The sequence below is a fragment of the Paenibacillus phoenicis genome, assembly GCF_034718895.1.
Lineage (GTDB): Bacteria > Bacillota > Bacilli > Paenibacillales > Paenibacillaceae > Fontibacillus > Fontibacillus phoenicis.
Map to the genome: position 1 here is coordinate 3,070,001 of NZ_JAYERP010000001.1, position 55,397 is coordinate 3,125,397.

Below are 55,397 nucleotides of genomic sequence, written 5' to 3' on the forward strand. Positions count from 1 at the left end.
ATGGGATACTGACTCCCAGGATTGGATGAACAAAGGGGTTCAAACCATCGTTGACCGCGTCGTTAAGAAAGCCCATCCCGGAGATATCGTTCTCCTGCATGCCAGCGATTCGGTGAAGCAGACGCACGAGGCGTTGCCGATCATCATCGATGAGCTGCGGAAGCAAGGCTATGAGTTTGTGACCGTAACGGATCTGCTGCAGGAAGCCAGCGTTCAAGGCAACGAAGTCCGCGATCAAGCGTGGCTGAAGAAGCAGTTGGAATACGCTGTCGGTTTGTGAATTTGTAGCAAAAAAGCCCAGTTTAGGCTGGGCTTTTTTGTGTTTCTGAATTTCCAGAGTTCAACACTCGCTGTAGAATTAAGATCTGGTAAGCATTACATGCGATTAATGGCGCAACAATCCAAGCCGTCGCGGAATTGACACCAATCTTCAATACGCCGACAGTTTCCACGATCGTAACTGCAATCATAAAGAACAACGTGGGAATCCAGGCGGTTGCATTCGTCAATTTGGCCTTATAAAACGCAGTTCCCACAGCCACAATAAGAATGATAATGCCAAGGATCAGGTCGGAAAACCCGTTCTTCTCGCCGCCCACGAATATCCGCAGGAACATCAGCTCCAGCAGCGCTAAAGCGGTTAAGACCAGCTGCACATATTGCCATGTTCTTCTGGAGAAGACACCGTTCCCCATATAATTGATCATTAAATATGCGAAAAAGCCCATTTGGGAATACACGCTAACCATAATGCCAACGCCAAGTAATATCCCGACATTGACCAAAATATCGGTCAGGCCTTTATATTGCAGGGTATCGGTCCATTGCAGCAACAGCCCGACCATCAGCGACCCCGCCGCCCCTACGGCTAAGGTTGTCCCAAATAAGTAAAGCCACTTTTTTAAGTTCAAGCCCCTTCCACCTCCACTAACGAAATATTTTACCAACGATCCCGGTAAAAAACCATTGTTTTTAAGCTTTTCGTTGGGATATTTCCGTTTTTAAGCCGCATACTAACTTCAGCAATGATGATAAGGAGGAAGGGAACCATGAAATGGCGGGGTACCCGTTGGATTTTATGCTTCTTATGTACATTCACTCTTCCGCTTGCAGCCTGCGGTTCTGAACAAAGCTCCCCCTCCTCTTCCCAGGGTGGGGGATATAAAGAAACGAAATCGATGGTTATCGATATTCTTAAGACTGACGAAGGTAAAAAGGCTATATATGAGGCGTTAAGCAATCCTCCAAGCAGCAGCGAAAGCGGAAGCGGAAGCAGCGGCTCAGAATCCGGTTCGGAGTCCGGTTCTGATTCCGGTTCCGGGTCGGGCGGATCCGGAGGAAGCAGCGGAGGCGGAACGTTTGGGGTGAAGATGATTCTCCCGTCCCAAACCTCCAATGAGGTGCGTATGGCTGTCAAGGAGACGATTACTTCCCCGGAATACAAGAAGGAAATCGAGAAGATCATGACCGATCCGCAGTTTGCCGGGGATTTTGCGAAGGCGATCAACGCCCAAAGCAAAGAGCTCCATATGCAGCTGATCAAAGACCCTACTTATCAGAAATCGATCAGCGAAATCCTGAAATCGCCGGAAGTCATGAAGATGTTCCTCGATTTAACCAAGACGCCGGATTACCGCAAGCAATCCATGACGGTCATGCAGGAAGCGATGCAAAGTCCGTTGTTCAAATTGGAAGTGCTTGAGCTGTTGAAAACCGTCGTTCAAGAGCAACTGCAGCCGAAGGTGGAAAAAGAGCCTAAGCAGGACGAAGGCGGCGGTGACGAAGGCAGCGGCGATGAAGGCGGCCAAAGCAAAGAGGGCGAAGGCAGCGGTGGATCTTCTTAAGCCGCAAGCTAACGCTCATCCCCCCCCAAAAAAAGACCGACCCGTTAAGGGTCAGTCTTTTTTGCATTTCAGCACGATGCGCTGTGCCAGCTCGTCATACAGCCGACCAACCGGGGTCTCCGCTTTGTACACCGACGGAGAAAAGTCCGGCTCGGACGGATGGTTATCCGGCGCTCCCAGCGGGAATTGCGCCAGCAATTCGGTATGTAAGGACTCCGCCAAACGAGCGCCGCCGCCGCGTCCGAAGACATAATCCTTCTCGCCGCATTTGGAGCACTCGTAGTAAGCCATGTTTTCGACGACGCCCAGCACTTCATGTTCCGTGCGCAGCGCCATTGCCCCGGCCCGGGCAGCAACAAAAGCTGCAGTGGCATGCGGGGTGGTGACGATAATCTCCTTGCTATGCGGAATCATCTGGTGTACGTCTAGAGCGATATCCCCTGTACCCGGCGGAAAATCAAGCAGCATATAATCCAAATCGCCCCACTGGACATCGCTGAAAAATTGCCGAAGCATTTTCCCCAGCATCGGTCCCCGCCAAATCACAGGGTTATTGTCCTGGATAAAGAAGCCCATCGACATGACCTTGACACCAAAGCGTTCTACGGGCAAGATTTGGCCGTTCTCTACCAGCGGTGCCTCTTCGATCCCCATCATATCGGGAACGCTAAAGCCATAGATGTCGGCATCAATTAAGCCAACCTTCTTGCCTTGACGCGCCAGGGCCGCCGCCAAATTTACCGTGACGGTAGATTTGCCCACTCCGCCCTTGCCGCTGGCAACAGCAATAAATTGAACGCCAGATCTAGGGTCAAGAATCGGCACCCCTTCCAGACCTGCCCCATGCCCCTTCAGTTCGCTGCGTTCACTATGGGATGAATCCGAAGGTTGACGAGCCGCGCTAAACGCTGCCTCGCGTTCCTGCTCCGAAGCTTCACGGAAGCGAAGATGAACATCCTTCATCCCCGCTTCGGATAAGCGGAAGCGGATCTCCCGTTCGGCTTCCACCTGTGCCGCACTGCCTTTCTCAAAGCCGACAACGGTTAATGAGACGCGGTCTTCCTTAATCATGATATCGCGAATCCACTGGAGGTCGACTAGACTGAGACCTGTGGTTGGTTCTGCAACCGGGCGTAACGTTGCCTGAAGCTGCTCCTTCGTAATCACTGACAGCACCTCGACTTCATCAGATAGTTAGGTCTATTATAACATTACCTGACATCCTCTGCCGGGGTTTGTACTTTTTCTCCAGAATAATATCGCAAGATCCCCTGATAAATGGAAGCGGCTACTTTCCGCTGGTACGATTCCGTCCCAAGCAGCCCCGCTTCCTCTGGATTCGACAAGAACCCCACCTCCACCAGGACAGCTGGAATCTTCATCGCTTCAATCAGATACACCTTCTTATCCGCACGGTTCGCAACCCGGTCAGTGTTCTCCAGATTCCGTCGAAGCTCTTCCTGTACGAGCGCAGCCAGATTTGCGTTATCCGCATGATTAGGGTAATAGAACGTTTGCGCGCCTCGCCAGCGCGGAGAAGGAATGCTGTTCATGTGTATACTCACGAGCAGATCGGCCTGCTGTTCCTCAATAAAACGGACCCGGGTCATTAAATCCTCGGTCTTCCGTTTGCTGTAGCCCTTCGTGTCCGCCGCTGCCAAGTCCTTGTCCTCCTCGCGGGTCATGACGACAACCGCACCCGCCTGCTGCAAATAATCGCGCAGATATAAAGAGACGGCGAGATTGATGTCTTTCTCGATCAGCCCCTGTTTACTGCTGGCTCCGCCATCCGGTCCGCCATGGCCAGCATCCAGGGCGATCACTTGACCCGCCAGCGGGAGGCTCCAATAATTCCAGGCTTTCTGCGCCGGCACTCGGTAGAAGGCCAACCCAAGGATCACGGCAGCCAGACCCACGCCGATCAGCGCTATTTTGATGTGGTTCAGAGAAATCCATAACGTCACCTTATCTCGATCGCGCATAAAAAAGCCACCTTTCTCCCTTCATGACATTACTCATGATATGGGACAAGGTGGACAAATATGACTCATGCAGGGCTAAGCTAACCCCCGTGAATTAAGTTGGTTGAACCTGCTGCTTCATCCCTTCGATCAGGACCTCGGCAACCTCCGGCCGGGTAAATTCCGGCGGCGGACAAATCCCATCGCGCAACAAGCCGCGAACCTTCGTGCCGGACAAGGTCAGATGATCCTCTTTCGGATGCGGGCAGGTCTTGCTGGAAGCCATATTCCCGCATTTCGTACAGAAGAAGCTGTGTTCAAAGAACAGCGGCGTGATGCCCAGCTCCTCGGGCGTGAAGTTCGAGAAAATTTCTTGGGCCTCATACGTGCCGTAGTAATCGCCAACCCCCGCATGATCGCGGCCTACGATAAAATGCGTACATCCGTAATTTTTGCGAACCATCGCATGGAAAATCGCTTCACGTGGTCCGGCATACCGCATGGCTGCCGGGAACACCCCTAGAAACGTGCGATTTGCGGGATAGTAGTGTTTCAGCAGAGTCAAATAGCTCTTCATCCGAACATCTGCCGGTACGTCGTCCGATTTTGTCTCGCCAACCAGCGGATTCAGGAATAACGCATCCACGATTTCCATCGCACTCTTCTGAATATATTCATGTGCCCGGTGAACCGGATTGCGGGTCTGGAACCCTACCACCGTTCTCCAACCCTTCTCAGCAAAGATCCGCCGCGTCTCCGCCGGATCAAAATAAAACTCCTTAAACCGCGCCGGTTCGGGCCGGTTCAACACCTGAATCGAACCGCCAACGTAGTAAGGCGAACGTTCCAGCAGCTTCTTCACTCCGGGATGTGCAGGATCATCGGTTTTGAACACTTTGCGTGCTTCCTCTGCCTGATCAACGGAATAGATACTGCCAATCTCAAGCAGACCGTAAACAACGCCGTCCTGCTCACCAACCAACGCGACCTGTTCTCCAATTTCCAGGCTTTCCGCTTGTACCCGGGCTACGGAGAGGGTAATCGGGATGCTCCATACCGTTCCGTCAGCCAGCCTCATGCGATCGACAACCGACCGATAATCGTCTTCGTTCATAAACCCGGTTAATGGCGAAAATGCCCCCACCCCAATGAGGTCCAGGTCCGAAATCGTCCAGTTATTAATGAGAATGGCCGGAAGGCCCTTCGCCTGTTCCAGGAGGCTTTCTCGTTGTGGTCCGGTCACAACCCGGTTAATCAGGCTCCCACCATGCGGTAATATTGACGTCACCCGTATCTCCCCCACTTCTGATTTTTTTCTCCTCACCGTTTATTGATGTAGTCCGCATTCCGTCTTTTCCGTTCCAGACCAGCGTCCTGCGCGTGGATCTTCTCCTGGCATTACCGGACGGGTACAATGTTCGCAGCCAATGCTAGGATAATTGCGGTCGTGCAAAGGATTATAAATGAGCTGATGCTCGCGAATGTAGTTCCATACATCGTCCGAGGTCCAGTTGGCGATAGGATTAAACTTCACCAGACCAAACTTAGTGTCGTATTCAATTTTCTTCGCATTTGCCCGGGTTGGCGCCTGGTCGCGGCGAATCCCTGTGATCCATGCCTCGTAGCGGCCCAACACCCGCGTCAGCGGCTCAACCTTACGCAGGTTGCAGCAAGCGTTAGGATCCGACTTCCACAGTTCCTCCCCATACTTCTGCGCCTGTTCCTCCGGCGTTAACGTAGGGGATACCCGTACAAATTCCAGTCCGTATTTGGCCGCAATCGCGTCCCGCGTCTCATAAGTCTCTTTAAAATGAAAATCCGTGTCTAAGTAAAAAATGTCGGTAGACGGGCTGATTTGCTGCAGCATATCGACCAAAACGACATCCTCAGCCCCAAAGCTGCAGGCAAAGGCGATATTCGGAAACGTCTCTACCGCCCAGGCGAGGATTTCTTGGGGGGATAACGACTCAAATTCCTCGGCCCTGGCCGCAATCAACTGCTCTTTTTCCAATAAATTCACTTTTCTTCAGACCTCCCGCATCAGGTTAAACAAGGCATACGATTATTCCAACTAATCAGATTTGAATTATATTTAAAAGTATATGGCATTCCCCCTAGAAGTCAATACTAAAAAATCCAAAATGAAAAAAAGTCCGAAGAAACCTTCAATATAAACGCAAAAAAGCCCCTTTCCAAAACGGAAAGGGACTTTCGTATGCAATATAAAGATTAACGTTTCGAGAACTGAGGAGCACGGCGAGCTGCTTTGAGGCCGTATTTCTTCCGTTCTTTCATCCGTGGGTCACGCGTCAAGAAGCCTGCTTTCTTCAATGCAGGACGGAGTTCCGGATCTGCTTTGAGCAGTGCGCGGGAAATCCCGTGGCGGATTGCGCCAGCTTGACCGGAGATACCGCCGCCATGAGCGATGACGATAACGTCGTAGTTACCCAGCGTTTCCGTCAAAGTCAGCGGTTGTTTTACGATCAGCTTCAGCGTTTCCAGACCAAAATAATCGTTGATGTCGCGTTTATTGATGACAATGCGTCCTTCACCCGGTACAAGGCGAACACGAGCTACCGAATGTTTACGACGACCTGTCCCATAGTATTGTACTTGTGCCATGAAACTGTCCTCCCTTTTAATTATCCGCGAAGTTCGTAAACTTCAGGTTTTTGTGCCGCATGTGGATGCTCAGTGCCCGCGTAAGCTTTCAGTCTCAGCTTCATTTTCTCGCCAAGGCGAGTTTTAGGCAGCATGCCGTGAACGGCGGACTCAATTACACGTTCAGGTTTCGTTCTCAGCAAATCCTTGGCAACGGTCACTTTCAAACCGCCCGGATGCAGGGAATGACGATAATATTTTTTGTTATCGAGCTTTTTGCCGGTCAGGGCGATTTTCTCCGCGTTGATGACGATCACAAAGTCGCCGCAGTCAACATGTGGAGTAAATTGTGGTTTGTGTTTACCGCGGATAAGAGCTGCAGCTTCGCTAGCCAAGCGGCCCAGCGTTTTGCCTTCGGCATCGATGATGTGCCATTTGCGCTCTACTTCGCCTGGCTTCGCCATATAAGTGGTACGCATGTAAAGATCCTCCTTCAAATTCGTCCGAAATGGTTCATCCTGCTGAACACGATCATGCTCTTCGGGTCGCTTGACCAAAGTCAGCAGATTTATCTTCGATCGTTTCATTCATGTTTAGCAAGCATAAAATTCTTGTTTAAGCGGCTTTCTTGACTGGGGGCTGTGGGATAGCCATCAAGAAAACACAACTTTTATTTTACAGGAAGCCAAGTTAATACGCAAGCCTTTTTCAAAGGTTATCCCGAAAAAATCAAGCTTCCAGCCTCAACCGCTTCAATCACACAAATCTTCTTCTTCGTATTCCACACTCCAGAGCATCAGCCCTTTGCTCTCGGCCGTTGGGCCTGCGGCAGTCCGGTCTTTCGCCTCCAAAATCGCCTGGATCGATTCAGGCGTACGTTTGCCTTCACCGATCTCGATTAAGGTGCCAACGATGATTCGGACCATATGCTGCAGGAATCCGCTCCCCGTGACATAAAAATGGACAATCCCCTGGCCCGTTGTTCCAGGTATTTTTGCTAATGAATCCACCACGATCCGGGCATCATATATCGTACGAACATGGCTTAGCTTCGTGGACTGACGCGAGGCGAACGAAGTGAAGTCGTGGGTACCAACCAAATACGGCAGACTTGCCTGCATAGCATCAACATTGAGTTGTCCGGGATGATGAAACTGATAGTTCCGTTGGAACACGTCCGGGAATCGGTTGGTATTAATGGTGTAGCGGTAGGTTTTCCGCTTGGCCGAATGCCGTGAATGGAAGGTCAGAGGGACCTCCCGAGCCGTCAACACGCGGATATCGGAAGGAAGACGCGCATTAAGCGCCAAACACCAACGTTCCACGGGAATACGCGAATCGGTGTGAAAGTGAAATGGCTGCTGCCTGGCATGCACCCCGGCGTCGGTTCGTCCAGAGCCATGGATTTTCACCGTTTCTCCCGTTAATTGGCGGATGGCTCCCTCAATATGATCCTGAACCGTATTTCCGCCCGGTTGGGTCTGAAAGCCGAAATAGTTGGTTCCGTCATAGCTGACGGTCATCAGCAAGTTGCGCATCGGTCCCTTCCTTTCTCAAGGCCACACATTTTCTCAATAAAAAAACTCTCCGAAAGCTTAGCCGTAAGGCGAGCCGACAGAGAGTTTTACACGCTAGATTGGGGAATCCCCGAATTACGCGCGATCTACCAGTTCCAGATAAACCATAGGAGCAGCGTCGCCGCGGCGAGGTCCCAGCTTCAGGATACGAGTGTATCCGCCTGGACGGCTGGAATAACGAGTTGCCAGTTCGGTGAACAGCTTTTGGATTGCATCCTGTTCGCCATCGATCGATTCGCGACGAACGTAAGCTGCCACTTGACGACGGGCATGCAGGTCACCACGTTTTGCCTTGGTAATCAGCTTCTCAGCGATCGAACGAACTTCTTTCGCCTTCGCTTCCGTCGTTTGGATGCGTTCGTATAAGAACAGGTCGGTTACCAGGTCACGGAACAATGCTTTACGTGCGCTGGAATCGCGGCCCAACTTTTGGTATGCCATGAGTTTTCCCTCCTTCGCTAGAACGATTCAAGTCAACTTATTCTTCAGTGCGCAATCCCAAACCTAACTCTTGGAGCTTCTCTTGAACTTCCTCCAAAGATTTGCGACCAAGGTTACGTACCTTCATCATATCTTCTTCGGTTTTCGTCGTAAGCTCTTGTACCGTATTGATACCGGCACGTTTGAGGCAGTTATAGGAACGAACGGAGAGATCAAGCTCTTCAATCGTCATTTCAAGCACTTTTTCTTTCTTGTCTTCTTCCTTCTCGACCATGATTTCCGCGTCTTTCGCTTCGTCCGTAAGGCCTACGAACAAGAAGAGATGCTCGGTCAAAATTTTCGCGCCGAGGCTTACCGCTTCTTCAGGTCTGATACTGCCATCGGTCCACACTTCAAGCGTAAGCTTGTCGTAGTTGGTCACTTGGCCAACCCGGGTATTCTCTACCACGTAATTGACCCGAGTAATCGGGGTATAGATCGAATCGACGGGAATGACACCGATCGGTTGATCATCTCGTTTATTTCGATCTGCCTGAACGTAACCACGTCCGCGGCCTGCGTAGATGCGCATGTGAAGTCTCGAACCCGGTTCAAGCGTAGCAATATGCAGATCCGTATTCAAAATTTCCACATCGCTGTCCGCACGGATATCTCCTGCCGTAACAACACCTTCGCCTTCTGCATCGATTTCGAGGATCTTCTCCTCATCCGAATGAATTTTCAGCGAGAGTGCTTTCAGGTTCAGGATGATCTCCGTAACGTCCTCCATAACGCCCGGTACGGTCGCGAATTCATGCAGAACTCCATCGATTTGGACCGAGGTTACCGCAGCACCCGGCAGAGAAGAGAGCAAAATCCGGCGAAGCGAGTTGCCCAGTGTGGTGCCATACCCACGTTCAAGTGGTTCTACTACAAATTTCCCATAGGTGCCTTCATCGTTAACTTCTACGGTCTCGATTTTTGGCTTTTCGATTTCTATCACGAAAGTACCCCTCCTTCAAAACGTCGTTCCTTTCAATCTGCCTAAGGTGCTGAAGTTCGTAACGTAGTATGCCTAAACATCCATTGTTCCCAATTGACGCTGGTGTTATACCACGGCTTCAGCGCGGCTTCATTAAACGCGGCGGCGTTTTGGAGGACGGCAGCCGTTATGAGGAATTGGAGTAACGTCTTTGATCATGTTGACTTCAAGGCCTGCCGCTTGCAAGGAGCGGATAGCGGCCTCACGGCCGGCACCAGGGCCTTTAACCATAACCTCAACGGTTTTCATGCCATGTTCCATCGCAGCTTTGGCAGCAGATTCAGCAGCCATTTGCGCAGCAAACGGAGTCGACTTACGGGAACCTTTGAATCCAAGACCGCCGGAGCTCGCCCAGGAAATCGCGTTACCGTGTGGATCCGTAATGGTGACGATCGTGTTATTGAACGTGGAGCGGATATGAGCCACACCAGATTCAATATTTTTCCGGTCACGACGTTTCGTACGTACGACTTTCTTTGGTTTAGCCATTGTCTGTTATCCCCCCTTCTTATTTCTTCTTGTTCGCTACAGTACGACGAGGACCCTTACGAGTACGGGCATTCGTTTTCGTACGTTGTCCGCGAACCGGCAAGCCGCGACGATGACGCACTCCGCGGTAGCAGCCAATTTCGATCAAACGTTTAATATTTAAGGAAATTTCACGACGCAGGTCACCTTCAACCTTGACCGTTTTGTCGATCGTTTCGCGTAGTTTGCTAACCTCATCTTCCGTCAAATCACGAACACGAGTGTCCGGATTGATGCCTGTTGTTTTCAGGATTTTCTGGGAAGTCGTTTTACCGATTCCGAAAATGTAAGTTAAGGCGATCTCAACGCGTTTATCACGTGGCAAATCCACACCAGCAATACGTGCCATTTTACGCTACACCCCCTTCAATTAACCTTGTTTTTGTTTGTGTTTCGGATTTTCGCAAATCACCATGACATTGCCTTTGCGACGAATGACTTTGCATTTTTCGCAAATCGGCTTTACAGAAGGTCTTACCTTCATGCTGATTACCTCCTAAAAGTTTTACAGAAGTAAAACTGGGATCGAAAGCATACGTTCTTATTTTGCGAAAGCAAAAATCCAATCGCACGCATTCTAATCATAAACTACTCTCTGAAACAACTCAACCTGAATATTGTACCACAACTTTACCGTAATGGGTATAGTCTATTTGCGGTAAGTGATCCGGCCTTTCGTCAAATCATATGGCGAAAGCTGAACGACCACTTTGTCTCCCGTCAAAATGCGGATAAAGTGCATCCGCAACTTACCGGAAACGTGAGCGAGAATTTGATGACCATTCTCCAACTCTACTCTAAAGGTTGCATTCGGCAACGGTTCAATGACCGTACCTTCGACTTCAATGACATCTTCTTTAGCCACAGTCAGTCTCCTTTCTCTTCAGCCATAGAATTGGCGGACTTCTGATAAGCAAGAACTGCATGCCGCAGTTTCCCGTTCGTCACCCGTCCGCTTTCCTGCAAACTATGAACAACCTCGCTGCTAACTATGGGCAGTAGTTCAAGATGCTGGGCATTTTTACGTTTGGGTCCATCAAACTTCCGTTTGTTTCCGTCCGCGATCCAGACGAATTTGTCGTCCAGAATCCCGACAATCACATAAATCGCACCGGCATCCCTGCCTTTGAGAACTTTCACCAACTGACCGATTTGCGGCGCTGAGCGCTCTTTCACGTTCATCACCTACGCATCCAGCTTCGTGAAAATTTCCATCCCGTCCGGTGTAACAGCTACCGTATGCTCAAAGTGAGCGCACAACGAGCCATCCACCGTAACCACTGTCCAGTTGTCTTCCAGCGTTTTAACATATCGCTTCCCCATGTTAACCATCGGTTCGATCGCCAGGACCATCCCCGGCTTAAGCCGCGGGCCCCGGTCGGGCAAACCATAATTCGGAATTTGCGGTTCTTCATGTAAGCTCGCGCCAATGCCATGACCCACATATTCCCGAACGACGGAAAAACCGGCAGCTTCGATGAATTGCTGAATTGCATGCGAGATCGTGTACAATCGAACATCCGGTTTAACGAGCGCAAGGCCCGCATACAAGGAACCTTCGGTGACCTCCAAGAGTCGCTTGGCTTCCTCCGAAATTTTACCTACCGGATACGTCCACGCCGAGTCCCCATGGAAACCACGGTACTCCGCGCCGATATCCAATGTAATGATATCGCCTTCGTTCAATTTGCGTTTGCCGGGAAATCCGTGTACCAATTCTTCGTTGACCGAAGCGCAAATGCTGTAAGGAAAACCGTTGTAACCTTTAAAGGACGGCACGGCGCCCTGACTGCGAATGTATTTATCGGCGAGTTGATCGAGTTCTCCCGTCGTAATTCCAGGCTCAATCGCTTGGGCCATGAGCCTGTGCGTTTCCGCGACGATCCGCCCAGCTTCTCGCATAAAGCCTAGTTCCGTTTCGGATTTACAAATGATCATTACACCTAACCTCGCAGTAGTGACACGATTTCCTTCGAAACCGCATCGATTTCCTGTTCACCATCTACCTGACGCAACAGGCCTTTATCTTCATAGAACTTCAGAAGCGGTGCGGTTTTGTTGATATATTCGTCCAAACGAGTTCCTACGCTCTCTTCGTTATCATCCGAGCGTTGGTATAACTCGCCGCCGCATTTATCACAAACACCTTCCTGCCCCGGAGGATTAAAGATCACATGATAAGTGGCGCCGCAGGATTTGCAAATCCGGCGTCCCGTCAGCCGCGCCAGCAGCTTGTTCCGGTCCACTTTCAGGTTGATGACGTGGTCCAGCTTGCGACCCATGCTATCAAGCAGCTCATCCAGCGATTCCGCTTGCGAAAGGGTTCTTGGAAAACCGTCCAATAAGAAACCTTTTTCGCAATCGGGCTGCTGCAAGCGTTCGCGAACGATCCCCACTGTCACATCATCAGGCACGAGCAGTCCCTGATCCATATATTCCTTCGCTTTCATCCCCACAGGTGTTCCCTGTTTGATTGCCAGGCGAAATGCGTCGCCGGTAGAGATATGAGGAATACCGAATTCGTTAACGATTGTCTCGGCTTGTGTTCCTTTTCCTGCTCCGGGAGGCCCCATGAATAGTAGGTTCATGTTTCTCACTCCCTCCAACACTTCTCTACAACAAGAAATAGCTCAGTTAGGTGCCAGGCAAGGACGTTTGCACGTCCTCTGTTCCTGGTACCTACCGACTATTTATTGATAAAACCTTTATAGTGACGTTTGATCAATTGGCCTTCAATCGTCTTCATCGTATCCAGCGCAACGCCGATCACGATGAGGATCGATGTACCGCCGATCAAGACCGTGCTTGGCAACCCTGCGATAGCCCCCAATCCCATAGGGAGAATGGAGATGGCAGCAAGGAAAAGCGCACCGGTCATCGTCAAACGGGTTAACACCCGAGTCAAATAGGTTTCCGTCGCTTTACCAGGACGGATCCCTGGAATGTAGCCGCCGTTTTTCTTCATGTTCTCAGCCATCTGCTGCGGGTTCATCTGCACGAACGTATAGAAGAACGTAAAGCCGATGATCATGATCACATAAAGCACCATCCCAAGCGGACGGTTGGTAGACAAATGGGTCGTAATCCACTGCGCCCAAGCGTGCGTCGACCAGAAGCTGGCGATCACGACCGGGAATTGCAGCAAGGAAACTGCAAAAATGACCGGAATCACGCCGGCAGCGTTGATCTTGAGCGGAATATGCGTATTCTGCCCGCCATACATTTTGTTACCTACCACACGCTTTGCGTATTGGACCGGGATTTTCCGGATCGCTTGTTGTACGTAGATAACACCGATGACGATCAAGATGCACACCAAGAGAATCGCGATGGATTTCACCACATTGATGAAAGGCTGGCCTTCAATGATAAAATCCGATTGCGCAATCGTCGTAATGTGCGTAGGGATGGAGGCAACGATCCCGGCAAAGATAATCAGCGAGATCCCGTTACCAATCCCTCTTTCGGTAATCTGCTCACCTAACCACATCAGGAAAGAAGTACCGGCTGTCAACACGATGGCGATGACGAGATAGTCACCAAAAGTTGCATTCGGCACCATATCCGTATTGTACAAACGGTTAAAACCAATCGACGTAGCAAACGCCTGAATGAGGGCCAAAATGACCGTTCCGTAACGGGTCACTTGGGCCATTTTCTTCTTACCGTGTTCCCCTTGCTTAGCCCATTCCGCAAATTTCGGAATGACGTCCATCGACAAGAGCTGTACGATGATGGAAGCCGTGATATAAGGCATGATCCCGAGGGCAAAGATCGAGAAGTTCTTCAGGGCGCCGCCCGAGAAGGTGTTCAAGAGCCCTAACAAGTTGTTTCCTGCTGCGTTGTTTGTCGCCTCAAAGACCTCTTTATTAACGCCCGGAACCGGAACGAAGGAACCGATCCGGTAAATGAGGAAGATAAACAACGTAAACAAGATGCGGTTGCGAAGGTCTTGAACATGCCATATGTTCTTAATGGTTTTAAACATTAGATCACCTCGGTTTTACCGCCGGCAGCCTCGATTTTCTCTACCGCAGATTGGGAGAACTTATTCGCTTTAACTGTCAGTTTGACAGTAACTTCACCGTTGCCGAGAATCTTGATGCCGCTCTTCGCGTCTTTCACGATTCCTTGTTCAAACAACAGCTCAGGAGTTACTTCCGTATCCGCCGCAAAGTTGTTCAAATCTTCGATGTTCACAATCGCATACTCTTTCCGCGTCGGATTGATGAACCCGCGTTTTGGCAAGCGACGATACAGCGGGTTTTGACCGCCTTCGAAGCCCGGACGCACACCACCGCCGGAACGAGCGTTTTGACCTTTGTGACCGCGAGTAGATGTTTTACCCATACCGCTGCCTGTACCGCGGCCGACACGTTTGCGCGTGTGGCGGGAACCAGGAGCTGGGGAAAGCTCATGTAACTTCATCGTTCGTTGCACCTCCTTATTTATTGTTGGCAATTAATAAGCTTACGCTATCCTTAGCCTTCGATTTCTTTAACCGAAACCAGGTGGCTCACTTGATTCACCATGCCGCGAATGGCTGGGTTATCGTTGTGAACAACGGATTGGTTAATTTTGCGAAGACCCAAGGTTTTCACGGTAGTACGTTGGTTCTCCGGACGACCGATCAAACTACGCACGAGGGTAATTTGCAGTTTAGCCATGAGATTCCCTCCTTAACCGAGAAGTTCTTCGACGGTTTTACCGCGCAATTTCGCAACATCCTCAGCACGTTTCAGACGGGACAAGCCCTCCAAAGTCGCGTTGACCATGTTGATGGAATTCGAAGAACCCAAAGATTTAGTCAAAATGTCGCCTACGCCAGCCAGTTCAAGAACCGCACGAACTGGACCGCCGGCGATAACCCCGGTACCTTCGGATGCCGGTTTCAACAGAACGCGGCCAGCTCCGAAATGCCCGATTACTTGGTGAGGGATCGTAGTACCTACGAGCGGAACATGCACAAGATTTTTCTTCGCATCTTCAATGCCTTTACGGATCGCGTCAGGTACTTCGCCTGCCTTACCGATCCCAGCGCCAACCCAGCCTTTGCCGTCGCCGACAACCACGAGTGCACTGAAGCTGAAACGGCGTCCGCCTTTAACTACTTTAGCTACGCGGTTAATGTTTACAACTCTTTCTGTCAGTTCTAAAGTGTTCGGATCTACACGCAAGTCGTTAACCTCCTTTTAGTGATGATTTTTAGAATTCCAGGCCTGCTTCGCGGGCTGCGTCAGCCAGCGCCTGAATCCGTCCATGGTACAGATATCCTCCACGGTCAAAAACAACGCTCTTGTATCCTTTCGCTTGTGCGCGTTTTGCGATCAATTCGCCCACTTTACGAGCGGATTCCACGTTGCCGCCGTTACCGATCGAACCGCTCAGTTCTTTATCGACCGTCGATGCGCTAGCCACCGTTACGCCTGCTACGTCGTCGATCAGTTGAGCGTAGATATGTTTGGAAGAACGGTATACGTTCAGTCTTGGACGAACTGCCGTTCCTTGGACTTTCTTACGTACACGCAGATGTCTTTTCAGACGTGCTTTGTTCTTATCAGCTTTTGTAATCATGACTTCCATTTCACTCCCTTCGGTTTACCGCTATCGGACATTTCGTTTCAAGACGCCAGAAGGCTAGGCACGTTAAGAAGAAACTTATTTCTTCTTACCGGCTTTACCTTCCTTGCGAATAATGCGTTCGCCTTCATACTTGATCCCTTTGCCTTTATATGGCTCAGGCTCACGGACAGAACGAATTTTAGCGGCATATTCGCCTACGCGTTCTTTATTGATCCCTTTAACGATGATCTTCGTATTCGAAGGTACTTCGAATTCGATGCCCTCTTCCGGCGTAATTTCTACCGGATGGGAGTAACCAACGTTCAGAACCAGTTTTTTGCCGGACAAGCTTGCGCGGTAACCGACACCAACCAGCTCGAGCGATTTGGAGAAACCTTCCGTTACCCCGCTGACCATGTTGCTGACAACGGAACGGGTCGTGCCATGCAGGGAACGATGTAATTTATTGTCAGAAGGACGTTCAACGGTAATGACGTTACCTTCAACCGTTACCTTGATGTCCTTGTGAAGCTCACGAGTCAAAGTACCTTTCGGACCTTTAACTGTAATGACGCTATTATCAAGTGTGACATCCACACCACTTGGTACTGTGATTGGTTTGCGACCAATACGAGACATGTATTGCACCTCCTTGTTATAAGACGTAAATTACCAAACGTAGCAGAGGACTTCGCCGCCGGCTTTGGACTGACGAGCTTCCTTGTCAGTCATGACACCTTTGGAAGTGGAGATAATCGCGATACCCAAGCCGCCGAGGACACGAGGAATTTCATTGCTTTTCGTGTACACGCGAAGGCCTGGTTTACTGATTCTCTTAAGTCCAGAGATAACGCGTTCGTTGTTCGGGCCGTATTTCAGGAAAATACGGATGATCCCTTGTTTGTTATCATCGATATATTCAGCGTCACGGATGAAACCTTCACGCTTCAGGATCTCAGCGATTTGTTTCTTGATCGTGGACGCAGGCAGTTCAACCGTCTCGTGACGCACCGTGTTGGCGTTACGAATACGAGTAAGCATATCTGCAATTGGATCTGACATAGTCATACGTGTAAACCTCCTTCCCGTTGTTGATTAATTACCAGCTTGCTTTTTTCACGCCAGGAATCTGGCCTTTATAAGCTAATTCACGGAAGCAAATTCTGCAAATTTTGTACTTTTGCAATACCGAATGTGGGCGACCACAACGTTCACACCGGGTGTAAGCCCGAACTTTGAATTTAGGTGTACGTTGTTGTTTAACTTTCATCGAAGTTTTAGCCACTTAGCCTGACACCTCCTAAATAATTTTCGGAGAAAATGGACGGATTACTTAGCAAACGGCATGCCGAGCCCGCTCAAGAGCTCGCGGGATTCTTCGTCGGTTTTCGCCGTCGTTACGATGACGATATCCATACCGCGTACTTTATCCACTTGATCGTATTCGATCTCAGGGAAGATCAGTTGCTCTTTCAGGCCCAGCGTATAGTTACCGCGACCGTCAAATGCTTTCGTCGATACACCGTGGAAGTCACGGACACGCGGAAGCGTTACGTTAAACAGTTTGTCAAGGAAATGATACATGCGGTCTCCGCGAAGAGTTACCTTCACACCGATCGGCATGTTCTCACGCAGTTTGAAACCAGCGATAGATTTCTTTGCGCGGGTGATAACCGGCTTTTGACCAGCGATCAGCTGCATATCGTTTACTGCGGAATCAAGTACCTTCGAGTTCGCTACAGCGTCACCAACACCCATGTTGATAACCACTTTCTCGATCTTCGGCACTTGCATTACGGTTGTATAGTTGAATTTTTGAATCAAAGCAGGTGTTACTTCGTTCAAAAAGCGTTCTTTCAATCTTGCTGCCATGAATCATGGACCTCCTTTCTTAACGTTTCTCGATTAGTCGATTACTTCTCCGGATCTCTTCGCTACGCGAACTTTTTTGCCGTTGTCCAATACTTTGTAACCGATACGGGTTACTTTTCCGCTCTTCGGATCAACGTGCATAACGTTCGAAACGTGAATCGGAGCTTCCTTCTCGATGATGCCGCCTTGTGGGTTCAGTTGGTTTGGTTTTTGATGTTTCTTAACCATGTTCACGCCTTCCACAAGCACGCGGTTTTCACGAGGATATGCGGCGATGACGCGGCCTTTTTTGCCTTTGTCTTTACCGGAAATCACGATAACCGTGTCGTCCTTTTTGACGTGCAGCTTATTGTTATGAGATTCAAGAATCTTCTTCAGTCTAGGCACTTGGTTTACACCTCCTGTTAAATCGGGCTCCCCGTTGGCTTATGGGGTGTTCTTAGATAACTTCCGGAGCCAAGGAAACGATCTTCATAAAGTCCTTGTCGCGAAGTTCACGGGCAACAGGTCCGAAGATACGCGTTCCGCGTGGGCTCTTATCTTCTTTAACAACAACTGCTGCGTTTTCGTCGAATGCGATGTAGGAACCGTCTTTACGACGAACCGAACGTTTCGTACGAACGACTACCGCTCTAACTACATCACCTTTTTTGACAACGCCGCCTGGTGTTGCTTGTTTGACGGAGCAAACGATCAGATCTCCGATTTGTGCCGTACGACGACCCGTACCACCCAAAACGCGGATACACATCAGTTCCTTCGCGCCGGAGTTGTCAGCAACCTGCAAACGTGTAAATGGTTGAATCATGGATATTTCCTCCTTTCGGTCTAAGCTACCGTGCTATTAAATGATAACCGCTTCTTCAACGACTTCAACGAGTCTCCAGCGTTTGTCTTTGGACAGCGGGCGAGTTTCGGCGATTTTAACGATGTCACCGATTTTCGCGGTGTTGTTCTCATCATGCGCTTTAAATTTCTTCGTGTATTTAATGCGCTTATGGTACAAGTCATGCTTCTTGTAAGTTTCAACAGCTACAACGATCGTTTTGTCCATCTTGTCGCTGACAACTTTACCAATTTGCACTTTACGGCTGTTACGTTCGCTCATGGTTTGCCTCCTTCCTGGACTTAGGCGCTTTGCTAGATTCGCTCAGCGCTTCTTAACTAGTAATCCCAAGTTCTCTTTCACGGATAACGGTTTTAGCACGAGCTATTTCCTTACGCACATCACGGATCCGAGTCGGATTATCGAGTTGGCCGGTAGCCAACTGAAAACGGAGGTTAAAGAGTTCTTCTTTAAAACCTGCGATTTTTTGTTCGATTTCTGCAGTGGTTAAGTTGCGAAGTTCATTAGCTTTCATTTGCTTCACCACCCAATTCTTCACGTTTCACAAACTTCGTTTTGATCGGCAGTTTGTGGGCAGCAAGACGCATAGCTTCGCGTGCAACTTCCTCCGATACCCCGGCAAGCTCAAACATGATTTTGCCCGGCTTCACAACTGCGACCCATTTTTCGACGTTACCTTTACCGCTACCCATCCGGACTTCAAGAGGCTTCTGAGTAATCGGCTTGTCAGGGAAAATCTTAATCCATACTTTACCGCCACGTTTGATGTAACGAGTCATCGCGATACGCGCTGCTTCGATTTGACGGTTTGTGATCCAAGACGGCTCCAGAGCCTGCAGGCCGTATTCACCGAAGTTCAGTTCGGTGCCGCCTTTTGCTTGGCCTCTCATATTCCCGCGTTGTTGCTTGCGGTGTTTTACGCGTTTTGGTACCAACATGATTAGTTGCCTCCTTCCTGAGCAGCTTGTTGTTTCTTAGCCGTAGGAAGAACCTCTCCACGATAAATCCATACTTTTACGCCGATGCGGCCATAAGTCGTATGCGCTTCTGCCGTACCGTAATCGATGTCGGCGCGGAGCGTATGAAGTGGAACAGTTCCTTCACTGTAGCCTTCCGTACGAGCAATTTCAGCACCGCCGAGACGACCGCTGACTGCCGTTTTAATCCCTTTCGCTCCCGAACGCATTGTTCTTTGAATTGCTTGTTTCAGCGCACGACGGAAAGAAACGCGACGTTCCAATTGTTGTGCGATGCTTTCAGCAACCAAGATTGCGTCAAGATCAGGGTGTTTGATTTCAGAAATGTTGATGTGAACCTTTTTGCCGCCTGCAATTTTCGTAATTTCACCGCGCAGGTTTTCAACTTCCGAACCGCCTTTACCGATAACCATGCCCGGTTTAGCAGTGTGGATCGTAACGTTCACACGATTTGCCGCTCTCTCGATCTCAATCCGAGATACCGCGGAGTCTTTCAGTTTATTTTTCAGGTGTTCACGAATTTTTACGTCTTCCAGCAAAAGATCACCGAAATCTTTGCCTGCGTACCATTTGGATTCCCAATCACGGATAATCCCTACTCGTAATCCGACCGGATTTACCTTTTGGCCCACACGTTTTCCCTCCTTATTTTTCGGATACCACCAAAGTAATGTGGCTGGTGCGTTTGTTGATCCGGCTAGCACGTCCCATTGCCCGCGGACGGAAACGTTTCATCGTCGGGCCTTGGTTAACGTAGGCTTGCGTAATCACCAATTTATTTACATCCATAGAATAGTTATGTTCAGCATTGGCAATCGCCGAGTTCAACAGCTTCTCCACGATCGGGGATGCTGCTTTTGGCGTATGGCGCAGAATTGCAATCGCGTCGCCAACTTGCTTACCGCGGATCAGATCAACCACGAGTTGAGCTTTGCGGGGAGCAATACGAATCGATCTTGCATGTGCTTTAGCTTCCATGTAGTATTACCTCCTCTCAAACGAAGAACTTATCGTTATTAACGTCTCGTTTTCTTATCGTCATCCGTATGACCTTTGTAGGTCCGGGTTGGAGCAAATTCGCCCAGTTTATGTCCGACCATATCCTCGGTTACGTACACCGGCACGTGCTTGCGGCCGTCATAGACACCAAACGTATGACCAATAAATTGCGGATAGATCGTGGAGCGACGGGACCAAGTTTTGATCACGACCTTCTTGTTCGAAGCGCTCGCTTCTTCCACTTTCTTAAGCAGGTACCCGTCGACAAAAGGGCCCTTTTTCAGACTGCGACTCATTCATTTATCCTCCCTTCACAATGCGCTGCAAGTTACGCTTCGTTCATGCCGCGAAGTGATCCGCAAGATGCGGATTACTTCGTGCGACGGCGAACGATATATTTATCAGAAGCTTTGCCTTTTTTACGCGTTTTGTAACCAAGGGTCGGTTTGCCCCAAGGAGACAACGGAGATTTACGGCCGATCGGAGCGCGACCTTCACCACCACCGTGTGGGTGATCGTTCGGGTTCATGACGACACCGCGGACTTCTGGACGTTTGCCCAGCCAGCGGCTGCGTCCGGCTTTACCGATTTTCACGAGCTCGTGGTCACCGTTACCTACGGAACCGATGGTTGCGCGGCAAACTTTCAGAACTTTACGAACTTCGCCGGAAGACAGGCGGATCGTTACGTATTTATCCTCTTTACCGAGCAATTGAGCTTCTGTACCAGCTGCACGAACAAGTTGTCCGCCTTTGCCTGGTTTCAGCTCGATGTTGTGGATCACGGTACCTACCGGGATATTCTCCAGCGGCAATGCGTTACCGATTTTGATGTCGGAACCTGCGCCAGATTCGATCACATCGCCCACTTTCAAACCTTTAGGAGCGATGATATAGCGTTTCTCACCATCGGCATAGTGGATCAAAGCGATGTTCGAAGTCCGGTTTGGATCGTATTCGATCGTAGCAACGCGGCCTGGAATTCCATCTTTGTTCCGTTTGAAGTCGATGATCCGATATTTACGTTTATGTCCGCCGCCATGGTGACGAACAGTGATTTTACCTTGGTTGTTGCGGCCGGCCGTTTTGCTCAGCGGCGCAAGCAAAGATTTCTCCGGCTGATCCGTCGTAATTTCTTCGAAGGTCGACACGCTCATCGCACGTCTAGCCGGGGAAGTCGGTTTGTACTTTTTGATTGGCACGAGATTTCCCTCCTTACTTTAAGCGATTTTATACCGATTCAAAAAATTGGAGCGGCTTGCTTTCAGGTGTTAATGTAACAAACGCTTTTTTCCATTCTGGAGTGTATCCGGAGTAGCGTCCGTAACGTTTCAACTTCCCGGGAACACGCAGGGTGTTTACGTTCTTCACCTTCACGCCGAAAATCGACTCAACTGCTTGTTTGATTTCCGTTTTGTTCGCGCGAATGTCTACTTCAAAGACATATTTCAGGTCGTTCATATATTCCGTGGAACGTTCCGTAATCACCGGGCGTTTGATAATATCGCGAGGATCCTTCATTACGCGAGCACCTCCTCTACCTTCTGAACTGCTTCTTTCGTAATGATCAGTTTGTCGTGCGTCAGCACGTCAAGAACATTAATGCCGTCTGCTGCCACGAACTTCACGCCTGGAATGTTACGAGCGGAAAGCGCAATGTTGTCGTCATAGTTAGGAGCTACAACCAGAGCTTTACGTTCCACTTTCAGGTTATTCAAGATCGCTGCAAATTCTTTCGTTTTTGGAGCATTCATCGCAAGGGCATCCAATACGATGATGTCCTGATCGATCACTTTCGACGAAAGCGCCGATTTGATCGCCAAACGACGAACTTTCTTAGGCAGTTTATAGGAATAGCTGCGCGGAGTTGGTCCGAATACCGTACCGCCGCCTTTCCATTGAGGAGCGCGGATCGAACCTTGGCGTGCACGACCTGTACCTTTTTGTTTCCAAGGTTTACGGCCGCCGCCACGAACTTCGGAGCGTCCTTTAACTTTGTGCGTACCGAAACGCAGGGAAGCACGTTGCATCACTACAGCTTCATGAAGAACATGCGTGTTCGGCTCAATTCCGAATACGGCATCGTTCAATTCTACTTCGCCCACTTGGCTACCGCTAATATTGAAAAGTGCTACTTTTGGCATTTGTTGTTCCTCCTTTCCTGAGGGTTAATTATTTCTTAGTAGTTTGTTTTACTTTAACGAAGCTGTTTTTCGGTCCAGGAATGGAACCTTTCACGAGCAAGACATTGCGTTCTGCATCGACTTTAACAACTTCAAGGTTTTGAATCGTTACAGTTTCATGTCCCATATGTCCAGGCAGGTTTTTACCTTTAAATACGCGGTTTGCTGCGATGGAACCCATGGAACCAGGTCTACGATGGTAACGGGAACCGTGAGCCATCGGGCCGCGGCTTTGTCCCCAGCGTTTGATTACGCCTTGGAACCCTTTACCTTTCGAAATACCTGTTACGTCAACAAATTCGCCTTCAGCAAAAATATCGACTTTGACCTCTTGGCCAACCTCGTATCCTGCCAAATCAACACCGCGAATTTCGCGAACGTAGCGCTTAGGCGTTGTGCCTGCTTTCTTTGCATGCCCAACTTCCGGCTTGTTAGCTCTAGCTTCCTTCTTATCGGAGTAGCCAAGCTGAATCGCTTCGTAACCGTCGTTCTCCAGGTCTTTCTTCTGCAGAACTACGTTAGAGCTAGCCTCAATAACCGTTACAGGAATGACATTCCCTTCCGGAGTAAACACTTGAGTCATACCAAGTTTCTTCCCTAAGATACCTTTCATGTTGACACCTCTTTTCCTTTCCTGGTTACCTTACAATAGTAGGTATTACAATTTAATTTCGATATCTACACCGGACGGCAGGTCCAAGCGCATCAAGGCATCCACAGTTTGTGGAGTCGGGTTCACAATGTCGATCAGACGCTTATGCGTACGTTGTTCGAATTGTTCCCGGGAATCCTTGTACTTGTGCACCGCACGGAGAATAGTAATCACTTGTTTCTCAGTTGGCAACGGGATCGGCCCGGATACGCCTGCACCCGAACGTTTTGCCGTTTCAACGATTTTCTCTGCGGATTGATCAAGAATTCTGTGGTCGTAAGCTTTCAAACGAATACGAATTTTTTGCTTTGCCATTTTAGTCCCTCCTTCTATCGCCCAATTTAGTATCGGACATACTCCGTGGAAATTTTCTGGCCACCCTCCCATGGCAAAGGGGCCGGGTGTGTCAGTAACCTCCCACATCATCGCAACGTCACAGAACAACATTCACTATTATATAGAAAAGGTAGGCGGAATGCAAGTATAATTCGCAAATTTTCATTCCCTAAATAAAGTAAAAGAGCTGCACTCCGAAATCGGAGAGCAGCTCCTTCTATCAGGCGGTTAAGCCTTCTTATTTGTTGATGGAAACAACGGCACCGGATCCAACTGTACGGCCGCCTTCACGGATGGAGAAGCGAGTTCCTTCTTCGATCGCGATCGGGGAGATCAGTTGAACGGTAACTTCGATGTTGTCGCCAGGCATAACCATTTCAGTTCCTTCTGGCAGGTTGATGATGCCAGTTACGTCCGTTGTACGGAAGTAGAACTGAGGACGGTAGCCGGAGAAGAACGGCTTATGGCGTCCGCCTTCTTCTTTCGTCAATACGTATACTTGAGCGGTGAACTCAGTATGCGGGTTAACGGTAGCTGGTTTAGCCAATACTTGACCGCGTTCGATTTCTTTACGGTCAATACCGCGAAGCAGAGCACCGATGTTGTCGCCCGCTTGAGCGGAGTCGAGCAACTTACGGAACATTTCAACGCCGGTAACGACGGATTTTTTCGTTTCTTCAACGATACCCACGATTTCAACTTCGTCGCCGACTTTAACCGTACCGCGTTCTACACGGCCAGTAGCAACTGTACCGCGGCCAGTGATCGAGAATACGTCCTCGACAGGCATCAGGAACGGTTTGTCGATTGGGCGCTCAGGCAGCGGAATGTACTCGTCGATCACTTCGAACATTTCGATGATCTTTTGAGCCCATTCGCCTTCTGGGTTTTGCAGAGCTTCACGAGCGGAACCGCGGATGATTGGAGTGTCGTCGCCTGGGAACTCGTATTCGTTCAGCAGGTCGCGAACTTCCATTTCAACCAGTTCAAGCAACTCTTCGTCTTCAACCATGTCGCATTTGTTCAAGAATACAACGATGTAAGGAACACCTACGTTACGGGACAGCAGGATGTGTTCGCGAGTTTGCGGCATTGGGCCGTCAGCTGCGGATACAACCAGGATAGCGCCGTCCATTTGAGCAGCACCGGTGATCATGTTTTTAACATAGTCGGCGTGCCCTGGGCAGTCAACGTGTGCGTAGTGGCGGTTGTTCGTTTCGTACTCAACGTGTGCCGTCGAGATTGTGATACCGCGTTCGCGTTCTTCTGGAGCTTTGTCGATTTGGTCGAAAGCTACGGCTGCACCGCCGTATTTTTTGGACAATACAGTCGTGATGGCCGCAGTCAGAGTTGTTTTACCATGGTCGACGTGACCAATCGTACCGATATTAACGTGCGGTTTTGTACGTTCGTATTTAGCCTTTGCCATTTTAAACAGTTCCTCCTTAAAATATGGATTGTTATGTGTGACCGATCAAAGGAGCATGCCCTTCGATCGGCAAATACATTAAATTATTCGGCCCCTTTATGCTTGGACACGATTTCTTCAGCGATGTTCTTCGGAACTTCTTCATAGTGGGAGAGTTCCATCGAGAACACGCCGCGTCCTTGTGTGCCGGAGCGAAGGGTCGTCGAGTAACCGAACATTTCGGAGAGAGGCACTTTCGCACGGATAATTTGCGCACCACCACGGGAATCCATACCTTCGATACGGCCACGGCGAGAGTTCAGCATACCCATAACGTCACCCATGTACTCCTCAGGTACCGTTACTTCAACTTTCATGATTGGCTCAAGCAGAACAGGTTGACATTTGTCTTTAGCTGCTTTCAGAGCCATCGAACCAGCGATCTTAAACGCCATTTCACTGGAGTCGACGTCATGGTAGGAACCATCGACGATCGTCGCTTTTACGTCAACAACCGGGAAGCCAGCAAGAACACCGTTCTGCATTGCTTCTTCGATACCTTGTTGAGCAGGTCCGATGTATTCTTTAGGAACAGCACCGCCGACGATTCTGCTGTCGAATTGGTTACCTGTACCTGGTTCGAGCGGTTCAAATTCAACCCAGACGTGACCGTATTGACCACGACCACCGGACTGACGTACGAACTTACCTTCAACGCGAGCCGGAACACGGAACGTTTCACGATAAGCAACCTGAGGTTTACCTACGTTCGTTTCTACTTTGAATTCACGGCGCATCCGATCGATGATGATATCCAGGTGAAGCTCACCCATACCTGCAAGGATCGTTTGTCCCGTTTCTTCATCTGTATGCGCACGAAGCGTTGGGTCTTCTTCCGTCAGTTTTGCAAGTGCAACGCCCATTTTGTCTTGGTCGGCTTTCGTCTTCGGTTCAACCGCGATTTCGATAACCGGCTCTGGGAAGTTCATCGATTCAAGAATAACCGGTGCCTTCTCATCACACAGTGTATCACCTGTACCGGTGTCTTTCAAACCTACAGCTGCAGCAATGTCACCAGCGTATACTTCGTTGATTTCTTGACGGTGGTTCGCATGCATTTGCAGGATCCGGCCGATCCGTTCGCGTTTACCTTTCGTTGCATTCAGCACGTAGGAACCGGATTGCAAAATACCGGAGTATACGCGGAAGAACGTCAGTTTACCCACGTAAGGGTCGGTCATGATTTTAAATGCCAGTGCCGCGAACGGCTCTTCGTCAGAAGAGTGACGTTCTACTTCTGTACCATCTTCCAGATGACCTTTGATGCTTGGTACATCAACTGGGGATGGCAAGTAATCGATGACGGCATCCAGCATCAGCTGAACCCCTTTGTTACGGTAGGAAGAACCGCAGATAACCGGGAAGATTTTAACTTCACAAACGCCCTTACGAAGCGCTGCTTTCAGTTCTTCAACGGTGATTTCCTCGCCTTCGAGGTATTTCATCGTCAAGTCTTCGTCCAGTTCAGCAACCTTCTCTACCAATTCCGCACGAAGTTCTTCAACTTGTGCAGCATATTCAGCAGGAATTTCTACTTCATCGATTTGTTGTCCCAGATCGTCTCTGTAGATATACGCTTTTTGAGAGATGATGTCGATAATCCCGACAAAATCATTTTCCGCACCGATTGGCAGTTGGATAGCCACTGCATTCGCTTGCAGACGATCGCGCATATCTTTAACGACGTTCAGGAAATCCGCACCGATGATATCCATTTTGTTGACGTAGGCAATCCGAGGAACACCATAGCGGTCAGCCTGTCTCCAAACGGTTTCAGACTGCGGCTCAACGCCTTCCTTCGCACTGAACACGCCTACAGCCCCGTCCAATACACGCAGGGAACGTTCGACTTCAACCGTGAAGTCGACGTGTCCCGGGGTATCGATGATATTTACGCGGTGACCTTTCCATTGAGCGGTCGTCGCTGCGGATGTAATCGTGATTCCGCGCTCTTGTTCTTGTTCCATCCAGTCCATCGTTGCCGCACCCTCGTGAACTTCCCCGATTTTGTGCGTACGGCCTGTGTAGAACAAGATCCGTTCCGTCGTGGTTGTCTTACCGGCGTCAATATGCGCCATGATCCCGATATTACGTGTATTTTTCAAGGAGAACTCTCTTGCCATGAATCTGTCTCCCTTCAAAATATAAATTTTGAAATACGGGCGTTATCCTACCAACGGTAGTGCGCGAACGCTTTGTTCGCTTCCGCCATTTTATGCGTATCTTCACGTTTCTTAACGGAAGCGCCTGTGTTGTTGGATGCGTCGATGATCTCGGCAGCCAAACGCTCTTCCATCGTCTTCTCACCGCGAGTGCGGGAGTAGTTTACGAGCCAACGTAATCCCAAGGATGTACGTCTCTCAGGTTTAACCTCAATCGGAACCTGGTAGTTTGCACCGCCGACACGACGAGCTTTAACTTCCAGTACAGGCATAATATTTTTGATCGCTGCTTCAAATACTTCCATTGGGTCATTCCCCGTACGTTCACGGATGATGTCGAACGCATTGTAAAGGATGCTTTGAGCAACGCCGCGTTTACCGTCGAGCATGATGCGGTTGATCAAGCGAGTAACCAATTTGCTGTTATACACTGGATCTGGCAACACGTCTCTCTTAGCAACTGGACCTTTGCGTGGCATAGTTTGTTATCCCCCTTTCAGTAAAAATTCAATCCTAGTAGTAGTTGTTCAAAAACCGTCTTTTGATCACCATGCACATCATGATGCTGGTTCGACTTCGAATCTTGAAATCAGCCGGACCTTCCGTTGCTCACGTAGAACTGTCTACGCTCCGCTACTCAGTCCCTAGCTTCATCCAACCTCCTCGGTGCTGAAAACCCGATTTTTGAACTCCCATTTAAAATTCCAAGCGATCTTATTTCTTCGCTTTTGGACGTTTCGCGCCGTATTTGGAACGAGCTTGCATCCGGTTGTTAACCCCAGCCGTATCCAATGCTCCGCGCACGATATGGTAACGGACACCCGGAAGGTCTTTGACCCGGCCGCCGCGAATCAGTACAACGCTGTGCTCTTGCAGGTTGTGTCCGATACCCGGAATGTAAGCCGTCACCTCTACACGGTTCGTCAAGCGAACACGGGCATATTTACGAAGCGCGGAGTTCGGTTTCTTCGGAGTCATCGTACCTACACGAGTGCAGACGCCGCGTTTTTGCGGAGAGCTCAAATCCGTAGCTTCGCGTTTCAGAGCGTTAAACCCTCTTTGCAGCGCTGGCGATTTGGATTTGTACACCTTATCTTGGCGTCCTTTACGTACTAATTGGTTAATTGTTGGCATGTTGTTGCCACCCCCTTCCTCAGAGTTCAAATCCATTTACAAACCACTTGTTTAAGCCCACAGACCCAGGCGGCTCATAAAAGAACAAAGGAAATGTTTTTGCCAAAGAGTCCTCCTCATTAGCAAAAACATTTTCGATCAACTATGACTTTACGATCACAGCCATCGCCGCTCCTACTTCAATCCCACAAGCCTTGCCGAGATTCGCCATCGTATCTACAAAGGTGACTTTCACGGCATGTTGGTTGCATAAGGCGACGATCCTTGACGTAAGGCGTGGATCTGCATTCTCAGCAACATAAACTTCCTCGGCCCGTCCAAGTTCAACCATTCGCATGGTCTGCTTGGTGCCGACCTTAATTGGTGCGTCCCGTAGTCCTTTATCATTAGACATCATAACGTCCTCCAAAGCACAGGGTTATCCGTACTCACGCACTATGATATAGTATCACTCCGCTATAGTAGGTGTCAAGCGAAATATTCAGCGGAATTTTCATAGAAAAAACAAGTCCGGCGCGCCCCGGATCAAACTCGCTTCAGGGTCGCGCCGGCTTATCTTCACCTTCGTCGTTATTCGATCGAAACAGGCTCCAAGCTTTCTTCCGTAACTTCGTCTTGTTCCGGCTCTTCGAATTGAATGTTGCGGTAGCGACTCATGCCGGTACCGGCCGGAATCAGCTTACCGATGATGACATTCTCTTTCAAGCCGAGCAGCTTGTCGACTTTGCCTTTGATCGCAGCGTCGGTAAGCACCCGCGTTGTTTCCTGGAAGGAAGCGGCGGACAAGAAGGAGTCGGTTTCCAGCGACGCTTTCGTAATCCCGAGCAGGACCGGTTTAGCCACTGCCGGCTCTTTGCCAGACAGAATCGCTTCTTTGTTGGCAGTTTCATACTCATGCAAGTCGACGAAAGACCCTGGCAGAAGCGGTGTATCGCCGGCATCCACGATCCGGATCTTGCGCAGCATTTGACGAATCATAACCTCAACGTGCTTGTCGTTGATTTCTACGCCTTGGTTCCGGTATACGCGTTGTACTTCCTGCAAAATATAGTTCTGTACGCCGCGAATCCCTTTGATGCGCAAAATTTCTTTCGGGTCGATGGAACCATCCGTCAGTTCGTCGCCGGCCTCGATCTCGTCGCCTTCGCTGACGCGCAGACGAGAACCGTAAGTAACGGAGTATACTTTCGTTTCCGCTTCGCCTTGAACCTCGATTTCGCGACGGTCCTTCGCTTCGCGGATTTCTTTGATCACGCCGTCAATCTCACTGATCGTTGCTTGACCTTTCGGATTCCGAGCTTCGAACAGCTCCTGAATCCGCGGAAGACCTTGGGTAATATCGTCACCCGCAACGCCCCCGGTATGGAACGTACGCATGGTGAGCTGGGTCCCTGGTTCACCGATCGATTGAGCCGCGATGATGCCGACAGCTTCCCCGATCTCCACGTGTTTCCCAGTAGCCAGGTTACGTCCGTAGCACTTCTTGCACACGCCGTGACGAGCGCGGCAGCTGAGCACGGAGCGGATTTGCAGCTTCGTAATTCCCGCGTTGACGATTTCATGCGCTTTGTCGGAATCGATCAGCTCGTTCCGGTGAATGATGATCTCGCCGGTTTCCGGATGGCGCACCGTTTCGAACGAGTAACGGCCTTCAATCCGGTCGTACAGATTTTCGATCACTTCTTTACCGTCTTGGATAACGCCAACGGTAAAGCCTTTATCCGTACCGCAATCCTCTTCGCGTACGATGACGTCTTGCGCCACGTCGACGAGACGACGGGTCAAGTAACCGGAGTCCGCAGTCCGCAACGCGGTATCCGCCAGACCTTTCCGGGCACCGTGCGTCGAAATAAAGTATTCCAAGACCGTGAGGCCTTCGCGGAAGTTCGATTTGATCGGCAATTCGATGATCCGGCCCGCCGGGTTCGCCATCAGGCCGCGCATACCGCCCAGCTGGGTGATCTGCGATTTGTTACCCCGCGCTTTAGAGTCGACCATCATCATGATGGAATTGTAGCGATCCATCGACTTCATCAGGATGTCGGTAATTTGATCCTTACACTTGGACCAGATATCGATAACGCGGTCGTAACGCTCTTCGTTGGTGATCAGACCGCGGCGGTATTGGTTGGTAACAACCCGTACCTTCTCCTCGGATTCGCGAAGGATTTCTTGCTTTTCCTTCGGAACAATAACGTCCGCCACCGCAATACTTACGCCGGCACGCGTGGAGTAAGTAAAGCCGGTTTGCTTGATTCTGTCCAGAATAACGGAGGTTTCCGTCGTTTGGTAGATTTCGAAGCAGCGGCCGATGATTTCGCCGAGGTATTCTTTGCCCACACCGCCTGGTTGCGGTGCAGCCATGATCCGTTCCACAACATTGGCGCCCTTCTCATAAATAAAGTAATGATCCGGAGTGCCTTGGAACAGGTTCGCACGTGTTGGTTCATTAATATATGGGAAGCTGGCCGGGAAAATCTCGTTGAAAATAATTTTACCAACGGTCGTAATCAGCAAAGCGTTTTGCTGTGCTTCCGTAAAGCTGGTTTTGCCCAGCGCTTTCGCCGGAATGGCTACCCGTGCATGCAACGAAGCGGTGCCGCGTTGATAAGCCGATACGGCTTCATTAACCGAAGACAGGATCATACCGGTACCTTTGGCTTCCTTGTTATCCATGGTCAGATAGTAGGAGCCGAGGACCATATCCTGCGAAGGCGTAACGACCGGTTTACCGTCTTTCGGGTTCAGGATGTTACCGGACGCCAGCATCAGGATGCGGGCTTCCGCCTGAGCTTCCGCGGACAACGGTACGTGCACGGCCATCTGGTCACCGTCGAAGTCAGCGTTGTACGCCGTACATACGAGCGGATGCAGACGGATAGCGCGGCCTTCCACCAGGATCGGTTCGAACGCCTGGATCCCGAGACGGTGAAGCGTAGGAGCACGGTTCAACAGAACCGGATGCTCTTTAATAACTTCCTCGAGCACGTCCCAAACTTCCGGACTCACGCGTTCTACTTTGCGTTTTGCACTCTTAATGTTATGTGCCAGACCTTTGTTCACCAACTCTTTCATGACGAAAGGCTTGAACAGCTCCAGCGCCATTTCTTTCGGCAAACCGCATTGGTACATTTTCAAGTACGGACCTACGACGATAACAGAACGACCGGAGTAGTCAACCCGTTTACCGAGCAGGTTCTGCCGGAAACGACCTTGTTTCCCTTTGAGCATGTGGCTCAAAGATTTCAACGGACGGTTGCCCGGACCCGTAACAGGACGGCCGCGGCGACCGTTGTCGATCAAGGCGTCAACGGCTTCTTGCAGCATCCGTTTCTCGTTCTGTACGATGATGTCCGGCGCGCCAAGGTCAAGCAGACGTTTCAACCGGTTGTTCCGGTTGATGACGCGGCGGTACAGATCGTTCAAGTCGGACGTCGCAAAACGGCCGCCATCGAGTTGAACCATCGGACGCAGCTCCGGCGGAATGACCGGAAGCACGTCGAGGATCATCCACTCCGGCTGGTTGCCGGAGCTTTTGAACGCTTCGATGACTTCCAAACGTTTGATCGCACGGTTGCGGCGTTGGCCTTGAGCCGTGCGCAATTCTTCTTTCAGGAATTCCAGCTCTTTGTCGATGTCGAGATCCTGAAGCAGCTTCTTCACAGCTTCCGCACCCATGCCGGCTTGGAATCCATATCCGTATTTCTCACGGTAGCTGCGGTATTCTTTCTCGGACAAAAGCTGCTTTTTCTCCAGCGGCGTTTCGCCTGGATCGGTTACGACATAAGATGCAAAATAAATGATCTCTTCCAGGGAACGCGGAGACATGTCGAGCGCAAGGCCCATCCGGCTCGGGATCCCTTTGAAGTACCAAATGTGAGATACCGGAGCTGCCAACTCGATATGCCCCATCCGTTCGCGGCGCACTTTCGCGCGAGTGACCTCAACGCCGCAGCGATCGCAGACAACGCCTTTGTATCGAACGCGTTTATATTTACCGCAATGACATTCCCAGTCTTTGGTCGGGCCAAAAATCTTTTCGCAGAACAGCCCTTCCTTCTCTGGCTTCAACGTGCGGTAGTTGATCGTTTCCGGTTTCTTTACTTCTCCGCGGGACCAAGAACGAATTTTATCTGGGGAAGCAAGCCCAATTTTCATAAACTCGAAGTTGTTGACGTCCAACAAGGAGCATCCCTCCTTAACCAAGTCCTGATTTGACTGTATAACGCTCTATTCTACGCCGACTTCCGCGCCTTCCAGATTGAGACTGAGCTTGTCGCTCGACGCATCGTCCTCGTCGTCGATCTCTTTCATCTCGATCTCTTCTTCGTTTTCGGTCAGGATCTTGACGTCCATACCCAAGCTTTGCAGCTCTTTGATCAAGACCTTAAACGATTCAGGCACGCCCGGTTCAGGCACGTTTTCCCCTTTAACGATGGATTCGTAGGTTTTCACCCGACCCACCACGTCATCCGATTTGACGGTAAGAATCTCTTGCAGCGTATAAGCAGCACCGTAAGCTTCGAGCGCCCATACTTCCATCTCCCCGAAACGCTGACCGCCGAACTGAGCTTTACCACCCAGCGGCTGCTGCGTAACGAGCGAGTAAGGACCTGTCGAGCGAGCATGGATCTTATCGTCAACCATGTGCGCCAGCTTGATCATGTGCATGACACCAACGGTAACTTCACGTTCAAACGGTTCACCTGTGCGGCCATCGTACAGGATCGTTTTACCGTTCCGCTGCATGCCGGCTTCTTCCATCGTATCGAATACGTCTTCTTCATTGGCGCCGTCGAATACTGGCGTTGCCACGTGAATCCCCATCTGCAGGGCGGCCATACCCAAGTGAATCTCCAGCACCTGCCCGATGTTCATCCGCGAAGGTACGCCCAGTGGATTCAGGACAACCTGTACCGGCGTTCCGTCTGGCATAAATGGCATATCTTCTTCCGGCAAAATCCGAGCCACGACCCCTTTGTTACCATGGCGTCCGGCCATCTTATCGCCTTCGGAGATTTTCCGTTTCTGCGCAATGTACACCCGAACGAGCTGATTAACGCCTGGCGGCAATTCGTCGCCGTTCTCGCGGGTAAACACCTTCACGTCAACAACAATCCCGTCGGTACCGTGAGGTACACGCAGGGAAGTATCACGAACTTCGCGAGCTTTCTCACCAAAGATGGCGTGCAGCAAGCGTTCTTCTGCCGTCAGTTCCGTTACGCCTTTAGGCGTTACTTTACCAACCAGGATGTCGCCGGCAGCAATTTCCGCACCAACGCGGATAATACCGCGTTCATCCAGATTACGCAGCGCTTCTTCGCCGACGTTCGGGATGTCGCGAGTAATTTCTTCCGGTCCCAGCTTCGTGTCGCGGGCTTCGGATTCGTATTCCTCGATATGGATCGAAGTATATACGTCTTCCTTCACCAGCTTCTCGCTCAGCAGGATCGCATCCTCGTAGTTGTAACCTTCCCAAGTCATAAAGGCAACGACCACGTTGCGGCCCAGTGCCAATTCGCCCAGTTCCGTCGATGGACCGTCCGCCAGGATGTCACCCTTCTTAACAATGTCGCCCCGTTTGACGATCGGACGTTGGTTAATACAGGTTCCTTGGTTAGAACGCATAAATTTGTGCAACTTATATTTCACAAGGTCGCCTTTGACTTCTTTCCCGTCTACGACTTCGATACGGCGAAGCCAAATTTGGTTCGCTTCCGACCGTTCGATGATCCCGTCATATTTCGACACGATGCAGACGCCGGAGTCTTTCGCAGCCTTGTGTTCCATCCCCGTACCAACAAGCGGAGCTTTAGGAACAAGCAACGGCACCGCTTGACGCTGCATGTTCGAACCCATGAGCGCACGGTTAGAGTCGTCGTTCTCCAAGAATGGAATCAGCGCTGTAGCGACGGATACAACCTGTTTCGGCGAAATATCCATGTAGTCTACGCGGCTGCTTGGCATCGTCAAGATGTTATCCGATTGCTTGTTGTAACGAACGATGACGAACTCGTCTTCGAACTTGTTGTCTGGCGTCAGCTTCGCGTTCGCTTGCGCAATGACATAGTTGTCTTCTTCGTCGGCCGTCAGGTAGGCCACTTGATCCGTAACGGTTCCCGTCTTCGGATCAACCCATCGATACGGCGCTTCGATGAAGCCATACTCATTGATTCGCGCATAAGTAGACAGGGAGTTGATCAAACCGATGTTCGGACCTTCCGGCGTTTCGATCGGACACATCCGGCCATAGTGGGACGGGTGAACGTCACGCACTTCCATGCCGGCACGTTCCCGAGTCAAACCGCCTGGACCGAGCGCAGACAAACGGCGTTTGTGCGTCAGTTCAGCGAGCGGGTTCGTTTGGTCCATAAACTGAGACAGCTGCGAGCTGCCGAAGAACTCTTTGATCGACGCGATGACAGGACGGATATTTATGAGCGCCTGCGGCGTAATCACGTTCGCATCCTGAATCGACATTCTTTCGCGCACGACACGTTCCATCCGGGACAAGCCGATGCGGAATTGGTTCTGCAGAAGCTCACCAACGGAGCGCAGACGACGGTTACCCAGATGGTCGATATCGTCCGTGCTGCCGATGCCGTGCAGCAGATTGATAAAATAGCTGATCGAAGAAATAATATCAGCAGGTGTAATATGCTTCACCGATTTATCGATATTGCGGTTCGCGATTACCTTAACCACTTTACCGTCTTCAATCGGGGAGAATACGTCGATAGTTTGCAGCGGCACATCATCTACGTCAAGGACGCCGCCGGCAACATGGTAGTTCTTGAAGCCAACGCCGTTCTCAAGGTACGGTAAAATTTCATCCAGCAAGCGGCGGTCAACCATTTGACCGGCTTCGGCGATAATTTCACCCGTCGTCGTATCAATCAGCGTCTCAGCAAGACGTTGGTTGAATAAGCGATTCTTGATGTGCAGCTTTTTATTGATTTTATAACGACCGACATTCGCCAGATCGTAACGTTTTGGATCGAAGAAGCGCGCTACCAGCAAGCTCTTCGCATTCTCAAGCGTCGGCGGTTCACCCGGACGCAAACGTTCATAGATCTCGATCAAGGCTTTCTCTGTCGAATCCGTATTGTCTTTATCCAGCGTATTGCGGATATACTCGTCGTTGCCGAGCAAATCCAAAATTTCCGCATCGGTTCCGAAGCCAAGCGCACGCAGCAACACGGTTACCGGAATTTTGCGGGTGCGGTCGATCCGCACGTAGATAATATCTTTCGCATCCGTCTCCAACTCGAGCCAAGCGCCGCGGTTAGGGATAACGGTTGCGGTGTACATTTTCTTACCGTTCTTATCCACTTTCGTACTGAAATAGACGCTAGGAGAGCGAACCAACTGGCTGACAATAACCCGTTCCGCACCGTTAATAATAAACGTACCGGTTTCGGTCATCAGCGGGAAATCTCCCATGAACACTTCCTGCTCTTTGACTTCGCCGGTTTCCTTATTAATGAGCCGGACTTTTACCCGAAGCGGCGCCGCATAGGTAACGTCGCGTTCTTTCGCGTCATCCACCGTATACTTCGGTTCGCCCAGGCTGTAATCGATAAACTCCAACACCAGATTTCCGGTGAAATCCTGAATTGGCGAGATATCTTGGAACATTTCCCGAAGACCTTCTTCCAAGAACCACTCATAGGATTTCTGTTGGATTTCGATCAGGTTCGGTACTTCGAGTATCTCGTTAATTCGCGCATAACTACGCCGAGTGCGTCGACCATATTGAACAAGATGTCCTGCCAACTTAAACTCACCCCTCATGTCTACTCACTTAAAAATACATTGCGAACCCGTGTTTGTGCCCTTATAATAGACCCATACGGATTCATCCACAAATAAAGAAAAGCCCTTATCGAATGCTTTCGAAAAAAGAGCATCATTTATCCGTGTCTGTTTCTGCTCTGATGTCCTCATAATCATTAGTTTATCCAAAATGTGCATATTATACGTAGAACGACACATTTTTATGCATTGTTCCCGTAAAACTATTGACATTTCAGCAAACTAAAGCCACAGAGGGCATCCTAATGCTGACATTTTATAATAATAACATATCGGATTTGTCAAGTCAACCTTCGTCTTTAACCGCCCGATAAATGCGGTACCCCTTGTCCTTGGTCACTTCCACCACTCGGGAAAACAGCGACTCCAACTTCTCCTTCGCCGACGGCGCCCCTTGTTTCTTCTGAATAACCACCCATAACGATCCTCCAGAACGCAACCGTTCATAGGCACCTTCAAAAATGGCATGCACCGTAGCTTTACCAGCCCGAATCGGCGGATTGGTCAACACCACGTCGAACTTCCGATTCTCTATCGCCGAGAACAAATCGCTTTCCAACACGGTGACGTTGTTCACACCGTTCGCAGCAGCATTCTCTTTCGCTAATTCAACAGCCCGGGAGTTCACATCGATCATCGTCACATGACCCTTGGTCGCCAGCCTCGCCGCTGCCAGTCCGATCGGTCCATATCCGCAGCCTACATCCAGTACCTCCGCATCCTCTGGAATATCCATGGCTTCAATTAAGGTACGACTGCCGAAGTCAACGCCTCCCTTAGCAAAAACGCCGGCATCGCTGACGAAGCGGTAGCTTTGCCCCCGCAACACTGTATCCCAGGTTTTCCGATTATGCGCCGCAGTCGGTTGGCTTGCGTAGTAGTGATCCGCCATGTTTTCTTGTTTCCCTCCATTAGCATCTAGTCATCTATCTGTACTCGTCCCCTATTATATCCATTTCCACATATTCATGTAAGGGGAGAAAGGCAACAAACCCCTTGAATCAAATTCAAGGGGTTTGTGATCGAGAAACAAGCTACTACTTCAGTTCTACAGTTGCGCCTGCTTCTTCCAGTTTTGCTTTGATGCTGTCTGCTTCTTCTTTGCCTACTTTTTCTTTCAGCGGTTTTGGAGCGTTGTCAACCAGGTCTTTGGCTTCTTTCAAGCCGAGGCCAGTGATTTCGCGAACCACTTTGATAACGTTGATTTTGGAAGCACCAGCGTTAGTCAGGATTACGTCGAATTCGGATTGTTCTTCAGCTGCGCCGCCGCCAGCTGCACCGCCGCCAGCTACAACAACCGGAGCTGCTGCAGTTACGCCGAATTCTTCTTCGATTGCTTTAACGAGATCGTTCAGTTCAAGAACGGTCATACCTTTGATTGCTTCCAAGATTGCTTCTTTACTCATGGTAGAACCTCCATTATATAATAGTTTGTTTGTTGCGAATCAGATAACTTGCATCCGCAAGGCTAACTTACGCGCTTGCTTCTTCTTTCTCGGCAACGGCTTTGACAGCCAGTGCGAAGTTGCGAACAGGTGCTTGAAGTACGCTGAGGAGCATCGAAAGCAGACCTTCGCGGGAAGGAAGATCCGCGAGCGCTTTGATTTGGTCGACGCCAACAACACGGCCTTCAACCACGCCACCTTTAACTTTCAGAGCATCGTTCTTCTTGGCGAATTCGCTCAAGATTTTCGCTGGAGCTACTGCATCTTCCTTACTGAACGCGATGGCCGTAGGACCGGTCAACACTTCGTCCAGCTCGGTCAATTCCGCAGCAGCCGTAGCGCGGCGAATGAGCGTGTTCTTCAGCACTTGGAATTCCACGCCAGCTTCACGAAGCTGTTTGCGGAGTTCGGTAACTTGAGCAACATTCAATCCGCGATAATCCGCAACGACGGTCGTTGCGCTTTCGCGCAATTTGGACGTTACAGCTTCAACGGCTTCTTGTTTTGCTTGAATGACTTTTGCGTTTGCCAAACTGCACACCTCCTATTAGATTCATGAGCCTCTTGCTACTTCCGCAAGGCATTGAAAAAAGCCTCCGCAGAATCACGAAGGCTTTGATGGATCATCCGCACACAGCCCAGCTGTGTACAGCGACGTTCTATCACAACACCTCGGTAGGAAATTAAGCCTCACGGCACCTACTGTCTACGGTAAGCATATTCATATTTAAGTCTCACTTCAAAACAACTGTTTCAGTATACCAAGGCGACACCGTGGTGTCAATCCCCGTTCCGTCAAGAACGAAAGGTATTATCTGTAAGCAGCTGTATTTACGCGAGCGCTTGGGCCCATGGTCGAAGAAATCGCGATATTCTTCAAGTAAACGCCCTTCGCAGCGGCCGGTTTAGCCCGGTTCAATGCGTCGATGAGAGCCTTGAGGTTCTCATTCAATTGTTCGGCAGTAAAGGATACTTTACCGATTGGCGCATGAATTTGACCCGCTTTGTCCAGACGGTACTCGATTTTACCGGCTTTGATTTCTTGAACGGCTTTCGCTACGTCAAACGTAACTGTGCCTGCTTTCGGGTTAGGCATAAGGCCTTTACCACCGAGCAGACGGCCGAGTTTACCAACTTCGCTCATCATGTCCGGTGTAGCTACGCAGACATCGAACTCGAACCAGCCTTGTTGGATTTTGTTGATCATGTCTTGATCGCCGACGAAATCTGCTCCGGCTGCTTCTGCTTCCTTCGCTTTGTCGCCTTTGGCGAATACCAATACGCGTTGGGTTTTGCCCGTGCCATGCGGCAGAACAACGACACCACGAACGGCTTGGTCTTGTTTACGAGGGTCTACGCCCAAACGAACTGCAGCTTCAACGGTTTCGTCGAATTTTGCAGTCGCTGCCTTCTTCACCAGTTCAACGGCTTCCAAAGGCTCATACGTCGCTTCGCTGTCAATCAGCTTAGCGGCTTCCAGGTATTTCTTACCGTGTTTAGCCATGAATTCGTCCTCCTATGTGGTATTAGCGGAAATTCCTCCCACTGTTGATGGGTCATATAAACAAGCTTCGCTCATCTATAAAACTCCATCCGAGGATGAAATTTAATCACGTGAATTCAGATTAAGAAATTTCATCCATTCGACCAAGATTAGTCTTGGATCGCGATGCCCATGCTGCGGGCAGTACCTTCAACCATACGCATAGCCGCTTCAACGGATGCTGCGTTAAGATCAGGCATTTTTTGCTCCGCGATTTGACGAACGGTGTCGCGTTTCACGGTAGCCACTTTCTTCTTGTTCGGTTCGCCAGAACCTTTCTCGATCTTCGCTGCAACACGAAGCAGAACGGCCGCCGGTGGAGTTTTGGTGATGAATGTAAAAGAGCGGTCTTCAAACACCGAAATTTCAACCGGAATGATCAAACCTGCTTGATCGGCAGTACGTGCGTTGAATTCCTTACAGAATGCCATGATGTTGACACCTGCTTGACCCAGCGCCGGACCTACCGGAGGTGCAGGGTTCGCTTTCCCCGCAGGAATTTGCAGTTTTACCACTTTGATAACTTTTTTCGCCATGTAAAACACCTCCTTGCCCTAATAGTGGTAAACGGAAGCCTTGCGGCCCCTCCCACTTTGAAACCCTAAGAAACCTTTAGAAGCTGCAAAATTATATCTTCTCCACCTGAGAGTAATCCAGCTCAAGCGGGGTTTCTCGTCCAAACATGTTGACGTGAACCTTAACCTTGCTCTTGTCGGTCAGAATTTCCTCAATTGAGCCTACAAAATTGGCAAATGGACCAACTTTGATGCGCACATTTTCCTTGAGCTCAAATTCGATGACCGGCTTTGGTTCCTCCATGCCCATATGCGCCAGAATCTGATCCACTTCTTCAGGGAGCAACGGCGTTGGCTTGGAACCGGAACCCGTAGAGCCGACGAACCCGGTGACTCCCGGCGTGTTGCGAACAACATACCAAGAATCGTCGGTTTGGATCATTTCCACCAAGACGTAACCGGGGTAAACTTTACGCATGACAGTCTTCTTCTTACCGTCTTTGTTCACCACTTCTTCTTCCATTGGAACAAGAACGCGGAATATCTTGTCTTCCATGCCCATGGACTCGACGCGTTTTTCCAAATTGGCTTTGACTTTGTTCTCATACCCGGAATAGGTATGAACGACGTACCATCTTTTTTCCATATCAAGCCACCTAGGGACCCTTCTTAAATTATCGCTTCGATCACAGCAGAAATGCCGATGTCCAGAACCCAAAAATAAATCGCGACAACGGTAATTGTACCGAGCACAATCAGCGTATAATTAGTCAGCTCTTTACGATTAGGCCAGCGAACCTTTTTAAGCTCAGCCCAGCTCTCAGAGAAAAAAGAAAACAACGACTTGAAACTACGTTTCATGCGCGACTACACCTCCAAGGACTATCTGGTTTCGCGATGAGGAACTTGCTCGTTGCAGAACTTGCAATATTTCTTCATCTCCATGCGGTCGGGGTGGTTACGCTTGTTTTTCGTTGTCGTGTAGTTTCTTTGTTTGCAATTCGTACAAGCCAACGTAATTATTACCCGCATGATGTGCACCTCCCGAAGACATTCTTTAATGAGCTGTCTCTATATTGACCTAAAATCGAATGTTCGCCACCTAAAAAAGGGAAACACAAAATTAGGCCTACCTAAAACACTTTATCATATGGCACAACCCGTGTCAACGAGGCATCCTGCTAATGCTCTACGATTATTTACAGTATAGCTCACGATTTTGGAAGATAAACCCTGGGGAGAGAAATCGATGGGGACAACCCTTCAGCAAAGTGAAGGAGAAAAAGCAGATGTATCAAGCGAATCCGTGCGGCTTCGCCTCTGGTGGGGGAAGTAAAGAACCGTGTCGCCGTGGTAAAAAAAGGGTTCCCTGCAACCAGGTCACCCTTGGGTCTGCTTATTGAATGGTATGTAGCGTTATGATGAAAAGAATAAGTTCAGATACCGCCGTCGCGAACTTCCAGATAACGCTCCAGCTTGCGCTTGACGCGCTGCAGGGCGTTGTCGATCGATTTGACGTGGCGATTCAAATCCACCGCGATCTCCTGATAGGACCTTCCGTCCAAATACAGCATAAGCACTTTGCGCTCCAAATCGCTGAGGATCTCGGACATCTTGTCCTCCAGGCCGGTAAACTCTTCCTGGTTGATGATCAATTCTTCCGGATCGCTCACCTGAGAGCCGCAAATGACGTCGAGCAACGTTCGGTCCGATTCCTCATCGTAGATCGGCTTGTCCAAGGAAACGTACGAATTCAGCGGAATATGCTTCTGCCTCGTTGCCGTCTTGATCGCGGTAATGATCTGGCGCGTAATGCACAGCTCCGCGAACGCTTTGAACGAAGCAAGCTTATCCCCCCGAAAGTCCCGGATCGATTTGTAGAGTCCGATCATGCCTTCCTGTATGATATCTTCGCGGTCGGCACCGATGAGAAAATAAGACCTAGCCTTAGCGCGCACGAAGCTCCGATACTTGTTGATCAAGTATTCCAACGCTTCACTGTCGCCTTCCCGAACCGCCTCGACAATGTCTTCGTCACTTTGGATCTCATAGTCAAACCTTACCCATGTATCGAGTTTGACACTCACCACAAATCCCTCCGGCCGCAACGCACGGTTCCCCGTCACTCATTCAAGTAATACGAACAGTATATATGAAGGTGCATACTAGCGTCAACCGCAAAAGTACCAAAAGATGTAAAGTCGAACTTTGTCAAGGGTATATGGTAGCAGAACTCGAGAATGCCCTTTCATTCCCTACGCCATCGTTCAAACAACTGTCTCAGCTCCGGACTTAGCTTGGCATCCAGCGTATTGCGGCTGGAATTGGCGCTGCGCTCAGCGATTTTGGCCTGGATTTCCTTCTCGCTTTGCTCCACCTGGATCAAGAGTTCCCTGGCCGAAATCCGCAGTGCGCCCTGTCCAAAAATCACATGCTGCTCCACCATATCGCTCGTGGCAACATAGATTTGCCGGCGACGGTGGCTCAGCTCGCCGACCAGCCGTTCAATGCATTCGTCCGCCGTTTCCTTCTCCTTGGTGAATACCAGCTCCACCTTGTTTTGGGTATAGGACTTTCCCAGCCCCGGAACCCGATAAGCATCAAAGACGACGATCACCTTTCTCCCGGAAAAAGCTTGATAATCGGCGAGCCGCTCAAGCAGCCTGTCCCTTGCGGCTTGCAGATCCCGCTTGGACAGTTCCGCCAGCTCGGGCCAGCCGCCGATCATATTGTATCCGTCAACCAATAGCACATCGCGCACATCGCGCATGCCTTTATCCTTCAGCGCGTCGTCTGCGCAGCACTTCGTACATAATGACCCCGGCGGCAACCGAGGCGTTCAGGGAATTGAGCCGTCCGTTCATCGGGAGCTTGACCAGGACGTCGCACGTTTCCCGAACGAGGCGCCCCATACCTTTGTTCTCATTGCCGATGACGATCGCCACCGGCCCAGTCAGCACGTTGCCGCTGCGGTACATCTCTTCTTTTGCGCCTACGTCTGTACCAACGATCCATACGCCTGCTTCCTTCAATTGCCCCATGGTCTGAACCAAATTCGTTACTCGTGCCACGGGAACGTACTCCACCGCTCCGGCCGAGGTTTTCGATACGGTGGCAGTCACCGCCGCCGAGCGGCGTTTAGGAATGATCACTCCATGCACCCCGGTACACTCTGCCGTCCGGAGAATCGAGCCCAGATTATGCGGGTCTTCGATCTCGTCCAGAATCAGCAAGAAAGGCGGTTCCCCGCGTTCCTGCGCACGGGCTAGCAAATCGTCCACTTCCGCGTAGGCGTAAGGGGCAACTTGAGCGACCACGCCCTGATGCTGCAAGCCCGGCGCCATTTGGTCCAGCTTGCGCTTGTCCACAAATTGCACGACAATGCCGTGTTTTTTCGCTTCAGCCACGATCGGCTGGGTGAGATGCTTCTGGGCGCCTTCGGCTACCCATATTTTATTGATTGTGCGGCCAGCATGCAGCGCTTCAAGCAGCGAATGCTTGCCGCCAATCCATTCTTGTTCCTCCATCGGAATCCTCCTATGCAATGGTAACGCGTTGTTAGTCACGGTCCCGATTGTCCTCCAAATCGGCAAACCCGTGGGCGATCAACTCGCGGAGGCGGTCATGCGCTCCGGTGTAATACAGATAACCGACCAAGCTCTCAAAAGCGGTGGCAAGGCGGTAATCCTGCACGTTGGCGTTCTTCGGCACCGTGCCGGATTTGGCGTTGCGCCCTTGGCGGACAACGTCTTTCTCTTCTTCTGTGAGCAGCGGCTCGATTCGCTCCAGCAGCCGCGCCTGGGCCTTGGCCGAGACGTACTTCGTCGATTGGCCATGCAGGTGATGGGGCCGCAAGTTCGGGCGGGCCATCACGTGCTGGCGGACGGCGACCTCGTAGACGGCGTCGCCGATGTAGGCGAGGGCGAGCGGCGGCAGCAGCCGAGCCGGCTTGGCGGGCGGATCCGGGAACCAGAGCGCGGCGGGTGCGCCGAGCTCGGGGGCCGCAGGACCGCCCTCTGGGGCGCGCGGCGGCTCGGGAGCCGCGGATTGCGCGGCGGCGCTGGGCGCGGCGGCCGCTAGGTCTGGCCGCGCCGCTGCGGCGGCGTCTTGGCCCGGCCAGGCGTCTGTGCCTAGGCCATGCCGGTCGCCTGCGCCGGCCCTTGGCTCATGCGGCCCGCTCATTTGCGCCGCCATCTCATGCCCTGCGGCGTATCTTCGAGCACGATGCCGCGGGCATCCAACAGGTCGCGGATTTCGTCCGCGCGCGCCCAGTTTTTGGCCTTCCGCGCTTCGGCCCGCTCCGCGATCAGCGCCTCGATCTCTTCGCCGGGCAGTTCGGTCTCCGGCGGCAAAGCGATGCGCAGCACGCCGTTCATCTCCTCGAACAACTGCAGCGCCGCTTCCAGATCGCCGCGTGCCGTCACCGGCTGCTGCAGCAGCGCATTCACCCCGCTCACCCACTCAAACACCGCCGTAATCGCGTCCGGGGTGTTGAAGTCGTCCTGCATTTTGGCATGGAACAAATTACGGATCGTTTCCAGCTTCTCTGCCCACTCCGGCGTAACCTTCGTTTCGCCGCCCTGCGGTGCCGTATTCAGCCGATGACGAAGGTTGTTCGCGGCGTTGCTGATCCGTTCCACGCTGCGCTCAGCTTGCCGCATCGTCTCTTCCGAGAAATTCAGCGGATTGCGATAGTGGGTCGACAGCATGAAGTAACGGATCGCTTCCCGTTTATATTGTGCGCGCAAATCCTTGACAAGTACGCCGTTGCCCAGGGATTTGGACATTTTTTCCCCGTCGATATTGATATATCCGTTATGCATCCAGTATCTGGCCAACGGCTTGCCAGTGGCGGCTTCCGACTGCGCGACTTCGCATTCATGGTGAGGGAACTGCAGGTCCTGGCCCCCGCCGTGAATATCCAGCGTGTCCCCTAGCAGCTGCCGGGACATCGCCGAGCATTCGATATGCCAGCCGGGACGGCCTTCGCCCCATGGGCTGCTCCAATGGATTTCGCCGGGCTTGGCCGCTTTCCAGAGCACGAAATCCTCCGGATGTTCCTTGCGTTCGTCCACGTCGATGCGGATGCCGAACTGCAGCTCGCCGATATTTTGACCGGACAGCTTGCCGTATTCCGGGAATTTGTGCGTACGGAAAAATACGTCCCCGCCGCTTTCATAGGCAAATCCTTTTTGCTCCAGGTCGCGGATAAAGTTGATGATCACATCCATGTTCTCCGTAACCCGCGGATTTGCTGTGGCGCGCGGAATCCCCAGCCCGTCCAGATCCTCGTAATAGGCTTTAATGAACATCTCGGCGACTTCCGGCACGGTGAGGTTCATCTCTTCTGCTTTGCGAATCAGCTTGTCATCTACATCCGTAAAGTTCACGACGTAGTTCACGTCGTATCGCTGATTCTCCAGGTAGCTGCGCACCACATCAAAAAAGATCATCGGCCGCGCATTTCCAATATGAATATAACCGTATACGGTAGGTCCGCAAACATACATCTTCACTTTCCCCGGCGTCAGGCTGACGAACTCTTCCTTCGCCCGGGTGAGGGTGTTATAGATCTGCAATCCCATACTACACTTTCCTTCCCTGTAAGGTTGATTTCTTGTGGTAGTTTTCCAATCGGCTTCCCATCACGATGTATCTCAAAGGGTGGGCTCGGCGTCGAATCGGTCCCCATCGCTAACGGACCTCAGAGACCTTATTGTCTCATTTCCCGGGGATTTCCCGGTTTAACGGACTCCAGCGGCCTTATTCCGCCAAAATCCCATACAGAGCGAGCAATCTTGGGCAAATAACGTCATCTCTGTCCGTTAGGTTTGAGACAGCCCGTATTCCAGTACATTAACGTCTCTAGAGTCCGCTAGATGCGGGAAGCTCGACCGCCAGCACCCGTTCACATCTCCGTCGGCTGCTTCTCGCGCAGCTGTTGCTTGAGCTCTCGAACTTCGCTGCGCAATTGCTCAATCTCACGCTGCATTTCGCGCATCGCGTCGACCACCGGGTCCGGCAGTTGATGGCTGAGCCGGTCCAGACGTTTTCCATCCTGGCGAACCACTTTGCCCGGGATGCCAACCACGGTGCTGCCGGCAGGTACCTCCTTCAGGACAACCGAGTTCGCTCCAATGTTCGCCTGATCTCCGATCTTAAACGAACCAAGCACCTTCGCCCCGGAACCGATCACAACATTGTTGCCGACGGTTGGATGCCGTTTGCCTTTTTCCTTCCCGCTGCCGCCCAGCGTGACTCCCTGATAGATAACCACATCGTCCCCGATTTCGCAAGTTTCCCCAATGACGACGCCCATGCCATGGTCAATGAACAGCCGATTGCCAATTCGCGCTCCAGGATGGATTTCAATGCCGGTAAAAAAGCGACTGACCTGCGAAATGATGCGTGCCGTCGTATACCAGCGGTGACGATAGAAAAAGTGCGCAATCCGGTGGCTCCAAATCGCATGCAGACCGGAATAGGTAAAGATCACTTCGAACCAGCTGCGTGCCGCCGGGTCGTTGTCGAACACCGCCTGGATATCGGATCGGATTCTCTTGAACATAGTCTTCCCCACCTTCTTTTCCTATCGCAAACAGATACCTAATAAGAAAAACGTCTATCGACGTACATTCAAAGTAGACAGACCGCGTTTAGCGGAAGTTTTTCTTGCGATATCAGGATGCCAATCCCCCGAAGTTTATACTTTCTGATATCTAAAAAAAAACGCCCCTGCAGCTTACGCTGCAGAGACGCCTGACGACGCGGTTCCACTCTGCTTTGGATGAGTTAGCCTCAGGGGCCGGTTGATGCCCATCACAGGTTCAATCAAGCCTTTGTCCTAAGCCGACTCCTCCCTCTTAAGGTCCTTAACGCGGACAAAACGGCGAAAGCTACCTTCGCCTCATTCAAGGCGTGTTCGCATTCGCGGCTCCCGGGTGCATTTCCGCCAGCACGTATCCGGATAACTTCCAGCCTGGTATCTTCTTTGCGTGGTCCGCTCTGAAGGGTCCCGGTTATCCTCTCTGGTCGATACGGCTGATCGCGTACTTCTCCCGATCTATGCCGTTTGGCTCTCAAGGCGGCGGTCTGCCGCCATTCCTCTAGTTGTAAGGTCTATCTGCATTAATATTACCTAATGGACGTCCTACTGACAATGGCAGCCGAAAAAATTTCTCCCTCTCTAACGCTGATCACAGACGCTAATCGAGCAAAAAAGGGGCACATTCAGCGCTAACGCTTGCCAGAAACCTTATTCCTTGATTTCAGCAAGGAAATGAGCATAATTTGCCACAATAAGCACACTGACAAGCGTTAGAACAGAAAACTCGTTCGTTTCGCCTAAATAAGTGCTGTGGCAAGCGTTAGCGTAATATCGATATGCACCGTGTGAACTCTTCTCCCAAGTCAGCTTTGACCTAGCCGCCCGGCGCCCTACAAAGCGGCGATCCGCGCCTTCAACCGATCAACGACCTTGTCCCGGCCCAGCAGGAAAATCGTCTGGTTCAAGTCACGGCCATGCATTTGGCCGGTCAACGCCACGCGGATCGGCATGAACAGGCCTTTCCCCTTGCTGCCCGTCTCCTTCTGCACCTCTTTGATGGCGGCGCCGATGTTCTCCACGCTGAAGTCGGCAAGGCCTTCAACCTTAGCCAAGAACGTCGACAGCACGCTTGGCACTTGCGGCTCGGCCAGCACGGCAGCCGCTTCTTCGTCCACCGACAGCTCGCTGCGGAAGAACAACTCCGACAGCTCCACGATATCTGAAGCAGCCGTCATTTGCTCTTGATACAACGCAACAAGCGCCTCGGCCCATGCTTGCTGCTCCGGCGACAGCTCGGCCGGTAGCCGTCCAGCCCGTTGCAGATGCGGGATAGCCAGCGAAGCGATCCGCTTCGGATCGGCGTTCTTGATGTAATGATTGTTCAGGTGCGCCAGCTTGTTCGTATCAAACACCGCCGGGCTGCGCGATAAACGGTTCGCATCGAAGATCGAAATCAGCTCATCCTTGCTGAAAATCTCCTCTTCCCCTTCCGGCGACCAGCCAAGCAGGGCGATAAAGTTAAACATCGCTTCCGGCAAATAACCGAGCTGATCGTACTGCTCGATAAATTGAATGACCGATTCGTCGCGTTTGCTTAGCTTTTTGTGGTTCTCCCCGACGATCAGCGTCATATGCCCAAATACCGGCGGTTCCCAACCAAACGCATCATAGATCATTAACTGACGAGGCGTATTGGACACGTGGTCCTCTCCGCGCAGCACGTGCGTGATGTTCATCAGATGATCGTCCAGCACTACGGCGAAGTTGTAGGTTGGGATGCCGTCTTTTTTCACAATGACAAAATCCCCGCTGACGTCGGATTCAAACGAAATCGGCCCTTTCACCAAATCGTCGAACGTAAACGTACGGCCTTCCGGTACACGGAATCGGATGCTGTATTGGCGGCCTTCCGCGTCGTATGCAGCCAGTTGCTCCGGCGTCAGGTGACGGCATTTCCCGGAGTATCGCGGAGTCTCGCCGCGAGCCATCTGCTCCTCGCGTTCCTTCTCGAGCTCTTCTTCCGTACAGTAGCAACGATAAGCAAGCCCCCGGTCCAGCAAATCCTGCACCAGCGGGCGATACAAATCCAGACGCTCCGTTTGCCGGTACGGTCCGTAATTCCCGCCGACATCTACGCTTTCGTCCCATTCCATGCCCAACCACTTGAGGTAGGTCAGCTGGTTCTCCTCACCGCCGGCCACGTTGCGCTTCACGTCCGTATCTTCGATGCGGATGATGAATTTCCCCCCGTGATGTCTGGCAAACAAATAATTAAATAACGCCGTTCTGGCGTTCCCGATATGTAAATGACCCGTTGGACTCGGCGCATAGCGCACGCGTACTTCAGCCATTCCAATCCCCTCCCTAGTTTTAAGACGTTGCCGTCAAGGCTCTATCCTTTAGCGAAAATACTACCTCACAAGCTTATGATGATAACATATTCTGAACCAGACAGACAACGCATTGCGCCGCAATGCCTTCACCGCGTCCAGCAAACCCGAGCTGCTCGGTGGTCGTAGCCTTTACGTTAATGAGCTCCGGCTCGGCGCCCAGGGTGCGGGCAATAACCTCCACCATTTGCGGGATGTGCGGGGCCATCTTCGGTTTTTGTGCAATAATCGTTGCGTCCAGGTTGCCGATGCGGTACCCTTTCTCAATAGCCATATCCCATACTCGCTGCAACAATACCACGCTATCCGCATCTTTAAACGCCGGATCGGTATCCGGAAAATGGCGGCCGATATCACCTAACCCCAGCGCCCCCAAAATGGCGTCGCTGATCGCATGCAACAACACGTCGGCGTCCGAGTGCCCCAGCAAGCCTTTCTCATATGGGATATGCACCCCGCCGATAATACACGGCCTGCCCTCCACGAGCTGATGCACGTCAAAGCCTTGTCCTACTCTAAACATCCTCTACCCTCTCCCAGTCATCTTTTAATCACGAAGCAGCTCGAGGAGGTGAACTCGACATTGAATCTTGAATTCACTCAGTCGCTCCGCGATGAACTTTACCCCTGCCTCTTCCTCCGGATAAACTCCGCGTAATCCAGGTCCTCGGGCGTCGTGATTTTAATATTGTCATAGGCCCCTTCCACCAGCTTGACGGGGATGCCCAGCCGTTCGACCAGCATCGCGTCATCGGTGCCGACGAAGCCTTCCTCCACGGCCCGATCATGGGCCGCCAGCAGGTCGGTACGCCGAAAAGCCTGCGGTGTCTGTATCGCCCACAGGCTGCGCCGGTCCGGGGTCGCTGCGACAAAGCCCTGCGCGTCCGCCTGCTTGATCGTATCCTTCACCGGTACGGCAAGGACGGCCGCGCCATGCGTTCTTACGGCTTCGCAGCAAGCCGTTATCTGCTCACTCGTGACAAAAGGGCGGACGCCGTCATGCACCAGTACCCAAGGCGTGCTGAGATGCAGCAAGCCTTGGCGCACCGAGTCTTGACGCTCAGCCCCGCCCGGAATAATTTGTATTTGTTCGCCTATGCCATATTCGGCAATCCATGACCGGCACCGGTCCACATCCTGCTTCCCGGTGACAAGCACGATTTGCGAGATCAACGGATGACGCCGAAACACCTCCAGCGTATGAATAAAGATCGGTTTCCCGTCCAGCAGAAGATACTGCTTGCTTTCCACCGTCCCCATCCGTGTGCCGCGGCCTGCCGCCACCACGATGACTCCCGTATCGCCGCTTGCTTGCAACCCTATCATGATCTGCCTCACCTTTAACTGAATTCAACCGCACCGCAGCTAGTGCAGCGCAGTTAATTCCATCATACCGAATTACTGGGCTTTTTCCAACAGTTTTGGTTTGGCAAAAATCATTCGTCCCGCCGAGGTCTGCAGCACACTGGTCACCAGCACCTCCGTAATGGTGCCAATGTAGTCGCGTCCGCCTTCGACGACGATCATCGTCCCGTCATCCAAGTAAGCGACCCCTTGTCCATGCTCCTTGCCGTCCTTGATCACCTGAACCATAATTTCTTCACCAGGCAGCACGACCGGTTTGACCGCATTGGCCAAATCGTTGATGTTCAGCACAGATACGCCCTGCAGCTCGCACACCTTGTTCAAGTTAAAATCGTTCGTCACGACCTTCCCCTGCAGGACCTTGGCCAGTTTGACGAGCTTGCTGTCCACCTCGGAGATTTCCTCGAAATCCCCTTCATAAATCATAACCTTAACATCCAGCTCTTTCTGGATTTTGTTCAGGATATCCAGCCCCCGCCGCCCGCGGTTTCGCTTGAGCAAGTCCGAGGAATCGGCGATATGCTGAAGCTCCTCCAGTACGAACTCCGGAATGACAATCGTTCCTTCGATAAAGCCGGTTTTACAGATGTCGGCAATTCGTCCGTCGATAATCACGCTCGTATCCAAAATTTTGTGTTCCTCTGCCCAGCGCTCCTCTTCCGGAGCGGGAGCCCCCCATTTACCGGACTTCCAAAGCGAGGACAGCTCTTCCTTCTTCGCCAGCCCAACGTAGAGCCCAATGTAGCCAAACAGCGCCGATACCGCGAATTGCGCCATGCTCTCCAGCGTGCCGAGCCAGGACAGCAGGGGGTAGACCATTAAGGAAAGAAGAAGTCCCGCAGTCAAACCGGCCGCACCGGCAGCCATTTCATTCATCGGGATCCGCGTTAAAGCGGCAATCCATGTTTTTACTTTGGAAGAAACGACGTCTGCAGCCATAGAGAACAGGAACAAGAACAGTAGCGCACCAGCCGCAGCCCAGATCAAATTAGCTGCGATCGGGTTCATTTCGCGAAACCAGTCGCTCGCAGCCCCCGGTAACACACCGGACAAGCCGCCGGTCGTATAACCGAACCAGGCCCCGCATAAACCAGCTAGAATCATCGAGTATTTTTTCAGCACGTCTCTCTTCACCTCCTGAATAAGTATCTTCTTTAGCCAGTATGAACCAATTTCAGAGCACCTAATCCTGGACCCTCACTTTTTTCCAAAAAAGTACCAACGAAAATCCAAATGCACCCCATAACGATGGGATTTCAGGTTGATCTTGAAGGAAAAGGTGGAATATAATGAATTCAATTCATAATATTGAGGTGGATGGAAAATGAGCGCACCAAGCCTACAGTCTTTTCAAGACCAAGTTTCTGAACTGTTGCTCCGTCACCGCAGCCTGTTGGATGTCTTGTCAAAGATGGGACAAACCAACGCCGCTGCCGTCCGTTCCGTGACCAAATCCGTAACCGAATGCGGTTGCATCGAGCTGCACGCCACCAAACAAGACTTCGAGCCAGGCATGAATTTGCAGCAAGCGAAAGAAACAATCGCCAAGCACGTCCATGGTGAGCTGTGCGAAAATTGCCGGGATGTCATTACTAATGAGCTTGGACGCAACCTTTTCTATATGTCCGCCCTTTGCAATTTGCTGGATATTAACATGGAAGAGATCGTGGAGCGCGAATCGCAAAAATGCGCCACGCTGGGTTTTTTTAACTTATCGTAAGCGTATCTTGTACTTAGGTAATGGGGAAAATGCATCGTAAGAGGAAATCAAAAAGGCATCGATCCTTTCCGCCCGCGGGAGATCCATGCCTTTTTTCTTATTGGTGGGGTTGTTTGGTTGTTCTCATCGTTTGGGACGATACGCTTCTTGAGCATCATTGTCTTCATCGTCCTGATGTTTGCGGCGAAGCAGCCGGTTGATGTTCTGCCGAAGACCGTATGCCGCGTAAATGACCAATGGGATAAAAATCAACTTGGCTGTCTGATCCGGAAATACGACGGCGATCACCACCGCAAAAATCACAACCAGCGGCGTATACAGGATGGTTCTCTTTGGTAAGCCGATCTTTTTGAAATTCGGATATCTTACCGTGCTAATCATCAAATACGATAACAGAATCATGGATACCACAAAGTATGGTGCCGAAATTTCCCGGTAAAACAGCGACAGTGTTGCCAGAACCCCGCCTGCAGCCGGAATCGGCAACCCGATGAAATAGCCCGGAGCCCCCTTCTGAACGTTAAACCGGGCCAGCCGCAACGCCCCGCACATCGGGAAGATGATCGTGACTGCCCAAGCGACGCCGGAAGGAAGGCTGTGAAAAGAAATCATGTACATAATCAGTGCTGGAGCCAAACCAAATGATATCAGATCCGATAAAGAATCGAGCTCTTTGCCGAACTCGCTTTGAGCGTTCAGCGCACGGGCGACCCGTCCGTCTAAACCATCGAGCAGCATAGCGACAATTACCATAATGGCGGCCAAGCTAAATCGGCCTTCCATTGCCAGCAAAATCGCCAGCATTCCGAGAACCAAGTTACCTAATGTAAAAAGGTTCGGAAGGGATTTTGTAATCATCTCTTCACCTCGAGTAGATATTCCTGAACCATTCATTGATGATAGGTGATTTAGATTTGTCTGTCAATGAACACCTGTTCCTGCAAGCGTTTGAGCCCCTCTTTGATGGAGCGTGCCCGCACCTCGCCGATCCCGTCGACTTCATCCAGCTCCTCGATGCTGGCCATCATCACATTTGGTAAGCGGCCAAACCGTTCGACCAGATTGTGAATAATGACATTGGGCAAACGGGGAATTTTATTCAACACGCGATATCCCCGCGGTGAGATCAACTCCTCCGAAGTCGCGGCGGAAGAAGGATAACCCAAGAGCTTCGTGATATGGTTATCATCCAGCAGCTCATCGTCGGTGGAGCGTTTCAGCCCCATAATAATTTCTCGGATCGCTTCGTCGGAGTCTTCTTTGGCATAGTCTTTATACAGCAGCCAAGCCTCTTCCTCCATGTTGCTGACCAGTTCCTCCATCTGCATGCTGATCAGACGTCCCTCGGTCCCCAATTCGTTGATGAACCGTTTGATCTCCATCTTGATCCGGATGACCATTTCCACCCGTTGAATGACGTTGATCACCTCTGGCAAGGATACAAGCTCCTCAAATTCGGAGGCCGTCAGGTTCGTTAAGGCTTGATTCAGAACGGAGCGGTACTTCTCCAACGTCTGAATCGCTTGGTTCGCCTTGGTCAGGATCACGCCGATTTCCTTCAGGGCATACCGTAATCCCCCTTGATACAGCGTGATAATGTTCCGGCGCTGGGAGATGGAGACGACCAGCTTGCCGGTCTGTTTGGCCACCCGTTCGGCCGTACGGTGCCGGATCCCTGTCTCCGAGGAAGCGATCGAGGAGTCGGGGATAAGTTGAGTATTGGCATACAGGATTCGCTTCAAGTCTTCGCTAAGGATAATGGCTCCGTCCATTTTGGCCAGCTCATAGAGATAGTTCGGCGAGAAATCACAGTTGATGGAGAAGCCGCCCTCAACGACTTCCATGACCTCCGGGCTGTAACCAACAACAATCAGACCACCGGTTTTGGCCCGTAACACGTTTTCGAGTCCGTCACGAAAAGCCGTTCCCGGTGCGACAAGTTTCAGCAATTCGTTCATTTTCTCTGCATGGGTAGTTTCCTTCATCATCTAATGCCCCCTAATCTAACGCAACAGCTAGCGCATCTGCAACGGTATTTACACCTATTAATTGGATCCCTTGCGGACCTTTCCACCCTTTCATGCTCTTCTCCGGCAAAATGACTCGTTTAAAGCCCAGCTTGGCCGCTTCCTTCACGCGTTGCTCCGCCCGGGAAACTGCCCGCACTTCGCCGGTCAAACCAACTTCTCCAAAGAACACGTCATACGGCTTCGTTGGGATGTCGCGGAAGCTTGAAGCTACACTTACCGCGATGGCCAGATCGACCGCCGGTTCATCCAGCTTCACCCCGCCGGCCAGGTTGACGTAAGCGTCCTGATTTTGCAGGAACATCCCCATTCGCTTCTCAAGGACGGCGATAATCAGGTTCATCCGCTGATAGTCTACCCCCGTGGCCATCCGTCTTGGCGAAGGAAAATGGGTGGCTGAAATCAAGGCCTGCAGCTCGACCAGCATCGGGCGCGTCCCCTCCATGCTGGCAACGACAGTGGAGCCCGCCACGCCGAGCGGCCGTTCGGATAGAAACAGCTCCGACGGATTTGCCACCTCCGCCAGGCCGGATTCGTTCATTTCAAAAATGCCAATTTCGTTAGTCGAACCAAAGCGGTTCTTCACGGCCCGAAGCAGCCGATAGGAATGATGCCGTTCGCCTTCGAAATACAACACGCAATCGACCATATGCTCCAGCAGACGCGGTCCTGCGATCGCCCCTTCCTTGGTCACGTGACCGACCAGCACCGTGGCAATGCCTTGCCCTTTGGCAATCCGCATAAACCTTGCAGTACATTCCCGCACCTGTGATACACTTCCGGGAGCGCTGGTAACCTCCGGCAAGTAAACCGTCTGGATCGAATCGATCACCAGGAAATTCGGTTTGACCTGTTCGATCGCTTCTTCGATCCCGTCCATGCTGCTTTCGCACAAGACGAACAGTTCCGCAGACAAGGTTCCCAACCGTTCCGCCCGTAACTTCGTCTGGCGGACGGATTCCTCCCCTGAGATATACAAGACTCTCAGGCCGCTGCGCGCCATTTCATGCGAGGTCTGCAGCAACAGGGTCGATTTCCCGATACCGGGATCTCCCCCAACCAGGACCAGCGAGCCCGGCACGACACCGCCGCCAAGCACCCGGTTTAATTCCCCGATGCCCGTTTGAATTCGCGGTTCTTTGCCGCTCTCTATATTTATGATCGATTCCGGCTTTTCTTTCGCATGAAAAATCCCGGAAGTCATTCCCTGCGTTTTGACGGGTTTCTCCACTTCTTCTACCATGGAGTTCCAAGCGCCGCAGCCCGGGCATTTTCCATACCATTTGGGCGATTCATAACCGCAATCGGAGCAAAAAAACTTATGTTTTACTTTAACCATTTATCTCTCCTTCTCGCCTCTGCAATATTTTACAGACTTAGCAGACACCGTATCGTTAGGGTTACTAAAATTTTACCACCCTTTCGCTTTGATCGAAAGCTATGAGACCACGGCCGCCATGGCGGCAGGATTTAAAAAAGGCAGCCCCAAAGCATCGCTTTGGAAGCTGCCTTTCACTTATTTCATCGGCTTTAACGTTACGGATTTGTAGAATTTAACTACATTTTTTTACACAAGTTACGCATTTTTGATGAACGTTCCCGTACGTTCGACCTTCAGTTCACCATTTTCTTCGTCAATCGTCAACGAGTCGCCTTTCTTCACGTTGCCGGTCAGCAGTTCTTCGGACAGGCGGTCTTCGATATGCTTCTGAATTGCCCGGCGGAGCGGACGTGCGCCATACGCAGGATCGTAGCCCACCTTCGCCAGGAACGCCTTCGCCCGATCAGTCAGCGTAAAGTCGACATCGTATTCGCGCAGGCGTTTACGCAGTTCTTCGGACATCAGTGTGACGATTTGACCGATAT

Annotated in this window: 71 protein-coding genes and 1 other annotated feature (2 of these 72 running past the window's edge); of the genes, 3 read left to right on the top strand and 68 right to left on the bottom strand. The window is 51.1% G+C overall.

Features of this window, described 5'->3' with window-relative positions:
* Positions 1-280, top strand: the 3' portion of a protein-coding gene (gene pdaB / locus U9M73_RS14635; protein WP_009226675.1) for a polysaccharide deacetylase family sporulation protein PdaB. 530 nt of this gene lie to the left of the window's left edge; 280 of the gene's 810 nt are visible here — the last part of the coding sequence; the start codon falls outside the window, past its left edge; the stop codon is at positions 278-280.
* Positions 281-302: 22 nt separating this feature from the next.
* Here the strand turns inward: pdaB and U9M73_RS14640 are convergent, their stop codons facing one another.
* Positions 303-911 carry a KinB-signaling pathway activation protein gene (locus tag U9M73_RS14640; protein WP_009226674.1) on the bottom strand — a complete coding sequence of 203 codons (609 nt, stop codon included), beginning with the start codon at positions 909-911 and terminating at the stop codon, positions 303-305.
* A gap of 138 nt (positions 912-1,049) precedes the next feature.
* Here U9M73_RS14640 and gerD point away from each other — a divergent pair, with 138 nt between their 5' ends.
* Complete coding sequence (gene gerD, locus U9M73_RS14645; protein WP_009226673.1) at positions 1,050-1,844, top strand: spore germination lipoprotein GerD; 795 nt, start codon at positions 1,050-1,052, stop codon at positions 1,842-1,844.
* A gap of 51 nt (positions 1,845-1,895) precedes the next feature.
* On the opposite strand, the gene U9M73_RS14650 is transcribed toward gerD, so the two are convergent.
* From U9M73_RS14650 to U9M73_RS14960, 63 genes are all read right to left on the bottom strand, one after another.
* Positions 1,896-3,011 (bottom strand): Mrp/NBP35 family ATP-binding protein, encoded by a 1,116-nt coding sequence (locus U9M73_RS14650; protein WP_323077806.1) that lies wholly within the window; start codon positions 3,009-3,011, stop codon positions 1,896-1,898.
* A 44-nt stretch (positions 3,012-3,055) separates the two neighbouring features.
* A complete protein-coding gene (gene cwlD, locus U9M73_RS14655) occupies positions 3,056-3,826 on the bottom strand; it encodes an N-acetylmuramoyl-L-alanine amidase CwlD (RefSeq protein ID WP_323077807.1) in 771 nt (256 codons plus the stop codon).
* 94 nt (positions 3,827-3,920) lie between these two features.
* The gene (gene sat, locus U9M73_RS14660) at positions 3,921-5,093 is read right to left on the bottom strand and encodes a sulfate adenylyltransferase (RefSeq protein WP_323077808.1); all 1,173 of its coding nucleotides are present in this window, start codon (positions 5,091-5,093) and stop codon (positions 3,921-3,923) included.
* 39 nt (positions 5,094-5,132) lie between these two features.
* A complete protein-coding gene (locus U9M73_RS14665) occupies positions 5,133-5,825 on the bottom strand; it encodes a phosphoadenylyl-sulfate reductase (protein ID WP_009226669.1) in 693 nt (230 codons plus the stop codon).
* 209 nt (positions 5,826-6,034) lie between these two features.
* Complete coding sequence (gene rpsI / locus U9M73_RS14670) at positions 6,035-6,427, bottom strand: 30S ribosomal protein S9 (protein ID WP_009226668.1); 393 nt, start codon at positions 6,425-6,427, stop codon at positions 6,035-6,037.
* 20 nt (positions 6,428-6,447) lie between these two features.
* Entirely contained in the window at positions 6,448-6,885 is a 438-nt protein-coding gene (rplM, locus tag U9M73_RS14675; RefSeq protein ID WP_009226667.1) for a 50S ribosomal protein L13, read from the bottom strand.
* A gap of 273 nt (positions 6,886-7,158) precedes the next feature.
* Entirely contained in the window at positions 7,159-7,944 is a 786-nt protein-coding gene (gene truA, locus U9M73_RS14680) for a tRNA pseudouridine(38-40) synthase TruA (protein WP_009226666.1), read from the bottom strand.
* A 114-nt stretch (positions 7,945-8,058) separates the two neighbouring features.
* On the bottom strand, positions 8,059-8,424 hold the full coding sequence (gene rplQ, locus U9M73_RS14685; RefSeq protein WP_009226665.1) for a 50S ribosomal protein L17: 366 nt from the start codon (positions 8,422-8,424) through the stop codon (positions 8,059-8,061).
* Positions 8,425-8,461: 37 nt separating this feature from the next.
* Positions 8,462-9,406, bottom strand: coding sequence for a DNA-directed RNA polymerase subunit alpha (locus U9M73_RS14690; protein ID WP_009226664.1), 945 nt, complete (start codon positions 9,404-9,406; stop codon positions 8,462-8,464).
* 132 nt (positions 9,407-9,538) lie between these two features.
* Entirely contained in the window at positions 9,539-9,934 is a 396-nt protein-coding gene (gene rpsK, locus U9M73_RS14695; protein WP_009226663.1) for a 30S ribosomal protein S11, read from the bottom strand.
* Positions 9,935-9,953: 19 nt separating this feature from the next.
* Complete coding sequence (rpsM, locus tag U9M73_RS14700; RefSeq protein WP_009226662.1) at positions 9,954-10,322, bottom strand: 30S ribosomal protein S13; 369 nt, start codon at positions 10,320-10,322, stop codon at positions 9,954-9,956.
* Between the two features lie 21 nt (positions 10,323-10,343).
* Positions 10,344-10,457, bottom strand: coding sequence for a 50S ribosomal protein L36 (gene rpmJ, locus U9M73_RS14705; protein WP_003333770.1), 114 nt, complete (start codon positions 10,455-10,457; stop codon positions 10,344-10,346).
* A gap of 165 nt (positions 10,458-10,622) precedes the next feature.
* Positions 10,623-10,838: a translation initiation factor IF-1 gene (gene infA / locus U9M73_RS14710; RefSeq protein ID WP_007132547.1), complete on the bottom strand. Its 216-nt coding sequence runs from the start codon at positions 10,836-10,838 to the stop codon at positions 10,623-10,625.
* Positions 10,839-10,840: 2 nt separating this feature from the next.
* Positions 10,841-11,155, bottom strand: coding sequence for a KOW domain-containing RNA-binding protein (locus tag U9M73_RS14715; protein WP_009226661.1), 315 nt, complete (start codon positions 11,153-11,155; stop codon positions 10,841-10,843).
* A 3-nt stretch (positions 11,156-11,158) separates the two neighbouring features.
* A complete protein-coding gene (gene map, locus U9M73_RS14720; protein WP_009226660.1) occupies positions 11,159-11,911 on the bottom strand; it encodes a type I methionyl aminopeptidase in 753 nt (250 codons plus the stop codon).
* Positions 11,912-11,916: 5 nt separating this feature from the next.
* Entirely contained in the window at positions 11,917-12,561 is a 645-nt protein-coding gene (locus U9M73_RS14725) for an adenylate kinase (protein WP_016310721.1), read from the bottom strand.
* 98 nt (positions 12,562-12,659) lie between these two features.
* Positions 12,660-13,961: a preprotein translocase subunit SecY gene (gene secY, locus U9M73_RS14730; protein WP_085279071.1), complete on the bottom strand. Its 1,302-nt coding sequence runs from the start codon at positions 13,959-13,961 to the stop codon at positions 12,660-12,662.
* Entirely contained in the window at positions 13,961-14,401 is a 441-nt protein-coding gene (gene rplO / locus U9M73_RS14735) for a 50S ribosomal protein L15 (RefSeq protein WP_009226657.1), read from the bottom strand. Before rplO ends, secY begins: the two co-directional genes overlap by 1 nt.
* A gap of 53 nt (positions 14,402-14,454) precedes the next feature.
* The gene (gene rpmD, locus U9M73_RS14740; protein ID WP_009226656.1) at positions 14,455-14,640 is read right to left on the bottom strand and encodes a 50S ribosomal protein L30; all 186 of its coding nucleotides are present in this window, start codon (positions 14,638-14,640) and stop codon (positions 14,455-14,457) included.
* Between the two features lie 12 nt (positions 14,641-14,652).
* Positions 14,653-15,150 (bottom strand): 30S ribosomal protein S5, encoded by a 498-nt coding sequence (rpsE, locus tag U9M73_RS14745; protein WP_009226655.1) that lies wholly within the window; start codon positions 15,148-15,150, stop codon positions 14,653-14,655.
* A gap of 28 nt (positions 15,151-15,178) precedes the next feature.
* Complete coding sequence (gene rplR, locus U9M73_RS14750; protein ID WP_323077858.1) at positions 15,179-15,547, bottom strand: 50S ribosomal protein L18; 369 nt, start codon at positions 15,545-15,547, stop codon at positions 15,179-15,181.
* A gap of 84 nt (positions 15,548-15,631) precedes the next feature.
* Entirely contained in the window at positions 15,632-16,174 is a 543-nt protein-coding gene (rplF, locus tag U9M73_RS14755) for a 50S ribosomal protein L6 (protein ID WP_009226653.1), read from the bottom strand.
* A gap of 30 nt (positions 16,175-16,204) precedes the next feature.
* Positions 16,205-16,603 (bottom strand): 30S ribosomal protein S8, encoded by a 399-nt coding sequence (gene rpsH, locus U9M73_RS14760; RefSeq protein ID WP_009226652.1) that lies wholly within the window; start codon positions 16,601-16,603, stop codon positions 16,205-16,207.
* A gap of 31 nt (positions 16,604-16,634) precedes the next feature.
* Positions 16,635-16,820: a type Z 30S ribosomal protein S14 gene (locus tag U9M73_RS14765; RefSeq protein WP_009226651.1), complete on the bottom strand. Its 186-nt coding sequence runs from the start codon at positions 16,818-16,820 to the stop codon at positions 16,635-16,637.
* Between the two features lie 44 nt (positions 16,821-16,864).
* A complete protein-coding gene (gene rplE / locus U9M73_RS14770; RefSeq protein ID WP_009226650.1) occupies positions 16,865-17,407 on the bottom strand; it encodes a 50S ribosomal protein L5 in 543 nt (180 codons plus the stop codon).
* Between the two features lie 33 nt (positions 17,408-17,440).
* The gene (rplX, locus tag U9M73_RS14775; RefSeq protein WP_009226649.1) at positions 17,441-17,794 is read right to left on the bottom strand and encodes a 50S ribosomal protein L24; all 354 of its coding nucleotides are present in this window, start codon (positions 17,792-17,794) and stop codon (positions 17,441-17,443) included.
* A gap of 52 nt (positions 17,795-17,846) precedes the next feature.
* A complete protein-coding gene (rplN, locus tag U9M73_RS14780; RefSeq protein ID WP_009226648.1) occupies positions 17,847-18,215 on the bottom strand; it encodes a 50S ribosomal protein L14 in 369 nt (122 codons plus the stop codon).
* A gap of 36 nt (positions 18,216-18,251) precedes the next feature.
* Positions 18,252-18,515: a 30S ribosomal protein S17 gene (gene rpsQ, locus U9M73_RS14785; protein ID WP_009226647.1), complete on the bottom strand. Its 264-nt coding sequence runs from the start codon at positions 18,513-18,515 to the stop codon at positions 18,252-18,254.
* A gap of 52 nt (positions 18,516-18,567) precedes the next feature.
* A complete protein-coding gene (gene rpmC / locus U9M73_RS14790; RefSeq protein WP_009226646.1) occupies positions 18,568-18,768 on the bottom strand; it encodes a 50S ribosomal protein L29 in 201 nt (66 codons plus the stop codon).
* Positions 18,758-19,192 carry a 50S ribosomal protein L16 gene (rplP, locus tag U9M73_RS14795; protein WP_260071426.1) on the bottom strand — a complete coding sequence of 145 codons (435 nt, stop codon included), beginning with the start codon at positions 19,190-19,192 and terminating at the stop codon, positions 18,758-18,760. The genes rpmC and rplP overlap by 11 nt, the downstream gene beginning before the upstream one ends.
* A gap of 2 nt (positions 19,193-19,194) precedes the next feature.
* Positions 19,195-19,863, bottom strand: a complete 669-nt coding sequence (gene rpsC / locus U9M73_RS14800) for a 30S ribosomal protein S3 (RefSeq protein ID WP_009226644.1) — start codon at positions 19,861-19,863, stop codon at positions 19,195-19,197.
* Positions 19,864-19,876: 13 nt separating this feature from the next.
* Positions 19,877-20,209 (bottom strand): 50S ribosomal protein L22, encoded by a 333-nt coding sequence (gene rplV, locus U9M73_RS14805; RefSeq protein ID WP_009226643.1) that lies wholly within the window; start codon positions 20,207-20,209, stop codon positions 19,877-19,879.
* Positions 20,210-20,247: 38 nt separating this feature from the next.
* Complete coding sequence (gene rpsS / locus U9M73_RS14810) at positions 20,248-20,526, bottom strand: 30S ribosomal protein S19 (protein ID WP_009226642.1); 279 nt, start codon at positions 20,524-20,526, stop codon at positions 20,248-20,250.
* Between the two features lie 74 nt (positions 20,527-20,600).
* Positions 20,601-21,431: a 50S ribosomal protein L2 gene (gene rplB / locus U9M73_RS14815; protein ID WP_016310717.1), complete on the bottom strand. Its 831-nt coding sequence runs from the start codon at positions 21,429-21,431 to the stop codon at positions 20,601-20,603.
* Positions 21,432-21,459: 28 nt separating this feature from the next.
* On the bottom strand, positions 21,460-21,750 hold the full coding sequence (gene rplW / locus U9M73_RS14820; RefSeq protein ID WP_016310716.1) for a 50S ribosomal protein L23: 291 nt from the start codon (positions 21,748-21,750) through the stop codon (positions 21,460-21,462).
* Positions 21,750-22,373: a 50S ribosomal protein L4 gene (gene rplD / locus U9M73_RS14825; RefSeq protein WP_260071425.1), complete on the bottom strand. Its 624-nt coding sequence runs from the start codon at positions 22,371-22,373 to the stop codon at positions 21,750-21,752. The genes rplW and rplD overlap by 1 nt, the downstream gene beginning before the upstream one ends.
* A gap of 28 nt (positions 22,374-22,401) precedes the next feature.
* Positions 22,402-23,025, bottom strand: a complete 624-nt coding sequence (rplC, locus tag U9M73_RS14830) for a 50S ribosomal protein L3 (protein WP_009226638.1) — start codon at positions 23,023-23,025, stop codon at positions 22,402-22,404.
* 45 nt (positions 23,026-23,070) lie between these two features.
* Positions 23,071-23,379 (bottom strand): 30S ribosomal protein S10, encoded by a 309-nt coding sequence (gene rpsJ / locus U9M73_RS14835; protein ID WP_009226637.1) that lies wholly within the window; start codon positions 23,377-23,379, stop codon positions 23,071-23,073.
* 259 nt (positions 23,380-23,638) lie between these two features.
* Positions 23,639-24,829 (bottom strand): elongation factor Tu, encoded by a 1,191-nt coding sequence (gene tuf, locus U9M73_RS14840; protein WP_260071424.1) that lies wholly within the window; start codon positions 24,827-24,829, stop codon positions 23,639-23,641.
* Positions 24,830-24,912: 83 nt separating this feature from the next.
* Positions 24,913-26,991, bottom strand: a complete 2,079-nt coding sequence (gene fusA, locus U9M73_RS14845) for an elongation factor G (protein WP_260071423.1) — start codon at positions 26,989-26,991, stop codon at positions 24,913-24,915.
* A gap of 47 nt (positions 26,992-27,038) precedes the next feature.
* Positions 27,039-27,509: a 30S ribosomal protein S7 gene (rpsG, locus tag U9M73_RS14850; RefSeq protein WP_009226634.1), complete on the bottom strand. Its 471-nt coding sequence runs from the start codon at positions 27,507-27,509 to the stop codon at positions 27,039-27,041.
* Between the two features lie 235 nt (positions 27,510-27,744).
* On the bottom strand, positions 27,745-28,164 hold the full coding sequence (rpsL, locus tag U9M73_RS14855; protein ID WP_009226633.1) for a 30S ribosomal protein S12: 420 nt from the start codon (positions 28,162-28,164) through the stop codon (positions 27,745-27,747).
* 142 nt (positions 28,165-28,306) lie between these two features.
* Positions 28,307-28,558: a ribosomal L7Ae/L30e/S12e/Gadd45 family protein gene (locus U9M73_RS14860; protein WP_028539488.1), complete on the bottom strand. Its 252-nt coding sequence runs from the start codon at positions 28,556-28,558 to the stop codon at positions 28,307-28,309.
* A gap of 176 nt (positions 28,559-28,734) precedes the next feature.
* Positions 28,735-32,349, bottom strand: coding sequence for a DNA-directed RNA polymerase subunit beta' (gene rpoC, locus U9M73_RS14865; protein ID WP_036646409.1), 3,615 nt, complete (start codon positions 32,347-32,349; stop codon positions 28,735-28,737).
* A 45-nt stretch (positions 32,350-32,394) separates the two neighbouring features.
* Positions 32,395-35,940, bottom strand: a complete 3,546-nt coding sequence (rpoB, locus tag U9M73_RS14870; RefSeq protein WP_260071422.1) for a DNA-directed RNA polymerase subunit beta — start codon at positions 35,938-35,940, stop codon at positions 32,395-32,397.
* A gap of 325 nt (positions 35,941-36,265) precedes the next feature.
* Positions 36,266-36,871, bottom strand: coding sequence for a class I SAM-dependent methyltransferase (locus U9M73_RS14875; RefSeq protein WP_323077863.1), 606 nt, complete (start codon positions 36,869-36,871; stop codon positions 36,266-36,268).
* Positions 36,872-37,016: 145 nt separating this feature from the next.
* On the bottom strand, positions 37,017-37,385 hold the full coding sequence (gene rplL / locus U9M73_RS14880) for a 50S ribosomal protein L7/L12 (RefSeq protein ID WP_009226628.1): 369 nt from the start codon (positions 37,383-37,385) through the stop codon (positions 37,017-37,019).
* Positions 37,386-37,452: 67 nt separating this feature from the next.
* The gene (gene rplJ / locus U9M73_RS14885; RefSeq protein ID WP_016310706.1) at positions 37,453-37,956 is read right to left on the bottom strand and encodes a 50S ribosomal protein L10; all 504 of its coding nucleotides are present in this window, start codon (positions 37,954-37,956) and stop codon (positions 37,453-37,455) included.
* 44 nt (positions 37,957-38,000) lie between these two features.
* Positions 38,001-38,154, bottom strand: a sequence feature (ribosomal protein L10 leader region).
* Positions 38,155-38,235: 81 nt separating this feature from the next.
* The gene (gene rplA / locus U9M73_RS14890) at positions 38,236-38,928 is read right to left on the bottom strand and encodes a 50S ribosomal protein L1 (protein WP_009226626.1); all 693 of its coding nucleotides are present in this window, start codon (positions 38,926-38,928) and stop codon (positions 38,236-38,238) included.
* A 149-nt stretch (positions 38,929-39,077) separates the two neighbouring features.
* A complete protein-coding gene (rplK, locus tag U9M73_RS14895) occupies positions 39,078-39,503 on the bottom strand; it encodes a 50S ribosomal protein L11 (protein WP_036646403.1) in 426 nt (141 codons plus the stop codon).
* Between the two features lie 91 nt (positions 39,504-39,594).
* Positions 39,595-40,128, bottom strand: coding sequence for a transcription termination/antitermination protein NusG (nusG, locus tag U9M73_RS14900; protein ID WP_009226624.1), 534 nt, complete (start codon positions 40,126-40,128; stop codon positions 39,595-39,597).
* A 23-nt stretch (positions 40,129-40,151) separates the two neighbouring features.
* Positions 40,152-40,343, bottom strand: coding sequence for a preprotein translocase subunit SecE (gene secE / locus U9M73_RS14905; protein WP_009226623.1), 192 nt, complete (start codon positions 40,341-40,343; stop codon positions 40,152-40,154).
* A 21-nt stretch (positions 40,344-40,364) separates the two neighbouring features.
* On the bottom strand, positions 40,365-40,514 hold the full coding sequence (gene rpmG / locus U9M73_RS14910; RefSeq protein ID WP_009226622.1) for a 50S ribosomal protein L33: 150 nt from the start codon (positions 40,512-40,514) through the stop codon (positions 40,365-40,367).
* A gap of 404 nt (positions 40,515-40,918) precedes the next feature.
* On the bottom strand, positions 40,919-41,572 hold the full coding sequence (gene sigH, locus U9M73_RS14915) for an RNA polymerase sporulation sigma factor SigH (RefSeq protein ID WP_009226621.1): 654 nt from the start codon (positions 41,570-41,572) through the stop codon (positions 40,919-40,921).
* A gap of 158 nt (positions 41,573-41,730) precedes the next feature.
* Positions 41,731-42,252: an NYN domain-containing protein gene (locus tag U9M73_RS14920; protein WP_016310701.1), complete on the bottom strand. Its 522-nt coding sequence runs from the start codon at positions 42,250-42,252 to the stop codon at positions 41,731-41,733.
* Between the two features lie 4 nt (positions 42,253-42,256).
* Positions 42,257-43,009: a 23S rRNA (guanosine(2251)-2'-O)-methyltransferase RlmB gene (gene rlmB / locus U9M73_RS14925; protein WP_323077864.1), complete on the bottom strand. Its 753-nt coding sequence runs from the start codon at positions 43,007-43,009 to the stop codon at positions 42,257-42,259.
* Positions 43,010-43,040: 31 nt separating this feature from the next.
* Complete coding sequence (locus U9M73_RS14930) at positions 43,041-43,418, bottom strand: Mini-ribonuclease 3 (protein WP_009226618.1); 378 nt, start codon at positions 43,416-43,418, stop codon at positions 43,041-43,043.
* A 242-nt stretch (positions 43,419-43,660) separates the two neighbouring features.
* Positions 43,661-45,067 (bottom strand): cysteine--tRNA ligase, encoded by a 1,407-nt coding sequence (gene cysS, locus U9M73_RS14935; RefSeq protein WP_323077865.1) that lies wholly within the window; start codon positions 45,065-45,067, stop codon positions 43,661-43,663.
* A gap of 323 nt (positions 45,068-45,390) precedes the next feature.
* The gene (gene cysE, locus U9M73_RS14940) at positions 45,391-46,050 is read right to left on the bottom strand and encodes a serine O-acetyltransferase (protein ID WP_036646399.1); all 660 of its coding nucleotides are present in this window, start codon (positions 46,048-46,050) and stop codon (positions 45,391-45,393) included.
* An 869-nt stretch (positions 46,051-46,919) separates the two neighbouring features.
* Entirely contained in the window at positions 46,920-48,380 is a 1,461-nt protein-coding gene (gene gltX, locus U9M73_RS14945; protein WP_323077866.1) for a glutamate--tRNA ligase, read from the bottom strand.
* 73 nt (positions 48,381-48,453) lie between these two features.
* Complete coding sequence (gene ispF / locus U9M73_RS14950) at positions 48,454-48,942, bottom strand: 2-C-methyl-D-erythritol 2,4-cyclodiphosphate synthase (protein WP_260071823.1); 489 nt, start codon at positions 48,940-48,942, stop codon at positions 48,454-48,456.
* Between the two features lie 98 nt (positions 48,943-49,040).
* Positions 49,041-49,745: a 2-C-methyl-D-erythritol 4-phosphate cytidylyltransferase gene (ispD, locus tag U9M73_RS14955; RefSeq protein ID WP_323077867.1), complete on the bottom strand. Its 705-nt coding sequence runs from the start codon at positions 49,743-49,745 to the stop codon at positions 49,041-49,043.
* Between the two features lie 72 nt (positions 49,746-49,817).
* The gene (locus U9M73_RS14960; protein ID WP_009226612.1) at positions 49,818-50,906 is read right to left on the bottom strand and encodes a PIN/TRAM domain-containing protein; all 1,089 of its coding nucleotides are present in this window, start codon (positions 50,904-50,906) and stop codon (positions 49,818-49,820) included.
* Between the two features lie 202 nt (positions 50,907-51,108).
* Here U9M73_RS14960 and U9M73_RS14965 point away from each other — a divergent pair, with 202 nt between their 5' ends.
* Positions 51,109-51,504 carry a nucleoside triphosphate pyrophosphohydrolase family protein gene (locus U9M73_RS14965; protein ID WP_009226611.1) on the top strand — a complete coding sequence of 132 codons (396 nt, stop codon included), beginning with the start codon at positions 51,109-51,111 and terminating at the stop codon, positions 51,502-51,504.
* Between the two features lie 123 nt (positions 51,505-51,627).
* On the opposite strand, the gene pssA is transcribed toward U9M73_RS14965, so the two are convergent.
* The 4 genes from pssA to clpC all read right to left on the bottom strand — a co-directional run.
* Positions 51,628-52,362, bottom strand: coding sequence for a CDP-diacylglycerol--serine O-phosphatidyltransferase (gene pssA, locus U9M73_RS14970; protein ID WP_323077868.1), 735 nt, complete (start codon positions 52,360-52,362; stop codon positions 51,628-51,630).
* Positions 52,363-52,412: 50 nt separating this feature from the next.
* Positions 52,413-53,489, bottom strand: a complete 1,077-nt coding sequence (gene disA / locus U9M73_RS14975; RefSeq protein ID WP_036646422.1) for a DNA integrity scanning diadenylate cyclase DisA — start codon at positions 53,487-53,489, stop codon at positions 52,413-52,415.
* 13 nt (positions 53,490-53,502) lie between these two features.
* Positions 53,503-54,870 (bottom strand): DNA repair protein RadA, encoded by a 1,368-nt coding sequence (gene radA, locus U9M73_RS14980; protein WP_009226608.1) that lies wholly within the window; start codon positions 54,868-54,870, stop codon positions 53,503-53,505.
* 237 nt (positions 54,871-55,107) lie between these two features.
* Positions 55,108-55,397 carry the end of an ATP-dependent protease ATP-binding subunit ClpC gene (gene clpC, locus U9M73_RS14985; protein ID WP_323077869.1) on the bottom strand. Its footprint extends 2,155 nt past the window's final position, so the window shows 290 of its 2,445 coding nt (coding positions 2,156-2,445); the start codon falls outside the window, past its right edge; the stop codon is at positions 55,108-55,110.

What these genes read in the sequence shown, in the direction of transcription:
- rlmB (WP_323077864.1), bottom strand. Translation starts at nt 43,009, where the DNA reads ATGGAGGAACAAGAATGGATTGGCGGCAAGCATTCGCTGCTTGAAGCG.
- rplF (WP_009226653.1), bottom strand. Translation starts at nt 16,174, where the DNA reads ATGTCTCGTATTGGTCGCAAACCAATCACAGTACCAAGTGGTGTGGAT.
- rpmD (WP_009226656.1), bottom strand. Translation starts at nt 14,640, where the DNA reads ATGGCTAAACTGCAAATTACCCTCGTGCGTAGTTTGATCGGTCGTCCG.
- rpsJ (WP_009226637.1), bottom strand. Translation starts at nt 23,379, where the DNA reads ATGGCAAAGCAAAAAATTCGTATTCGTTTGAAAGCTTACGACCACAGA.
- rplL (WP_009226628.1), bottom strand. Translation starts at nt 37,385, where the DNA reads ATGAGTAAAGAAGCAATCTTGGAAGCAATCAAAGGTATGACCGTTCTT.
- rplN (WP_009226648.1), bottom strand. Translation starts at nt 18,215, where the DNA reads ATGATTCAACCATTTACACGTTTGCAGGTTGCTGACAACTCCGGCGCG.
- U9M73_RS14875 (WP_323077863.1), bottom strand. Translation starts at nt 36,871, where the DNA reads ATGGCGGATCACTACTACGCAAGCCAACCGACTGCGGCGCATAATCGG.
- U9M73_RS14920 (WP_016310701.1), bottom strand. Translation starts at nt 42,252, where the DNA reads ATGCGCGATGTGCGCGATGTGCTATTGGTTGACGGATACAATATGATC.
- rpmJ (WP_003333770.1), bottom strand. Translation starts at nt 10,457, where the DNA reads ATGAAGGTAAGACCTTCTGTAAAGCCGATTTGCGAAAAATGCAAAGTC.
- nusG (WP_009226624.1), bottom strand. Translation starts at nt 40,128, where the DNA reads ATGGAAAAAAGATGGTACGTCGTTCATACCTATTCCGGGTATGAGAAC.
- U9M73_RS14725 (WP_016310721.1), bottom strand. Translation starts at nt 12,561, where the DNA reads ATGAACCTACTATTCATGGGGCCTCCCGGAGCAGGAAAAGGAACACAA.
- ispF (WP_260071823.1), bottom strand. Translation starts at nt 48,942, where the DNA reads ATGTTTAGAGTAGGACAAGGCTTTGACGTGCATCAGCTCGTGGAGGGC.
- rpsI (WP_009226668.1), bottom strand. Translation starts at nt 6,427, where the DNA reads ATGGCACAAGTACAATACTATGGGACAGGTCGTCGTAAACATTCGGTA.
- cysE (WP_036646399.1), bottom strand. Translation starts at nt 46,050, where the DNA reads ATGTTCAAGAGAATCCGATCCGATATCCAGGCGGTGTTCGACAACGAC.
- rplA (WP_009226626.1), bottom strand. Translation starts at nt 38,928, where the DNA reads ATGGCTAAACACGGTAAGAAATACCTGGAAGCCGCTAAGCTGATTGAC.
- disA (WP_036646422.1), bottom strand. Translation starts at nt 53,489, where the DNA reads ATGAAGGAAACTACCCATGCAGAGAAAATGAACGAATTGCTGAAACTT.
- rpsS (WP_009226642.1), bottom strand. Translation starts at nt 20,526, where the DNA reads ATGAGTCGCAGTCTGAAAAAGGGCCCTTTTGTCGACGGGTACCTGCTT.
- map (WP_009226660.1), bottom strand. Translation starts at nt 11,911, where the DNA reads ATGATCATTTGTAAATCCGAAACGGAACTAGGCTTTATGCGAGAAGCT.
- tuf (WP_260071424.1), bottom strand. Translation starts at nt 24,829, where the DNA reads ATGGCAAAGGCTAAATACGAACGTACAAAACCGCACGTTAATATCGGT.
- rplQ (WP_009226665.1), bottom strand. Translation starts at nt 8,424, where the DNA reads ATGGCATACCAAAAGTTGGGCCGCGATTCCAGCGCACGTAAAGCATTG.
- rpsM (WP_009226662.1), bottom strand. Translation starts at nt 10,322, where the DNA reads ATGGCACGTATTGCTGGTGTGGATTTGCCACGTGATAAACGCGTTGAG.
- rpsG (WP_009226634.1), bottom strand. Translation starts at nt 27,509, where the DNA reads ATGCCACGCAAAGGTCCAGTTGCTAAGAGAGACGTGTTGCCAGATCCA.
- ispD (WP_323077867.1), bottom strand. Translation starts at nt 49,745, where the DNA reads ATGATAGGGTTGCAAGCAAGCGGCGATACGGGAGTCATCGTGGTGGCG.
- radA (WP_009226608.1), bottom strand. Translation starts at nt 54,870, where the DNA reads ATGGTTAAAGTAAAACATAAGTTTTTTTGCTCCGATTGCGGTTATGAA.
- rpsK (WP_009226663.1), bottom strand. Translation starts at nt 9,934, where the DNA reads ATGGCTAAACCAAAGAAAGTCGTACGTACGAAACGTCGTGACCGGAAA.
- rplD (WP_260071425.1), bottom strand. Translation starts at nt 22,373, where the DNA reads ATGCCAAAAGTAGCACTTTTCAATATTAGCGGTAGCCAAGTGGGCGAA.
- rplO (WP_009226657.1), bottom strand. Translation starts at nt 14,401, where the DNA reads ATGAAGTTACATGAGCTTTCCCCAGCTCCTGGTTCCCGCCACACGCGC.
- U9M73_RS14965 (WP_009226611.1), top strand. Translation starts at nt 51,109, where the DNA reads ATGAGCGCACCAAGCCTACAGTCTTTTCAAGACCAAGTTTCTGAACTG.
- rplP (WP_260071426.1), bottom strand. Translation starts at nt 19,192, where the DNA reads ATGTTGGTACCAAAACGCGTAAAACACCGCAAGCAACAACGCGGGAAT.
- gerD (WP_009226673.1), top strand. Translation starts at nt 1,050, where the DNA reads ATGAAATGGCGGGGTACCCGTTGGATTTTATGCTTCTTATGTACATTC.
- gltX (WP_323077866.1), bottom strand. Translation starts at nt 48,380, where the DNA reads ATGGCTGAAGTACGCGTGCGCTATGCGCCGAGTCCAACGGGTCATTTA.
- rplR (WP_323077858.1), bottom strand. Translation starts at nt 15,547, where the DNA reads ATGATTACAAAAGCTGATAAGAACAAAGCACGTCTGAAAAGACATCTG.
- pssA (WP_323077868.1), bottom strand. Translation starts at nt 52,362, where the DNA reads ATGATTACAAAATCCCTTCCGAACCTTTTTACATTAGGTAACTTGGTT.
- rpsL (WP_009226633.1), bottom strand. Translation starts at nt 28,164, where the DNA reads ATGCCAACAATTAACCAATTAGTACGTAAAGGACGCCAAGATAAGGTG.
- U9M73_RS14715 (WP_009226661.1), bottom strand. Translation starts at nt 11,155, where the DNA reads ATGAACGTGAAAGAGCGCTCAGCGCCGCAAATCGGTCAGTTGGTGAAA.
- rplC (WP_009226638.1), bottom strand. Translation starts at nt 23,025, where the DNA reads ATGAAAGGTATCTTAGGGAAGAAACTTGGTATGACTCAAGTGTTTACT.
- rpsQ (WP_009226647.1), bottom strand. Translation starts at nt 18,515, where the DNA reads ATGAGCGAACGTAACAGCCGTAAAGTGCAAATTGGTAAAGTTGTCAGC.
- rpmC (WP_009226646.1), bottom strand. Translation starts at nt 18,768, where the DNA reads ATGAAAGCTAATGAACTTCGCAACTTAACCACTGCAGAAATCGAACAA.
- secE (WP_009226623.1), bottom strand. Translation starts at nt 40,343, where the DNA reads ATGAAACGTAGTTTCAAGTCGTTGTTTTCTTTTTTCTCTGAGAGCTGG.
- rplW (WP_016310716.1), bottom strand. Translation starts at nt 21,750, where the DNA reads ATGAAGGATCCTCGCGATATTATCAAACGCCCGGTGATTACGGAACGT.
- U9M73_RS14860 (WP_028539488.1), bottom strand. Translation starts at nt 28,558, where the DNA reads ATGTCTAATGATAAAGGACTACGGGACGCACCAATTAAGGTCGGCACC.
- truA (WP_009226666.1), bottom strand. Translation starts at nt 7,944, where the DNA reads ATGCGCAACTTGCTGATGACCGTCAGCTATGACGGAACCAACTATTTC.
- secY (WP_085279071.1), bottom strand. Translation starts at nt 13,961, where the DNA reads ATGTTTAAAACCATTAAGAACATATGGCATGTTCAAGACCTTCGCAAC.
- fusA (WP_260071423.1), bottom strand. Translation starts at nt 26,991, where the DNA reads ATGGCAAGAGAGTTCTCCTTGAAAAATACACGTAATATCGGGATCATG.
- rplK (WP_036646403.1), bottom strand. Translation starts at nt 39,503, where the DNA reads ATGGCGAAAAAAGTTATCAAAGTGGTAAAACTGCAAATTCCTGCGGGG.
- rpmG (WP_009226622.1), bottom strand. Translation starts at nt 40,514, where the DNA reads ATGCGGGTAATAATTACGTTGGCTTGTACGAATTGCAAACAAAGAAAC.
- rplV (WP_009226643.1), bottom strand. Translation starts at nt 20,209, where the DNA reads ATGGAAGCTAAAGCACATGCAAGATCGATTCGTATTGCTCCCCGCAAA.
- rplM (WP_009226667.1), bottom strand. Translation starts at nt 6,885, where the DNA reads ATGCGTACCACTTATATGGCGAAGCCAGGCGAAGTAGAGCGCAAATGG.
- cysS (WP_323077865.1), bottom strand. Translation starts at nt 45,067, where the DNA reads ATGGGATTGCAGATCTATAACACCCTCACCCGGGCGAAGGAAGAGTTC.
- rplE (WP_009226650.1), bottom strand. Translation starts at nt 17,407, where the DNA reads ATGGCAGCAAGATTGAAAGAACGCTTTTTGAACGAAGTAACACCTGCT.
- cwlD (WP_323077807.1), bottom strand. Translation starts at nt 3,826, where the DNA reads ATGCGCGATCGAGATAAGGTGACGTTATGGATTTCTCTGAACCACATC.
- rpsH (WP_009226652.1), bottom strand. Translation starts at nt 16,603, where the DNA reads ATGACTATGTCAGATCCAATTGCAGATATGCTTACTCGTATTCGTAAC.